Source organism: Priestia sp. USM5 (genome assembly GCF_058323215.1).
Map to the genome: position 1 here is coordinate 4,490,001 of NZ_JBSGKN010000001.1, position 56,507 is coordinate 4,546,507.

At 39.8% G+C, this 56,507-nt stretch carries 72 protein-coding genes and 2 other annotated features (1 of these 74 only partly in view); of the genes, 2 read left to right on the plus strand and 70 right to left on the minus strand.

All coding sequences use genetic code 11. The features are described from left to right. Positions 1–15 precede the first annotated feature (15 nt). Together gerD and ACWATA_RS23585 are read left to right on the plus strand one after the other, a co-directional pair. Positions 16–645, plus strand: a complete 630-nt coding sequence (gene gerD / locus ACWATA_RS23580; protein WP_033580786.1) for a spore germination lipoprotein GerD — start codon at positions 16–18, stop codon at positions 643–645. A 187-nt stretch (positions 646–832) separates the two neighbouring features. Then, entirely contained in the window at positions 833–1,741 is a 909-nt protein-coding gene (locus ACWATA_RS23585) for a LysR family transcriptional regulator (protein ID WP_165636550.1), read from the plus strand. Between the two features lie 38 nt (positions 1,742–1,779). Here the strand turns inward: ACWATA_RS23585 and ACWATA_RS23590 are convergent, their stop codons facing one another. From ACWATA_RS23590 to ACWATA_RS23935, 70 genes are all read right to left on the minus strand, one after another. Further along, positions 1,780–2,853, minus strand: a complete 1,074-nt coding sequence (locus ACWATA_RS23590; protein WP_165636549.1) for an Mrp/NBP35 family ATP-binding protein — start codon at positions 2,851–2,853, stop codon at positions 1,780–1,782. 90 nt (positions 2,854–2,943) lie between these two features. Further along, positions 2,944–3,651 carry an N-acetylmuramoyl-L-alanine amidase CwlD gene (gene cwlD / locus ACWATA_RS23595; protein WP_014462005.1) on the minus strand — a complete coding sequence of 236 codons (708 nt, stop codon included), beginning with the start codon at positions 3,649–3,651 and terminating at the stop codon, positions 2,944–2,946. Between the two features lie 70 nt (positions 3,652–3,721). Then, positions 3,722–4,144 (minus strand): DUF2521 family protein, encoded by a 423-nt coding sequence (locus ACWATA_RS23600; RefSeq protein WP_028412723.1) that lies wholly within the window; start codon positions 4,142–4,144, stop codon positions 3,722–3,724. A 111-nt stretch (positions 4,145–4,255) separates the two neighbouring features. After that, positions 4,256–4,648, minus strand: a complete 393-nt coding sequence (gene rpsI / locus ACWATA_RS23605) for a 30S ribosomal protein S9 (RefSeq protein ID WP_013054959.1) — start codon at positions 4,646–4,648, stop codon at positions 4,256–4,258. A gap of 22 nt (positions 4,649–4,670) precedes the next feature. After that, the gene (rplM, locus tag ACWATA_RS23610; protein ID WP_013054958.1) at positions 4,671–5,108 is read right to left on the minus strand and encodes a 50S ribosomal protein L13; all 438 of its coding nucleotides are present in this window, start codon (positions 5,106–5,108) and stop codon (positions 4,671–4,673) included. Between the two features lie 156 nt (positions 5,109–5,264). Further along, on the minus strand, positions 5,265–6,005 hold the full coding sequence (gene truA / locus ACWATA_RS23615) for a tRNA pseudouridine(38-40) synthase TruA (protein ID WP_013054957.1): 741 nt from the start codon (positions 6,003–6,005) through the stop codon (positions 5,265–5,267). 18 nt (positions 6,006–6,023) lie between these two features. Beyond that, complete coding sequence (locus ACWATA_RS23620; protein ID WP_028412724.1) at positions 6,024–6,821, minus strand: energy-coupling factor transporter transmembrane component T family protein; 798 nt, start codon at positions 6,819–6,821, stop codon at positions 6,024–6,026. Then, positions 6,818–7,687 carry an energy-coupling factor ABC transporter ATP-binding protein gene (locus ACWATA_RS23625; protein ID WP_028412725.1) on the minus strand — a complete coding sequence of 290 codons (870 nt, stop codon included), beginning with the start codon at positions 7,685–7,687 and terminating at the stop codon, positions 6,818–6,820. Before ACWATA_RS23625 ends, ACWATA_RS23620 begins: the two co-directional genes overlap by 4 nt. Further along, a complete protein-coding gene (locus tag ACWATA_RS23630; protein ID WP_013054954.1) occupies positions 7,663–8,502 on the minus strand; it encodes an energy-coupling factor ABC transporter ATP-binding protein in 840 nt (279 codons plus the stop codon). The genes ACWATA_RS23625 and ACWATA_RS23630 overlap by 25 nt, the downstream gene beginning before the upstream one ends. A gap of 138 nt (positions 8,503–8,640) precedes the next feature. Then, the gene (gene rplQ, locus ACWATA_RS23635; RefSeq protein WP_013054953.1) at positions 8,641–9,003 is read right to left on the minus strand and encodes a 50S ribosomal protein L17; all 363 of its coding nucleotides are present in this window, start codon (positions 9,001–9,003) and stop codon (positions 8,641–8,643) included. Between the two features lie 44 nt (positions 9,004–9,047). Then, positions 9,048–9,992 carry a DNA-directed RNA polymerase subunit alpha gene (locus ACWATA_RS23640; RefSeq protein WP_013054952.1) on the minus strand — a complete coding sequence of 315 codons (945 nt, stop codon included), beginning with the start codon at positions 9,990–9,992 and terminating at the stop codon, positions 9,048–9,050. Between the two features lie 180 nt (positions 9,993–10,172). Beyond that, the gene (rpsK, locus tag ACWATA_RS23645) at positions 10,173–10,562 is read right to left on the minus strand and encodes a 30S ribosomal protein S11 (protein ID WP_028412666.1); all 390 of its coding nucleotides are present in this window, start codon (positions 10,560–10,562) and stop codon (positions 10,173–10,175) included. Positions 10,563–10,585: 23 nt separating this feature from the next. Continuing rightward, positions 10,586–10,951, minus strand: a complete 366-nt coding sequence (gene rpsM / locus ACWATA_RS23650) for a 30S ribosomal protein S13 (protein WP_013054950.1) — start codon at positions 10,949–10,951, stop codon at positions 10,586–10,588. Positions 10,952–10,975: 24 nt separating this feature from the next. Then, on the minus strand, positions 10,976–11,089 hold the full coding sequence (rpmJ, locus tag ACWATA_RS23655) for a 50S ribosomal protein L36 (protein ID WP_003156543.1): 114 nt from the start codon (positions 11,087–11,089) through the stop codon (positions 10,976–10,978). 37 nt (positions 11,090–11,126) lie between these two features. Further along, entirely contained in the window at positions 11,127–11,345 is a 219-nt protein-coding gene (gene infA / locus ACWATA_RS23660; protein WP_010285101.1) for a translation initiation factor IF-1, read from the minus strand. Positions 11,346–11,580: 235 nt separating this feature from the next. Next, the gene (gene map / locus ACWATA_RS23665; RefSeq protein ID WP_028412665.1) at positions 11,581–12,327 is read right to left on the minus strand and encodes a type I methionyl aminopeptidase; all 747 of its coding nucleotides are present in this window, start codon (positions 12,325–12,327) and stop codon (positions 11,581–11,583) included. After that, the gene (locus tag ACWATA_RS23670) at positions 12,324–12,977 is read right to left on the minus strand and encodes an adenylate kinase (protein ID WP_013054948.1); all 654 of its coding nucleotides are present in this window, start codon (positions 12,975–12,977) and stop codon (positions 12,324–12,326) included. The genes map and ACWATA_RS23670 overlap by 4 nt, the downstream gene beginning before the upstream one ends. 66 nt (positions 12,978–13,043) lie before the next feature. Beyond that, positions 13,044–14,336, minus strand: a complete 1,293-nt coding sequence (gene secY / locus ACWATA_RS23675; protein ID WP_013054947.1) for a preprotein translocase subunit SecY — start codon at positions 14,334–14,336, stop codon at positions 13,044–13,046. Further along, positions 14,336–14,776 carry a 50S ribosomal protein L15 gene (gene rplO / locus ACWATA_RS23680; RefSeq protein ID WP_013054946.1) on the minus strand — a complete coding sequence of 147 codons (441 nt, stop codon included), beginning with the start codon at positions 14,774–14,776 and terminating at the stop codon, positions 14,336–14,338. The genes secY and rplO overlap by 1 nt, the downstream gene beginning before the upstream one ends. A gap of 33 nt (positions 14,777–14,809) precedes the next feature. Next, positions 14,810–14,992, minus strand: coding sequence for a 50S ribosomal protein L30 (rpmD, locus tag ACWATA_RS23685; RefSeq protein ID WP_013054945.1), 183 nt, complete (start codon positions 14,990–14,992; stop codon positions 14,810–14,812). 14 nt (positions 14,993–15,006) lie between these two features. Beyond that, complete coding sequence (gene rpsE / locus ACWATA_RS23690) at positions 15,007–15,507, minus strand: 30S ribosomal protein S5 (RefSeq protein ID WP_013054944.1); 501 nt, start codon at positions 15,505–15,507, stop codon at positions 15,007–15,009. A gap of 20 nt (positions 15,508–15,527) precedes the next feature. Beyond that, positions 15,528–15,890, minus strand: coding sequence for a 50S ribosomal protein L18 (rplR, locus tag ACWATA_RS23695; protein WP_013054943.1), 363 nt, complete (start codon positions 15,888–15,890; stop codon positions 15,528–15,530). Between the two features lie 32 nt (positions 15,891–15,922). Continuing rightward, positions 15,923–16,462 (minus strand): 50S ribosomal protein L6, encoded by a 540-nt coding sequence (rplF, locus tag ACWATA_RS23700; protein WP_013054942.1) that lies wholly within the window; start codon positions 16,460–16,462, stop codon positions 15,923–15,925. A gap of 30 nt (positions 16,463–16,492) precedes the next feature. Beyond that, positions 16,493–16,891 (minus strand): 30S ribosomal protein S8, encoded by a 399-nt coding sequence (rpsH, locus tag ACWATA_RS23705; protein ID WP_013054941.1) that lies wholly within the window; start codon positions 16,889–16,891, stop codon positions 16,493–16,495. A 30-nt stretch (positions 16,892–16,921) separates the two neighbouring features. Continuing rightward, the gene (locus ACWATA_RS23710; protein ID WP_013054940.1) at positions 16,922–17,107 is read right to left on the minus strand and encodes a type Z 30S ribosomal protein S14; all 186 of its coding nucleotides are present in this window, start codon (positions 17,105–17,107) and stop codon (positions 16,922–16,924) included. Positions 17,108–17,140: 33 nt separating this feature from the next. Continuing rightward, a complete protein-coding gene (gene rplE / locus ACWATA_RS23715) occupies positions 17,141–17,680 on the minus strand; it encodes a 50S ribosomal protein L5 (RefSeq protein WP_013054939.1) in 540 nt (179 codons plus the stop codon). A gap of 31 nt (positions 17,681–17,711) precedes the next feature. Further along, positions 17,712–18,023, minus strand: a complete 312-nt coding sequence (rplX, locus tag ACWATA_RS23720) for a 50S ribosomal protein L24 (protein ID WP_013054938.1) — start codon at positions 18,021–18,023, stop codon at positions 17,712–17,714. Positions 18,024–18,072: 49 nt separating this feature from the next. Further along, positions 18,073–18,441 carry a 50S ribosomal protein L14 gene (gene rplN / locus ACWATA_RS23725; RefSeq protein ID WP_013054937.1) on the minus strand — a complete coding sequence of 123 codons (369 nt, stop codon included), beginning with the start codon at positions 18,439–18,441 and terminating at the stop codon, positions 18,073–18,075. 51 nt (positions 18,442–18,492) lie between these two features. Then, positions 18,493–18,756: a 30S ribosomal protein S17 gene (gene rpsQ / locus ACWATA_RS23730; protein WP_013054936.1), complete on the minus strand. Its 264-nt coding sequence runs from the start codon at positions 18,754–18,756 to the stop codon at positions 18,493–18,495. Between the two features lie 25 nt (positions 18,757–18,781). Further along, positions 18,782–18,982 carry a 50S ribosomal protein L29 gene (rpmC, locus tag ACWATA_RS23735; protein ID WP_013054935.1) on the minus strand — a complete coding sequence of 67 codons (201 nt, stop codon included), beginning with the start codon at positions 18,980–18,982 and terminating at the stop codon, positions 18,782–18,784. After that, positions 18,972–19,406: a 50S ribosomal protein L16 gene (rplP, locus tag ACWATA_RS23740; protein WP_013054934.1), complete on the minus strand. Its 435-nt coding sequence runs from the start codon at positions 19,404–19,406 to the stop codon at positions 18,972–18,974. Before rplP ends, rpmC begins: the two co-directional genes overlap by 11 nt. Positions 19,407–19,408: 2 nt before the next feature. Next, entirely contained in the window at positions 19,409–20,065 is a 657-nt protein-coding gene (gene rpsC, locus ACWATA_RS23745) for a 30S ribosomal protein S3 (RefSeq protein WP_013054933.1), read from the minus strand. Between the two features lie 3 nt (positions 20,066–20,068). After that, entirely contained in the window at positions 20,069–20,410 is a 342-nt protein-coding gene (rplV, locus tag ACWATA_RS23750) for a 50S ribosomal protein L22 (RefSeq protein ID WP_013054932.1), read from the minus strand. A 19-nt stretch (positions 20,411–20,429) separates the two neighbouring features. Then, positions 20,430–20,708: a 30S ribosomal protein S19 gene (gene rpsS, locus ACWATA_RS23755; RefSeq protein ID WP_013054931.1), complete on the minus strand. Its 279-nt coding sequence runs from the start codon at positions 20,706–20,708 to the stop codon at positions 20,430–20,432. A 57-nt stretch (positions 20,709–20,765) separates the two neighbouring features. Then, a complete protein-coding gene (gene rplB, locus ACWATA_RS23760) occupies positions 20,766–21,596 on the minus strand; it encodes a 50S ribosomal protein L2 (RefSeq protein WP_013081374.1) in 831 nt (276 codons plus the stop codon). A 27-nt stretch (positions 21,597–21,623) separates the two neighbouring features. Then, positions 21,624–21,911 (minus strand): 50S ribosomal protein L23, encoded by a 288-nt coding sequence (gene rplW / locus ACWATA_RS23765; protein ID WP_028412664.1) that lies wholly within the window; start codon positions 21,909–21,911, stop codon positions 21,624–21,626. After that, complete coding sequence (rplD, locus tag ACWATA_RS23770) at positions 21,911–22,534, minus strand: 50S ribosomal protein L4 (protein WP_013081372.1); 624 nt, start codon at positions 22,532–22,534, stop codon at positions 21,911–21,913. Before rplD ends, rplW begins: the two co-directional genes overlap by 1 nt. Positions 22,535–22,562: 28 nt before the next feature. Beyond that, positions 22,563–23,192: a 50S ribosomal protein L3 gene (rplC, locus tag ACWATA_RS23775; RefSeq protein ID WP_013054927.1), complete on the minus strand. Its 630-nt coding sequence runs from the start codon at positions 23,190–23,192 to the stop codon at positions 22,563–22,565. Positions 23,193–23,233: 41 nt separating this feature from the next. Continuing rightward, the gene (gene rpsJ / locus ACWATA_RS23780) at positions 23,234–23,542 is read right to left on the minus strand and encodes a 30S ribosomal protein S10 (protein WP_013054926.1); all 309 of its coding nucleotides are present in this window, start codon (positions 23,540–23,542) and stop codon (positions 23,234–23,236) included. 315 nt (positions 23,543–23,857) lie between these two features. After that, positions 23,858–25,048, minus strand: a complete 1,191-nt coding sequence (tuf, locus tag ACWATA_RS23785) for an elongation factor Tu (protein WP_013081371.1) — start codon at positions 25,046–25,048, stop codon at positions 23,858–23,860. Positions 25,049–25,164: 116 nt separating this feature from the next. After that, on the minus strand, positions 25,165–27,243 hold the full coding sequence (gene fusA / locus ACWATA_RS23790) for an elongation factor G (RefSeq protein WP_028412663.1): 2,079 nt from the start codon (positions 27,241–27,243) through the stop codon (positions 25,165–25,167). A 57-nt stretch (positions 27,244–27,300) separates the two neighbouring features. Beyond that, positions 27,301–27,771: a 30S ribosomal protein S7 gene (gene rpsG / locus ACWATA_RS23795; RefSeq protein WP_013054923.1), complete on the minus strand. Its 471-nt coding sequence runs from the start codon at positions 27,769–27,771 to the stop codon at positions 27,301–27,303. A 50-nt stretch (positions 27,772–27,821) separates the two neighbouring features. Continuing rightward, entirely contained in the window at positions 27,822–28,244 is a 423-nt protein-coding gene (rpsL, locus tag ACWATA_RS23800; RefSeq protein WP_013054922.1) for a 30S ribosomal protein S12, read from the minus strand. Between the two features lie 99 nt (positions 28,245–28,343). After that, a complete protein-coding gene (locus tag ACWATA_RS23805; protein ID WP_013054921.1) occupies positions 28,344–28,592 on the minus strand; it encodes a 50S ribosomal protein L7ae-like protein in 249 nt (82 codons plus the stop codon). Positions 28,593–28,723: 131 nt separating this feature from the next. Continuing rightward, positions 28,724–32,317 (minus strand): DNA-directed RNA polymerase subunit beta', encoded by a 3,594-nt coding sequence (rpoC, locus tag ACWATA_RS23810; RefSeq protein ID WP_013081369.1) that lies wholly within the window; start codon positions 32,315–32,317, stop codon positions 28,724–28,726. A 62-nt stretch (positions 32,318–32,379) separates the two neighbouring features. Continuing rightward, positions 32,380–35,943, minus strand: a complete 3,564-nt coding sequence (gene rpoB / locus ACWATA_RS23815) for a DNA-directed RNA polymerase subunit beta (RefSeq protein WP_028412662.1) — start codon at positions 35,941–35,943, stop codon at positions 32,380–32,382. Positions 35,944–36,188: 245 nt separating this feature from the next. After that, positions 36,189–36,791 (minus strand): class I SAM-dependent methyltransferase, encoded by a 603-nt coding sequence (locus tag ACWATA_RS23820; RefSeq protein WP_034263652.1) that lies wholly within the window; start codon positions 36,789–36,791, stop codon positions 36,189–36,191. 112 nt (positions 36,792–36,903) lie between these two features. Beyond that, positions 36,904–37,266, minus strand: a complete 363-nt coding sequence (gene rplL, locus ACWATA_RS23825) for a 50S ribosomal protein L7/L12 (RefSeq protein ID WP_013054917.1) — start codon at positions 37,264–37,266, stop codon at positions 36,904–36,906. Positions 37,267–37,310: 44 nt separating this feature from the next. Then, positions 37,311–37,811, minus strand: coding sequence for a 50S ribosomal protein L10 (gene rplJ / locus ACWATA_RS23830; protein ID WP_013054916.1), 501 nt, complete (start codon positions 37,809–37,811; stop codon positions 37,311–37,313). 40 nt (positions 37,812–37,851) lie between these two features. Beyond that, positions 37,852–37,995, minus strand: a sequence feature (ribosomal protein L10 leader region). A gap of 65 nt (positions 37,996–38,060) precedes the next feature. After that, positions 38,061–38,756, minus strand: a complete 696-nt coding sequence (gene rplA / locus ACWATA_RS23835; RefSeq protein ID WP_013054915.1) for a 50S ribosomal protein L1 — start codon at positions 38,754–38,756, stop codon at positions 38,061–38,063. A 110-nt stretch (positions 38,757–38,866) separates the two neighbouring features. Continuing rightward, positions 38,867–39,292: a 50S ribosomal protein L11 gene (gene rplK / locus ACWATA_RS23840; protein ID WP_013054914.1), complete on the minus strand. Its 426-nt coding sequence runs from the start codon at positions 39,290–39,292 to the stop codon at positions 38,867–38,869. A 165-nt stretch (positions 39,293–39,457) separates the two neighbouring features. Next, positions 39,458–39,991 (minus strand): transcription termination/antitermination protein NusG, encoded by a 534-nt coding sequence (gene nusG / locus ACWATA_RS23845; protein ID WP_014462032.1) that lies wholly within the window; start codon positions 39,989–39,991, stop codon positions 39,458–39,460. 195 nt (positions 39,992–40,186) lie between these two features. Then, positions 40,187–40,366, minus strand: coding sequence for a preprotein translocase subunit SecE (secE, locus tag ACWATA_RS23850; protein WP_013054912.1), 180 nt, complete (start codon positions 40,364–40,366; stop codon positions 40,187–40,189). A 53-nt stretch (positions 40,367–40,419) separates the two neighbouring features. After that, positions 40,420–40,569, minus strand: coding sequence for a 50S ribosomal protein L33 (gene rpmG, locus ACWATA_RS23855; protein ID WP_013081365.1), 150 nt, complete (start codon positions 40,567–40,569; stop codon positions 40,420–40,422). Positions 40,570–40,650: 81 nt separating this feature from the next. Further along, the gene (sigH, locus tag ACWATA_RS23860; RefSeq protein WP_028412660.1) at positions 40,651–41,301 is read right to left on the minus strand and encodes an RNA polymerase sporulation sigma factor SigH; all 651 of its coding nucleotides are present in this window, start codon (positions 41,299–41,301) and stop codon (positions 40,651–40,653) included. Positions 41,302–41,369: 68 nt separating this feature from the next. Next, positions 41,370–41,879 (minus strand): NYN domain-containing protein, encoded by a 510-nt coding sequence (locus ACWATA_RS23865; protein WP_013081364.1) that lies wholly within the window; start codon positions 41,877–41,879, stop codon positions 41,370–41,372. 2 nt (positions 41,880–41,881) lie between these two features. After that, positions 41,882–42,625: a 23S rRNA (guanosine(2251)-2'-O)-methyltransferase RlmB gene (rlmB, locus tag ACWATA_RS23870; RefSeq protein ID WP_473050198.1), complete on the minus strand. Its 744-nt coding sequence runs from the start codon at positions 42,623–42,625 to the stop codon at positions 41,882–41,884. Then, positions 42,615–43,040 carry a Mini-ribonuclease 3 gene (locus ACWATA_RS23875; RefSeq protein ID WP_013054907.1) on the minus strand — a complete coding sequence of 142 codons (426 nt, stop codon included), beginning with the start codon at positions 43,038–43,040 and terminating at the stop codon, positions 42,615–42,617. Before ACWATA_RS23875 ends, rlmB begins: the two co-directional genes overlap by 11 nt. A gap of 7 nt (positions 43,041–43,047) precedes the next feature. Beyond that, positions 43,048–44,445 (minus strand): cysteine--tRNA ligase, encoded by a 1,398-nt coding sequence (cysS, locus tag ACWATA_RS23880; RefSeq protein ID WP_033580789.1) that lies wholly within the window; start codon positions 44,443–44,445, stop codon positions 43,048–43,050. Then, entirely contained in the window at positions 44,435–45,091 is a 657-nt protein-coding gene (cysE, locus tag ACWATA_RS23885; protein ID WP_025753192.1) for a serine O-acetyltransferase, read from the minus strand. Before cysE ends, cysS begins: the two co-directional genes overlap by 11 nt. Before the next feature lie 72 nt (positions 45,092–45,163). Continuing rightward, positions 45,164–45,387: a binding site (T-box leader), on the minus strand. Positions 45,388–45,426: 39 nt separating this feature from the next. After that, complete coding sequence (gltX, locus tag ACWATA_RS23890; RefSeq protein ID WP_028412658.1) at positions 45,427–46,884, minus strand: glutamate--tRNA ligase; 1,458 nt, start codon at positions 46,882–46,884, stop codon at positions 45,427–45,429. Between the two features lie 105 nt (positions 46,885–46,989). Next, positions 46,990–47,469 carry a 2-C-methyl-D-erythritol 2,4-cyclodiphosphate synthase gene (gene ispF / locus ACWATA_RS23895; RefSeq protein WP_013054903.1) on the minus strand — a complete coding sequence of 160 codons (480 nt, stop codon included), beginning with the start codon at positions 47,467–47,469 and terminating at the stop codon, positions 46,990–46,992. Beyond that, positions 47,466–48,167 carry a 2-C-methyl-D-erythritol 4-phosphate cytidylyltransferase gene (gene ispD, locus ACWATA_RS23900; RefSeq protein ID WP_098113321.1) on the minus strand — a complete coding sequence of 234 codons (702 nt, stop codon included), beginning with the start codon at positions 48,165–48,167 and terminating at the stop codon, positions 47,466–47,468. The genes ispF and ispD overlap by 4 nt, the downstream gene beginning before the upstream one ends. Before the next feature lie 25 nt (positions 48,168–48,192). After that, on the minus strand, positions 48,193–49,290 hold the full coding sequence (locus tag ACWATA_RS23905; protein ID WP_014462040.1) for a PIN/TRAM domain-containing protein: 1,098 nt from the start codon (positions 49,288–49,290) through the stop codon (positions 48,193–48,195). A gap of 147 nt (positions 49,291–49,437) precedes the next feature. Then, positions 49,438–50,517, minus strand: a complete 1,080-nt coding sequence (disA, locus tag ACWATA_RS23910; protein WP_013054900.1) for a DNA integrity scanning diadenylate cyclase DisA — start codon at positions 50,515–50,517, stop codon at positions 49,438–49,440. A 3-nt stretch (positions 50,518–50,520) separates the two neighbouring features. Further along, positions 50,521–51,897 (minus strand): DNA repair protein RadA, encoded by a 1,377-nt coding sequence (gene radA / locus ACWATA_RS23915; RefSeq protein WP_013054899.1) that lies wholly within the window; start codon positions 51,895–51,897, stop codon positions 50,521–50,523. A 123-nt stretch (positions 51,898–52,020) separates the two neighbouring features. Then, the gene (gene clpC / locus ACWATA_RS23920) at positions 52,021–54,462 is read right to left on the minus strand and encodes an ATP-dependent protease ATP-binding subunit ClpC (protein WP_014462041.1); all 2,442 of its coding nucleotides are present in this window, start codon (positions 54,460–54,462) and stop codon (positions 52,021–52,023) included. 20 nt (positions 54,463–54,482) lie between these two features. After that, the gene (gene mcsB, locus ACWATA_RS23925) at positions 54,483–55,556 is read right to left on the minus strand and encodes a protein-arginine kinase McsB (RefSeq protein WP_013054897.1); all 1,074 of its coding nucleotides are present in this window, start codon (positions 55,554–55,556) and stop codon (positions 54,483–54,485) included. A 3-nt stretch (positions 55,557–55,559) separates the two neighbouring features. Next, on the minus strand, positions 55,560–56,102 hold the full coding sequence (mcsA, locus tag ACWATA_RS23930) for a protein-arginine kinase activator protein McsA (protein ID WP_028412656.1): 543 nt from the start codon (positions 56,100–56,102) through the stop codon (positions 55,560–55,562). 41 nt (positions 56,103–56,143) lie between these two features. Beyond that, a protein-coding gene (locus ACWATA_RS23935; protein WP_013054895.1) for a CtsR family transcriptional regulator crosses the window boundary here: on the minus strand, positions 56,144–56,507 show its 3' portion. Its footprint extends 98 nt past the window's final position; the window shows 364 of its 462 coding nt (coding positions 99–462); its start codon lies off the right edge, out of view; the stop codon is at positions 56,144–56,146.

The following is a 56,507-nucleotide window of genomic DNA, read 5'->3' on the forward strand; positions in this document are numbered from 1 at the left end:
AAGGAGCTCATTACTATGAAAAAGCGACTCATGCTCCTCATTTATATAGGAATGTGTATGCTTTTAGCTACAGCCTGTGCACCGCAAGATGAAGAGAACAATGGTATGGATTATGATCAAACAAAGAAAATGGTTGTTGATATTTTAAAAACAGATGAAGGAAAAAAAGCAGTCGAGGCAATTATGAAAGACCCTTCTGTTAGACAAGATATTTTAATGGATCAAAACGCGATAAAAGATACAATTTCTCAAACCCTAGTATCAGATAAGGGCGTGGAATTTTGGAAAAAAGCCATGGATGATCCGAAGTTTGCTGAAAGCTTTGCTAAAAGTTTGGAAAAAGAAAATAAGACGGTCATCAAACAACTAATGAAAGATCCTGAATATCAAGGAATGCTTCAAGATGTTTTAAAGGATCCGGCTATGGAAAAAGAAGTACTGACTGTTTTAAAGAGTAAAGAATATCGCACTTATTTACAAAAGATTATGACCGAAACGTTTGATAGCCCTCTTTATCAATCTAAAATTCAAGACATTCTTTTGAAAGCCGCTGAAGAAACACAAGGTGGACAAAAACAAAGCAGCGACGATGGTGGTTCTTCTTCCGCTGGATCTGACTCAGGCGGAGAACAGCAACAGCAGTGATTAAATACGCATCTCACATGAGATGCGTATTTAATTATGTCATTTATTTTTATTAAAAAACCTAAATGACTTCTTTATATTTTTTAATACTTAGTATTTTTATTGGAATTGTAAACTTTAATTCTTAGCTTTATGGTAAAATATTAGAAATTAACACAATCGTTTTATAGCAAAAGGAGGGAATTCGATGGAATTTCGCGTTATTAAAACGTTTCAAACCATTGTTCGTTTAGGAAGCTTTCAATTAGCCGCTGAATATTTAAAGTACTCTCAGCCTACCATTACACTGCACATTCAAAAGTTAGAATCCGAACTAGGATTTAAGCTTTTAGAACGAGGAAAAAGCATTAAACTTACTGAAGCAGGTAAAATCTTTTACGAACGGGCAAATATTTTACTAAAGGAATATGAATATCTAAATAATACCTTAAAGGATTATTCAACAGGCGAAGCTGGCACGATCCGTATAGGTGCTGCAGAGCCTACAGCAAGCAGTCGACTGCCTTCCATTCTCTCATTATTTAAAAAAAGATATCCCAACACAGAAATTAGCTTACTCGTTGCAGACGAAAAGCACCTTCATCAACATATACGCAATCAAGAAATTGATTTCGCGATTGGCACTGTATCAGAATCGTTCAGAGATATAGAGTTTGAGGCATTGCTAACAGAAAAACTTGTGCTGCTACTACCATTCAATCATGCGCTAACAAAAAGAAAAACAATCTTTGCAAAAGATTTAATACACGAAACGCTGATTACAGCTGGGCAATCTTCCGTTCAAAAGAAAATTGCCCAGCTAATCTTTGAACGAACAGGACAGTTGCCTGCTAAAGTCCAGTTAGGCACTATTAGCACACTTCAGCATTTTGTAAAAGAAAACTTAGGAATAGCCGTTGTTCCACAAATAAGCGCAACTCTTCCGCCGGATCAAGTGGTGGTTAAAACGATTCATGACTTACATGAGGGGCCTGCAATCGGCATTTTAAAGCACCAGTCTCACACCGTAAGTACAGCTGGAAAAACATTTTTAGCTCTCTTAAAACAAAACCTCGCATTTGATTTAAAAAAGACGCAGATTGAACTCTCTGTATAATAATAAAAAGCACGCGCTCGAACAGCGCGTGCTTTTTATTATTTTCCTGTTGCTGCTTTTTCATTTTCGCAAATAAATGCAATCTTGCTTGCAATCTCTCCATATATTTGACCTAAACGATGCGATTCGTCGTAAATGGAAGGTGCAAAATCTTCTTCATTCCAATCAGGCTGACTTAACGGAAGCTGTCCTAACAGCTCTGTCTGAAGTTCCTCAGCCAGTTTCGGACCCCCGCCTTTACCAAATACATACTCTTTTTCCCCTGTTAGCTGGCTTTCAAAGTAAGCCATATTTTCTACAACTCCAATGACCTCATGATCGGTTTTCAAAGCCATAGCACCCGCTCTAGCTGCAACAAATGCCGCTGTAGGATGTGGTGTTGTAATAATCACTTCTTTACAAGCAGGAAGCATGGAGTGAACGTCTAATGCGACATCACCTGTTCCTGGAGGTAAGTCTAGTAAAAGATAATCTAATTCTCCCCATTCAACTTCTGTAAAGAAGCTCGTCAACATTTTTCCGAGCATAGGTCCTCGCCAGATAACAGGTGAATTATCTTCTACAAAGAAGCCCATGGAAATAACTTTTACTCCGAAACGATCAACTGGAATAATCTTTTCACCTTCTACTACAGGACGTTGTGTGATTCCCATCATGTCTGGGACGCTGAATCCATAAATGTCAGCATCAATTAAACCAACTTTTTTTCCTAAACGAGCTAGAGAAACGGCTAAGTTAACAGAGACTGTTGATTTACCAACGCCTCCTTTACCGCTGGCAATAGCAATAAATTCAGGTGCATTCGGACTAGTTAGTAAGTTGCCAGTATTCGGCTGCTCAGCGCGGTACTGCTGAAGTTCCTCAGGCGTAAACTCAACAAATCGCAGTCCAACCGACTGTACACCTGCTTTTTTTAATTCTTCTACAATTGTGCCTTGCAGGCTCAACTGTTCACTCGTACCTGTTTTTGCAACAGCAATCTTCAGGCTTATATGCTTTTTTTCAGCTTTGATTGTTATTTCTTTAATCGCATCTGTTTCTGATAGTTTTTTATTTAAAAATGGATCTGTAATTTCCCCTACTACTTCTTTTACTTGCTTTTCCGTTAGCATACTCCCACCACCATGTTAAAATCTATTTATTTATACTATCAAGTATATCATACATATTAGATTTTTCTGAATAGAAGGGTGCTATGCTTTTTATTTAGGCTTTTCTCCAGTAAAATACCGGCTGACTCCTTCATAAATGGATTCAGCTAACTTTTTTTGATAGCGTTTCGATTGAAGCATTTTACGTTCTGTAGGATTTGACAAGAATCCTACTTCAACCAAAGCACCGGGTGGCTTAGAATGCTTAAGAAGGTAAAGAGTTTGAATAGCTTTTGCTTCACGGGTCGTATTGTCCAGATTATTTCTTAGCTCTTGTTGAATGAGTTTGGCCACTTGCTCGTTTTCTTTTAGGGATCCGTAATAGAAAGTTTGAGCCCCTCTCCACGCAGAGGATGGAATAGCATTCAAGTGAATACTTAAGTACAAATCAGCGTTGGATTTATTAATCATCGTTAAGCGATTTTTTAAGTCTTCTACTTTTCTGCGACTGTATCCTCTTGTATCTTTGGCCGCTAGGTCTTCGTCTTTTTCTCTCGTCATAATAACAAGTGCCCCTTGCTCTTGCAGATAGTCTCGAAGCATTAACGAAATTTTAAGAGTTATTTCTTTTTCAAGCACCTCATCCTCTCCTACCGCTCCTCCATCAACACCGCCATGTCCAGGATCTAGTACAATAACTTTCCCGCTAAGAGGAAGTGAAAGCGAACCGGATGATGTTCTATGATCTATTTGATATTGTACAATGACAAAAAGAACGAGAAGCGCTATAATTGTGCTCATTATTTTTACTTTAGACATTTTATCCCTTCCCTTCTTGCCTCACCTATTTATTTCTATATGGGACAAGAACGGGAATTATGAGTACTTTTTAATGCAAACGTAAACGGCGTCTTTTTTCTGCGGTTCGATAACCTTCTTTCCACCAGTCTTGCACATATCCTTGACACAAATAATACAGACCATCTTGATAAAGATCTGTTACAGACATGCTGACGGCTCCGTACAATGTATCAATTAAAAGAGACTCTTCTTGCTTACTGTGCTTCTGAACATCTTCGTAGCCTTTACCACGTTTACTCACCCGGGCACCTAATAAAAATGATTCGATAGCAATGTCAAGACAGTACTCCTCCACATGTTCGTCTCCTAGCATATTCCACTGAAACATTGGATGAAAATAACGGCGCAGCCTCTCTTGAAGCAAATCAAACGATAGTTCCCTTAGGACTTTGCGTTCATATTTCATTTCTTTTTCATAACGTTTTTCTTTTAAATATGTAACCTCGTTCACGATAACACCTCCCTTTTTTACATATTGTCTGCACAAGCCTTCGTCTCATACGCAAACAACAAATAAAAAAAGCCTTGGTCCAAAGACCAAGGCTTGAAACGTAATATAAAATTAACGTTTTGAGAATTGTGGTGCACGACGAGCGCCTTTAAGACCGTATTTTTTACGTTCTTTCGCACGAGCGTCACGAGTTAATAGACCAGCACGTTTTAATGTTCCACGGTATTCAGGGTCTGCTTCTAATAAAGCACGAGAGATTCCGTGACGAATAGCGCCAGCTTGACCTGCATAACCTCCACCATTAACGTTTACAAATACGTCATAGTTACCTACAGTTTCAGTTAAAGCAAGTGGTTGTTTTACTACTTCACGTAGTGCAGCAAATGGAATGTATTCTTCGATTTCACGACCGTTGATTGTTACGCGACCGTTACCTGGTACTAAACGTACACGAGCAACAGAGCTTTTACGACGACCAGTTCCGTAATATTGTACCTGTGCCAAGATAATAACCTCCTCTTATTAATTATCCGCGAAGTTCGTAAACTTCTGGTTTTTGTGCTTCATGTGGATGTGTTTCACCAGCATACACATGTAATTTTTTGAACATTTGACGGCCTAGGCTACCTTTTGGAAGCATGCCTTTGATTCCTAATTCAAGCATTTTCTCAGAGTAGTTAGTACGCATTTCTAATGCTGTACGTTGTTTCAAACCACCTGGGTGCATGCTGTGACGGTAATAAATTTTATCAGTTAATTTTTTACCTGTTAATTCGATTTTTGACGCATTGATAAGGATCACGTGATCACCAGTATCAACATGTGGTGTAAAAGTTGGTTTATGTTTACCGCGTAAGATTGATGCTACTTCACTTGCTAAACGACCTAAAGTTTTACCTTCAGCATCGACAACATACCATTTACGCTCTACTTCGTTTGCTTTCGCCATGAAAGTTGTACGCATGAGTTTCCCTCCTAATTTTCATCATCAATTATAAAATTATTTCAACCTTCTATTTCAACACGATTAATTTCCGGGGCTAACCGTGGGGTTAAAATACATACCATATGATATATTATATCTTTAAGCTACTAATGTCAAGAAAATGTTACACCAGGTTTAGTTGTCATAGAAAACGCGCCATAAATATAGTCCTTGCGAAGGCGCAGTTTTCCCTGCACGAGGACGTGATTTGCTTTCTAGAATATCTTTTATAGCATCTGGTTCAATACGGCCTTGTCCTACTTCTAAAAGCGTTCCAACAAGAATACGAACCATATTATAAAGAAAGCCACTTCCAACGAATCTAAACACAAGCTGACTATTCTCTTCATACATATCAATCTTGTAAATCGTACGAATCTTATCTTCCACTTCTGTCCTCGCTGAACAAAAGCTTGTAAAGTCGTGTGTACCGAGTAAATATGTGATGGCTTTTTTCATTTTTGAGTAGTCTAATGGATAAGGGTAATGGTATGCATAAGAACGAGTGAAAGGATTTCGATCTTCGCCGCGCAAAATATGATAGCGATACTCTTTTGAAGTAACGTCATACCGGGCGTGAAAATGTGCATCAACTTCACATACATTCTTCATTACAATATCATCTGGTAGCATTGAATTCAATGCTTTTTTCCACTTATCACATGGAATATTTAGGTTTGTGTCAAAATGAATGACTTGCCCCTGTGCATGAACATTTGTGTCCGTTCGTCCAGAGGCGTAAATCGGAACTTTTTTGTTATGCATTTTCTCTAAAACGGCTTCAATCTCCAGTTGAACTGTTCGCTTATTGGGCTGAACTTGATAACCTGAAAAGTGTGTGCCGTCGTATGCAACTATACATTTTAAACGTTTCATCTTTTCACCAAACAATCTTTACGTTCTAATCAGCACTAAAACAACTGCTACTGCCAGCAGAAGTAAAAGCATAATTGTATCTATGCTTCCCCATTTTAATTGACGATACTTTGTACGCCCTTCTCCGCCTTTATATCCTCTTGCCTCCATGGCAATAGCTAGCTCTTCAGCACGCTTAAATGAACCTATAAATAAAGGAACAAGCAAAGGAACGACAGCTTTCAACCGATCCGTAACGGGACCGCTGCTAAAGTCCACTCCTCGTGCTGTCTGCGCTTTAATAATTTTATCTGTCTCTTCCATCAATGTAGGAATAAAGCGAAGAGAAATGGACATCATTAAAGCTAATTCATGAACAGGAAGCTTGAGCTTTTTAAATGGATTCAACAAGCTTTCCATTCCATCTGTTACTTCAATGGGCGTAGTCGTTAACGTTAGCATCGTCGTAATTAAAATTAAGAACAAGAAGCGCAAGGAAATTAAAACACCTTGAATAAGGCCGCCTTTATAGACAGAAAACCATCCCCATTCAAACAAAAGAGGACCTTCCTTCGTCATAAAAATGTGCAAAAGAAACGTAATGATAATAATAAATAGAACGGGCTTTAACCCTCTTAAAATAAAGGAAACGGGCACTTTACTCATGGCCACTATCACAAGGGTATACACACCTAAAAAAGCATAGCCGATAGGGTTATTTGCTAAAAACACAATTAATACATACGCAAATACGAGAAGCAGCTTGGCCCGAGGATCCATTCGATGGACAACAGAATGACCCGGGACATACTTACCAATAATGATTGAGTTCATCATATTCGTTCACCTTGCTGCATAAGGTGCTGCACTTTCTCTACCACTTCAGAAAAGGTAATAACCGTATCCGATGCTTCAAGCTGAAATTTCTCTTGCAGCTTCAGCATAAAGCGAAGCGATTCTGGAACATCCAATCCATATTCTTTTAGCTGCGTATGCTGACCGAAAACTTCTCTAGGTGACCCTTTCATCGCAATCGTTCCTTTATTCATTACAATTAGCTCATCAGCGTACATAGCTGCATCTTCCATGCTGTGAGTCACGAGAATCGTCGTCAAGCCTTTTTCTTTATGAAGACGATAAATCATATTCATAATTTCTTGACGGCCTCTAGGGTCCAATCCAGCAGTTGGCTCATCTAAAATTAGCACATTAGGATTCATCGCTAGAATACCTGCTATCGCTACACGACGCATTTGTCCACCACTCAAATCAAAAGGAGATCTGGTGAGAATGTCTTCTGGCAACCCCACTAACTTGATAAGCTCTCGTGCTTTTTGCTTTGCTTCTTCTTCCAAAACGCCATAATTCATTGGTCCAAAAGCTATATCTTTTTCCACCGTTTCTTCAAAAAGCTGATGTTCTGGAAATTGAAACACCACGCCTACTTGCTGACGAATAGCTTTTAAATTCTTTTCTTTTCGATTGGCTTTAATGGTGCGCTCACCGATTTGAATTTCACCAGCAGTTGGCTTCAATAAAGCATTCAGATGCTGTATGATTGTTGATTTCCCAGAACCAGTATGGCCAATAACAGCCAAAAATGTACCTGATTGAATGCTTAAATTTAAGTCATGTAGAGCAATTCGTTCAAATGGTGTATTAACTTGATAACGATGCTCTACTTCTTTGAATATAATGTCCATAGTTCGTCCACCAAGTCCTCATCTGTTAAATGAATTTTTGATAAAGGAATTCCTACGGAAGCAAAACGATGGCTTAGTTTAACGGAAAACGGCAAGTCTAGTCCAATATCCGTTAACTTGGAACCTAATGCAAATACTTCGCGTGGAGTACCTGTTGCATAGATCTTCCCTTTGTTCATCACAACGACTCTGTCAGCCATTGCTACTTCATCTAAATCGTGGGTAATTGAAATAACCGTCAGTTGTTTTTCTTCTTTTAATTTTCTAACAGTTTCAAGTACTTCAGTTCGTCCAATAGGATCTAACATAGATGTTGCTTCATCTAGAATGATAACAGATGGCTGTACGGCAATTATACCCGCAATGGCCACACGCTGTTTTTGTCCACCTGATAGCTGATGAGGCTCTTGATCCAGAAAAGCACTCATATTGACCATTTCGATTGCTTCAGGTATACGTTTTTCCATAATCTCAAATGGAATCCCGTTGTTTTCAAGCCCAAACGCAATATCATCTTGAACGGTTGAGCCAACAAATTGATTATCTGGGTTTTGAAACACCATTCCAATCTGCTTGCGCACATCCCATATTGTTTCTTCAGATAAAAGAGTATCGCCCACTCGAACCGTTCCTTTTTCAGGTAGCAAAAGGCCGTTTAGAATTCGTGCCAGCGTCGATTTACCAGATCCATTATGTCCAGCTATCGCTAACCATTCACCTTTATAAGCAGAGAGAGAAAGGTGATCTAATGTTAGGTCTGCTTCAGGATCGTATCGAAAGCATAAATCTTTTACCTCTAAAGACATTTCTTTCAACGCTATCTTCCTCTCAGCTTTTTCTATTGCAGCATTGCCTACATTGGTTTTTTACGCTATTTACCCGGTTTAAGGTATAAAAAAAGGGCAACGACTAGTTACACACTGTCTCGCCCTTTTCTATCTGTATTAAAAATATTAAACTAATTCAATGATAACCATTGGAGCACCGTCACCACGGCGAGGTCCAACTTTTAAGATACGAGTGTAACCGCCTTGGCGATCTTCGTAGCGAGTAGCGATATCGCTGAATAGTTTTTGTAAAGCGCTTTGACCAGCTTCCTCGTTAGCTACTTCATTACGGATGTAAGATGCAGCTTGACGACGAGCGTGTAGATCTCCACGTTTACCTAAAGTAATCATTTTTTCAACAGTTGAACGTAATTCTTTTGCACGAGCTTCAGTTGTCTCAATGCGTTCACTGATGATTAAATCAGTTGTTAAATCACGAAGAAGCGCCTTGCGTTGTGCGCTTGTACGACCTAATTTACGGTAAGACATGTGAGGTCCCCTCCTTTGTTAAGTAGTTAAACAGGTAGATATAATCAGTCGTCCTTACGTAGACCCAAACCTAATTCTTCAAGTTTAGCTTTAACTTCTTCTAAAGATTTACGGCCTAAGTTACGAACTTTCATCATATCTTCTTCTGTTTTATTAGCAAGCTCTTGTACAGTATTGATGCCTGCTCGTTTTAAGCAGTTGTAAGAACGAACAGATAAATCCAGTTCCTCGATCGTCATCTCTAGAACTTTTTCTTTCTGGTCTTCTTCTTTTTCTACCATGATCTCTGCTTTTTGAGCTTCATCTGTTAAGTTAACGAAGATATTTAAGTGTTCCGTTAGAATCTTTGCACCTAAAGCAACAGCTTTTTCTGGCTCGATGCTACCGTCAGTCCAAACATCCAACGTTAACTTATCGTAATTTGTCATTTGACCAACACGAGTATTTTCTACATAATACGATACGCGAGTAACAGGCGTATAGATTGAGTCAATTGGAAGTACACCAATTGGTTGGTCTTCACGCTTGTTAGCATCGGCAGGATTATAACCTCGACCTGTGCGAGCAGTAAGTCTCATACGGAAATGAGCATCTGACTCAAGTGTTGCAATATGAAGATCCGGATTTAGAACTTCGATATCACTGTCTGCTTGAATGTCAGCAGCCGTTACTGTACCAGGACCTTTAACATCGATCTCAAGTGTTTTCTCTTCATCAGAGTAAATCTTTAACGCTAACTTTTTAACGTTTAAAATGATGTTTGTTACATCTTCAACAACTCCAGGAACTGTTGAAAATTCATGTAATACACCTTCAATTTGAATAGATGTTACAGCTGCACCAGGGAGTGAGGATAATAGGATACGACGTAAGGAGTTACCCAAAGTAGTACCATATCCACGCTCAAGTGGTTCGACGACGAATTTACCGTACTTTCTATCATCGCTGATTTCTACCGTTTCGATTTTTGGCTTTTCAATCTCTATCAATATAAACCCTCCTTCAAAACGTCGAAACCTCGGCTAGACGGCTGATTTCTCAAATGCCTAACCGAAATTCCCTATTAGACAGTTCCCGAATGTGCACAACAAATGGAAAACATTTCGTTGCATGAATAAATTCTACACCATCATCATTATAGACAACGAAATAGAATCTATACATATTAATTATACACGACGACGTTTTGGTGGGCGGCATCCGTTGTGAGGTACAGGAGTAACATCTCTAATAGCTGTTACTTCTAAACCTGCAGCTTGAAGAGCACGGATAGCTGCTTCACGACCAGCACCAGGGCCTTTAACTGTAACTTCAAGAGTTTTCATTCCGTTATCCATAGAAACTTTTGCAGCAGCTTCAGCAGCCATTTGCGCAGCAAATGGAGTGGATTTACGAGAACCTCTGAAGCCAAGTGCGCCTGCACTAGACCAAGCAATCGCATTACCGTGAACATCTGTAATTGTTACAATAGTGTTGTTAAACGTTGAGCGAATATGAGCTACACCAGCTTCAATATTCTTTTTCACGCGACGTTTACGTGTATTAGTTTTACGTGCCATCTGTTAATGACCTCCCTTACTAATTATTTCTTCTTGTTCGCTACAGTACGGCGTGGGCCTTTACGTGTACGAGCATTGTTTTTACTGTTTTGACCACGAACTGGTAAACTACGACGGTGGCGGATACCACGGTATGAACCAATCTCAATTAAACGTTTGATGTTTAAAGAAACTTCACGACGAAGATCGCCTTCTACTTTATAGCTATCTAAAATATCACGAATTTTACCTAATTCTTCTTCTGTTAAGTCACGAACGCGAGTATCTTCAGAAACTCCAGCTTCAGCTAGAACTTTTTCAGCAGTTGGACGACCAATACCGAAAATGTATGTTAATGAAATTACTACACGCTTGTCACGAGGAATATCAACACCAGCAATACGTGCCATATGAATAGTGCACCTCCTTATTGATTAACCTTGTTTTTGTTTATGCTTAGGGTTTTCACAAATTACCATTACTTTACCTTTTCTACGGATAACTTTACATTTTTCGCAGATTGGTTTAACTGATGGTCTGACTTTCATGTTTCATACCTCCTTGATAGTACGGAGTGCATAGGTTTTATTTGAAACGGTACGTAATTCTACCGCGAGTTAAATCGTATGGTGACAATTCTACAGTTACTTTATCACCAGGTAAGATTCGAATGAAATGCATGCGAATTTTTCCTGATACGTGAGCAAGTACTGTATGACCATTTTCTAATTCTACCTTGAACATAGCGTTAGGTAAAGTCTCAGCAACTGTACCTTCAACTTCAATTACATCGTCTTTTGCCATTAAAGTGCTCTCCTTTCTTTGAAACAGTAACAAGCTATCATTAAACGACTTAAAAAGAACCTGTTCTGAACATCCGGAGATCGTAATCATTAAATTCAAGATGATTGACGCTAATATACATCTTTACCATTTTAACAGCAATTCAGACGAAAAACGATCATCGTGAATTTAGATAATTACTGTTTACTGTCCAGTGCATCTAGCGAGGAATGGATAGAGATAACATCCTTTAACATTACAATGCTGTCAGAATTTCATATCCCGTCTCAGTAATTGCAATAGTATGTTCGAAGTGCGCACACATTTTACCATCCACTGTCACAACTGTCCAGTTATCAGGTAATGTTTTTACATATCGCATACCAGCATTCACCATTGGCTCAACTGCCAATACCATGCCTGGACGTAGACGCGGTCCTTTATTCGGTGGACCATAATGAGGTACTTGCGGATCTTCATGTAAGTCTTTGCCGACACCATGGCCAACATATTCTCTTACAATCGAAAAGTTACGTGATTCTGCGTACTGTTGAATAGCATGTGAAATATTCGACAAACGCTCACCCGGCTTCGCTTCTGCTAATCCTTTGTAGAGAGATTGCTCAGTCACATCAAGCAGCTCTTGATTTTCTAATGAAATCTTTCCTACTCCGTATGTCCAAGCTGAGTCACCGTGATAGCCACCGAATTTAGCTCCGATGTCTAAACTGATGATATCCCCTTCATTAAGCTTGCGTTCTCCCGGAATACCATGAACTAATTCTTCATTCACAGAAGCACATACACTGCCGCGAAAACCATTATACCCTTTAAAAGACGGAATTGCATCATGTTGACGAATAAAATTTTCAGCAATTGCATCCAATTCTATAGTCGTAATACCTGGAACGATATGTTTTTTCAACTCTTGATGAGTTAAAGCCACGATTCGTCCAGCTTCACGCATGACCTCAATTTCCTCTGGTGTCTTGCAAATGATCATTGCTTAACCCCAGCAAGTAATTGACGAACATCCTCAAACACAATGTTAATATCTTGATTACCATTAATATTGCGTAGATAACCTTTTTCTTGATAGAAATCAAGTAGAGGTTGAGATTGTTTAACATTAACTGAAAGTCTAGTTGAAACCGTCTCAGCATTGTCATCTGCACGTTGATAAAGCTCTCCGCCACATTTGTCACAAACTCCTTCTTTCGCAGGAGGATTGAATACTAAGTGGTAAGTAGCTCCGCAATCTTTACAAATGCGGCGTCCAGTAAGACGCTCCATTAAAATGCTTTGATCTACATCAATATTAATCACATAATCAATTTGCTTGTTTAGTTCTTTTGTAATTGTTTCAAGAGCTTCTGCTTGGGCTACTGTTCTCGGGAAGCCATCAAGTAAAAAGCCGTTTTCACAATCTTGTTTGTTTAAACGCTCGCGCACAATTCCAATTGTTACTTCATCAGGAACAAGGTTACCTTGGTCCATAAATGATTTAGCTTTTAAACCTAGTTGCGTTCCTTCTTTAATTGCAGCTCGGAACATATCTCCTGTTGAGATATGAGGGATATCGTAATGCTCAACGATTTTTTCTGCTTGAGTACCTTTCCCAGCACCAGGAAGGCCCATTAACACTAAATTCATTTCTTGCTTCCCCCTCAGTATCTTATCCGTTTAATGGGAAAGCAGCCTGCCTCCCACTAAACAGCTTTACTTAATAAATCCCTTATAATGGCGTTTCACTAATTGACTCTCAAGCTGTTTCATTGTCTCAAGAGCTACACCGACAACAATTAACAAACTAGTACCGCCGATCTGAGCAGATGAGGGTAGGTTTGCAATTTTGATGAACAGAACCGGCAACACAGCAATTAACGCAAGGAATATCGAACCGATTAATGTCAGACGATATAACACTTTCGTTAAATAAGCTTGTGTGCTTTTACCAGGACGAATGCCTGGGATGTAGCCACCTTGCTTTTTCAAGTTCTCTGCTACTTGTTCAGGGTTAACTTGAACAAATGTATAGAAGTAACAAAAAGCAATGATTAACGCTACATACACTATCATACCAATTGGCTTAGTATAGTCAAATGTATTCTGAATCCACGTCGTTACATCATTTGGACCGAAAAATGATGCAATTGTTGGTGGTGTGATAATAAATGAAACTGCAAAGATAACAGGAATAACCCCAGCAGCATTTACTTTTAACGGTAAATGAGTGGATTGACCTCCAACAGGATTACGACCAGCTGAACCCTTTGCATATTGAATAGGAATTTTTCGTAGCGCTTGTTGGAAGTAAATAACCCCAACAATAATAGCTAAAACTGCAATCGCAATTAAAACTACCGTTACGATACGAATGAATAATTGATCCCCAACGTCTTCAAATTGCTGTGCATAAATTTGATTTAATGTTGTCGGAATACCAGCTGCAATCCCAGCAAAGATAATGATAGAAATACCATTACCTACGCCTTTTGCAGTAATCTGTTCTCCTAACCACATTAAGAAGGCAGTACCTGCCGTTAACACTGTAGCAATTAGAAGATACGTAGAAATTCCTGGATTAGCGATCAATTGTCCGCCCGAAATATTGTTGAATCCTATAGACATACCTAAAGCCTGGATAAATCCAAGCACAATTGTTCCATAACGAGTTACTTGAGCTAATTTACGGCGCCCAACATCTCCCTGCTTTGACCATTCTGTAAACTTAGGTACAACATCCATCTGCAATAATTGGACGATGATGGATGCTGTAATATAAGGCATAATGCCCATAGCAAGAATGGAAAAGTTTTTTAACGCGCCGCCGCCAAATGTATTCAGAACTCCGAATACATTTAACCCATCTTGCAATTTTAGTACATCCGTATTAACACTTGGTACAGGAATAAATGTACCAATTCGGAAGACAATTAACATTAACAAAGTGAAAAAGATTTTTTGTCTTATTTCACGCACGCGCATTAAATTGGAGATTGTTTGAAACATTAGATCACCTCAACTGTACCGCCAGCAGCTTCGATAGCTTCTTTAGCAGTTGAAGAGAATTTAGCAGCTTTAACAGTTAGCTTAGAGTTTAATGTACCGTTTCCTAGTACTTTAACGCCAGCTTTTGCTTTGCTTACTAAACCAGTTTCGATTAATAATTCTGGTGTTACTTCAGTTCCATCTTCAAAACGGTTAAGAGCTTCTAAATTAACAATCGCGTATTCTTTGCGATTGATATTAGTGAACCCACGTTTTGGAAGACGACGGAATAAAGGAGTTTGACCACCTTCGAAGCCAGGTCTTACGCCACCGCCAGAGCGAGCGTTTTGCCCTTTGTGACCTTTACCTGAAGTCTTTCCGTTACCTGAACCAGTACCACGACCTACACGGTTACGTACTTTACGTGAACCTTCAGCTGGTTTCAATTCATGAAGTTTCATTCCGGAGCACCTCCTTAGAGTGACAATTTATACTTATTGCTCTTTTACTGTAACAAGGTGAGCTACTTTGTTAATCATTCCGCGAATTGCAGGATTATCGTCTTGAACGACAGTTTGATTTAACTTACGTAGGCCAAGTGTACGAACAGTTACACGTTGATCTTCTGGACGACCAATTACGCTACGAGTAAGGGTAATTGCTAGTTTGTTTGCCATTCCATATCCCTCCCTTATCCTAACAGTTCTTCTACAGTCTTGCCACGTAGTTTTGCAACATCTTCAGCACGTTTTAGGTTAGCTAAACCGTTAAGAGTTGCACGTACCATGTTGATTGGAGTGTTTGAACCTAAAGATTTAGATAGAATATCACTTACTCCACCCAATTCTAGTACCGCACGAACTGGGCCACCAGCGATAACTCCTGTACCTTCAGAAGCAGGTTTTAAGAAAATTTGACCTGCACCAAATTGTCCAAGGATTTCGTGTGGAATAGTTGTACCAACCATAGGTACAGTAATTAAGTTTTTCTTCGCATCTTCAATTGCTTTACGGATTGCATCTGGTACCTCTTGTGCTTTACCAGTACCGAATCCAACGTGACCGTTTTTGTCACCAACTACAACTAATGCAGCGAAGCGGAAACGACGTCCACCTTTCACAACTTTAGCTACGCGGTTAACGGTAACAACACGTTCTTCAAGCTCTAATTTATTTGGATCAATACGACGCATGATTTTCCCTCCTTTTACAATTAGAATTGTAATCCAGCTTCACGAGCAGCGTCAGCTAATGCTTTAACACGGCCATGATATAAATAACCGCCACGGTCGAATACTACTTCGTTTACACCTTTTTCTACTGCGCGTTTAGCGACTAATTCGCCAACTTTGATAGCAGCTTCAGTGTTACCAGTGCTTTCTAAAGTCAGGTCTTTATCTAACGTTGAAGCACTTGCGATTGTTACTGAATTTAAATCGTCGATAACTTGTGCGTAAATATGTTGATTAGAACGGAACACGTTTAAACGCGGACGAGTTGCAGTTCCAGATAACTTCGCACGAACACGAGCATGTCTTTTTTTACGAACTTTGTTTTTATCAAGCTTCGTGATCATTTCGGGCACTCCTTTCTTTTACCTAACCGGCATTACTTCTTAGCAGTTTTACCTTCTTTACGACGTACATATTCGCCTTCGTAACGAATACCTTTACCTTTGTAAGGCTCTGGTGGACGAACGTCACGAATATTTGCAGCTAATGCACCTACGCGTTCTTTATCAATACCTTTAATAACGATCTTAGTTTGAGAAGGAACTTCGATTTCGATTCCTGTTTCAGGAGTAATCTCAACTGGGTGAGAGTATCCAACGCTCAATACTAATTTGCTACCAGATTTTTGTGCACGGTAACCTACACCGACTAATTCTAAACCACGTTCGAATCCTTTAGTAACACCTTCAACCATGTTACCTAAAAGGCTACGAGTAGTTCCATGAAGAGCGCGGTGCTCTTTATTGTCACTAGGACGATTAACAACTAATACGTTGTCTTCAACTTTAATTTCGATTTCAGGGTGGAATGTACGAGTTAATTCACCCTTTGGTCCTTTTACAGTTACAGTGTTGCTCTCGTTCGTAACTGTAACACCTGCTGGAAGTTCTAAAGGCTTTTTACCAACACGTGACATAGTTACACCTCCATTCACATTTAAAACTTATTACCAAACGTACGCTAATACTTCTCCACCAGTTTGCTTTTGACGAGCTTCTTTGTCAGTTAAAACACCTTGAGAAGTAGAAACGATTGCGATACCTAAACCGTTAAGTACACGTGGTACTTCGTTAGTTTTTGCATAAACACGTAGACCAGGTTTACTGATACGTTTTAAGCCTGTAATTACACGTTCGTTATTTGAACCGTATTTTAAGAAGATACGGATAATACCTTGTTTGTTGTCTTCGATGTATTCTACATCACGTACGAAACCCTCACGCTTAAGGATTTCTGCAATTTGCTTCTTAATGTTAGAAGCAGGAACTTCAATTTTCTCATGACGAACCATGTTCGCATTGCGGATACGAGTTAGTAAATCTGCAATAGGATCAGTCATTACCATATTAATTTACCTCCTTCCCAAACTTGGGTTTTACCAACTAGCTTTTTTAACACCAGGAATTTGACCTTTATAAGCAAGCTCACGGAAACAAATACGGCAAAGCTTGAATTTACGTAGTACTGAGTGTGGACGTCCACAACGTTCGCAACGTGTATACTCTTGTACTTGGAATTTTTGCTGGCGTTTTTGCTTCGCAATCATTGATTTTTTAGCCACATTTTCGCCTCCTCTGCTTAACGTTGGCAGTTATTACTTCTGGAATGGCATACCGAACTGAGTTAAAAGCTCACGAGCTTCTTCATCAGTGTTTGCTGTTGTAACAATAACGATATCCATACCACGAACTTTAGTTACTTTATCATAATCGATCTCTGGGAAGATCAATTGTTCTTTAACACCTAACGTGTAGTTTCCACGACCATCAAATGCTTTTTTAGATACACCACGGAAATCGCGCACACGTGGAAGTGATACTGATACTAATTTATCGAAGAATTCGTACATACGCTCGCCGCGTAAAGTAACTTTCGCACCGATTGGCATACCTTCACGAAGACGGAAACCAGCGATAGATTTTTTCGCACGAGTTACAACAGGTTTTTGACCAGTGATTTCAGCTAGTTCTTCAACAGCGTTATCTAAAGCTTTTGAGTTAGAAACAGCATCACCGATACCCATGTTGATTACGATCTTGTCGATTTTTGGCACTTGCATTACAGATTCATAATTAAACTTGCTAACTAGAGCAGGAGTAATCTCTTTTGTAAATTTCTCTTTAAGACGGTTCATGTGAACTAAACCTCCCTTCACATTTCATTAATTATTTATCTAAAGTTTCACCAGATTTTTTTGCTACACGTACCTTTTTGCCATCGATAACTTGGTACCCAACACGAGTTGGCTCACCAGATTTAGGATCCAACGGCATTACGTTTGATACGTGGATAGGTGCCTCTTGGCTAACGATTCCACCTTGTGGATTTACTTGAGAAGGTTTAGAGTGTTTTTTCACAACGTTCACGCCTTCAACAAGTACACGGTCTTTCTTTGGGAAAGCTGCAAGTACTTCACCTTGCTTACCTTTGTCTTTACCAGAGATAACCACTACTTTGTCGCCCTTTTTAACATGCATCCTATTCGCACCTCCTTAAAAGGCATTTTGTATTTGTTCTATATATCAATTAGATAACTTCTGGAGCCAATGATACGATCTTCATGAAGTTGTTATCACGTAATTCACGAGCAACTGGTCCGAAGATACGAGTACCACGTGGTCCTTTGTCGTCACGGATGATTACGCAAGCATTTTCGTCGAAACGGATGTAAGAACCGTCAGTACGGCGAACACCACTTTTTGTACGTACAACAACAGCTTTAACAACGTCACCTTTTTTAACAACGCCTCCTGGTGTTGCTTGTTTCACCGTACAAACGATAACATCACCAATGTTTGCTGTCTTACGACCTGAACCACCAAGTACTTTAATAGTAAGTACCTCACGTGCACCAGAGTTGTCTGCAACTTTTAAACGAGATTCTTGTTGAATCATGTACGAAACCTCCCTTCGGATGAATCATTCTTATCCGATCTATCTTAACTATTAGATGATAACAGCTTTTTCTACAACTTCTACTAGACGGAAACGTTTAGTAGCTGATAACGGACGAGTTTCCATGATCTTCACGATATCGCCTAGTTGAGCTGTATTGTTTTCATCGTGAGCTTTGAATTTCTTTGAGTATTTTACACGCTTGCCATAAAGCGAATGCTTTTTGTAAGTTTCAACAAGAACAGTAACAGTCTTATCCATTTTGTCAGAAACTACGCGGCCAGTGTAAACTTTACGTTGGTTGCGTTCACTCATTCTGAAAGCCTCCTCTCAGACTTAATTATTTATTAGCAGCAATCTCTCTTTCACGAACTACAGTTTTCATACGAGCGATCGATTTGCGCACTTCGCGAATACGAGTAGTATTCTCTAATTGTCCAGTCGCTAATTGGAAACGAAGGTTAAACAACTCTTCTTTTAAAGCCTTAACTTTTTGTTCAATTTCAGCAGTGGTAAGGTCACGAATTTCATTAGCTTTCATTAGAATCACCACCAATTTCTTCACGTTTTACAAACTTACATTTTACAGGTAGCTTGTGTGCAGCTAAACGTAAAGCTTCACGTGCAACCTCTTCAGATACACCTGAAATTTCAAACATTACTTTTCCAGGTTTAACAACTGCTACCCAACCTTCAGGAGCACCTTTACCAGAACCCATTCGGACTTCTAGAGGCTTAGCAGTATAAGGTTTAGAAGGGAAAATTTTAATCCATACTTTACCGCCACGTTTCATGTAACGAGTCATTGCGATACGAGCAGCTTCGATTTGACGGTTTGTAATCCAAGAAGCTTCAGTAGCTTGTAAACCGAATTCACCGAAATGTACTTCCGTACCACCTTTAGCGCGTCCACGCATTTTTCCGCGATGTTCGCGACGATATTTAACGCGTTTTGGTAATAACATAATTATTTTCCTCCTTCCTCAGTTTTCTTTTTAGTAGGAAGAACCTCTCCACGATAGATCCATACTTTCACACCAAGTTTACCATAAGTAGTATCTGCTTCAGCGTGAGCATAGTCAATATCAGCGCGAAGTGTATGAAGTGGAACTGTACCTTCACTGTAATATTCAGAACGAGCAATATCAGCTCCGCCTAAACGACCAGATACCATTGTTTTGATACCTTGTGCGCCAGCACGCATACTACGTTGGATAGCTTGCTTTTGAGCACGACGGAATGATACACGGTTCTCAAGTTGGCGAGCGATGTTTTCAGCTACTAGTTTAGCATCTAAATCTGCTCGTTTAATTTCAAGGATGTTAATGTGTACACGCTTGCCTGTTAATTGGTTAAGAGCTTTACGAAGTGATTCTACTTCAGTACCACCTTTACCAATTACCATACCAGGTTTTGCAGTGTGGATCGTTACGTTTAAGCGGTTAGCAGCGCGTTCGATTTCAACTTTAGAAACAGCTGCATCGTTTAAACGTTTAGCGATATATTCACGTACTTTTAAGTCTTCATGTAATAAGTCAGCGTAGTCTTTGCCAGCGAACCATCTTGATTCCCAATCACGGATGACACCGACGCGAAGACCGACCGGATTTACCTTTTGACCCATGAATTATCCCTCCTTCTTTTCTGATACCACGATTGTGATGTGGCTTGTGCGCTTGTTAATTTGGCTTGCACGTCCCATAGCGCGTGGACGGAAACGTTTTAAAGTTGGACCTTCGTTAACAAAAGCGTCAGTAATAACTAAATTGTTAGCGTCCATTTCATAATTGTGTTCTGCATTGGCAATAGCAGATTTTAATACTTTCTCAACGACTGGAGAAGCAGCCTTTGGCGTGTGAAGTAGCACTGCTAGCGCTTCACCCACTTGCTTACCTCGAATTAAATCTACAACTAAACGAACTTTACGAGGAGCAATACGTACTGTTCTCGCGACAGCTTTAGCTTGCATTTAAAAGCCTCCTCTCATATTAGCGTCTTGTTTTCTTATCATCACTTGCGTGACCTTTGTAAGTACGAGATGGTGCGAATTCACCAAGTTTGTGACCTACCATGTCTTCAGTAACATAAACTGGTACATGTTTACGACCGTCATATACAGCAATTGTATGACCAATGAACTGAGGGAAGATAGTTGAACGACGAGACCAAGTTTTTACTACTTGCTTGCTGTCAGTTTCGTTTAACTTCTCAATTTTGTTGATTAAATGGTCATCTACAAAAGGTCCTTTCTTTAAGCTGCGACCCATAAATGAACCTCCCTTCGTGATTGTCCTACGGTTCGTTTGAACCGTAGCTCAATCCCGTTATTTTTTACGACGACGAACGATAAATTTATCGGATTTGTTTTTCTTCTTACGAGTTTTGTAACCAAGTGTTGGTTTACCCCATGGACTCATTGGAGACTTACGTCCGATTGGAGAACGTCCTTCACCACCACCGTGTGGGTGATCGTTAGGGTTCATTACAGAACCACGTACAGTTGGACGAATACCTAACCAACGAGAACGACCGGCTTTACCGATGTTGATTAACTCGTGTTGTTCGTTACCAACTTGACCTACAGTTGCACGACAAGTTGCAAGGATCATGCGTACTTCACCAGAAGTTAAACGTACTAATACGTATTTACCTTCTTTACCAAGTACTTGAGCAGATGTACCTGCAGAACGAACTAATTGTCCACCTTTACCAGGTTTCAATTCGATGTTGTGTACTACTGTACCAACAGGGATGTTAGCTAAAGGAAGCGCGTTACCTACTTTAATGTCAGCTTCAGGACCTGACATAACTTCTAAACCTACTTTTAGGTTTTTAGGAGCAAGGATGTAACGTTTTTCACCATCAGCATAATGAATTAATGCGATGTTAGCTGAACGGTTTGGATCATATTCGATTGTAGCAACGCGTCCAGGTATTCCATCTTTATCGCGTTTAAAATCGATGATACGGTATTGACGCTTGTGCCCACCACCTTGGTGACGAACAGTCAATTTACCTTGGTTGTTACGACCACCTTTTCTCTTGACAGGTGCAAGTAACGATTTTTCTGGTTTGTCAGTAGTAATTTCAGCGAAATCAGAAACTGACATACCACGACGACCATTTGAGGTTGGTTTATACTTTTTAATCGCCATCTCAATTTCCCTCCTTCTCTAGTAATCTTAAGCTTCGAAGAATTCGATTTCGTTGCTCTCTTGAGTTAGTGTTACTACCGCTTTACGACGACGGTTAGTAAGACCACTGTAGCGACCTACACGCTTGAATTTACCTTTGTAGTTCATGATGTTTACTTTTTCAACTTTTACGTCAAAGATTTTTTCGATAGCATCTTTAACCTCAGTTTTATTAGCTTTTACATCAACATCAAACGTATATTTTTTCTCAGCCATTAAGTCTGTTGAACGTTCTGTAATTACGGGGCGCTTAATAATATCACGAGGATCTTTCATTATGCAAGCACCTCCTCTACTTTTTCAACTGCGTCTTTAGTGATTACAAGCTTATCATGGTTCATAACGTCTAATACGCTTAAACCATTAGCTGCAACAACTGTTACACCAGGAATATTACGTGCTGAAAGTGCAACATTTTCGTTAAGATCAGCAGTTACTACTAATGCTTTGCGTTCTACTGTTAGGTTTTTAAGAACTGCTACCATTTCTTTTGTTTTTGGAGCGTCAAAAGAAAGAGCTTCAAGAACAACGATGCTGTTATCTTGAGCTTTAGTTGATAATGCAGACTTAATTGCTAAACGACGAACTTTTTTAGGTAATTTGTAGCTATAGCTTCTTGGAACTGGACCAAATACTACGCCACCACCACGCCATTGTGGAGAACGGATAGATCCTTGACGAGCACGACCAGTACCTTTTTGACGCCATGGCTTACGGCCACCGCCTCTTACTTCAGAACGATTTTTAACTTTAGAAGTACCTTGACGTTGAGATGCGCGTTGCATTACGATCGCGTCGAAAAGTACTTTGTTGTTTGGTTCGATACCGAAAACGGCATCTTGAAGTTCGATCTCTCCAACGTTTTCACCGTTTTGGTTAAACAATGCTACTTTTGGCATTGGTTATTCCTCCTTTCTCGAAGAATTATTATTTAGATTTAACTGCAGATTTAACAGTAACTAGAGATTTTCTAGCTCCTGGCACGTTACCTTTTACTAATAAAAGATTGCGTTCTGCGTCAACTTTAACGATTGATAAGTTTTGCACAGTGATGCGCTCTCCACCCATGCGTCCTGGTAATAATTTACCTTTAAATACGCGGTTTGGAGCTACAGGACCCATTGAACCTGGGCGACGGTGGTAGCGAGAACCATGAGACATAGGTCCGCGAGATTGTCCGTGGCGTTTAATAGCACCTTGGAAACCTTTACCTTTTGAGATTCCTGTTACATCAATTACATCGCCTTCTGCGAAAATATCAACCTTGACTTCTTGACCAACTTCATATGCTGAAGCGTCCACACCGCGTAACTCACGGATGAAGCGCTTAGGAGCAGTATTAGCTTTAGTAGCATGTCCTTTTGCAGGTTTGTTAGATAGTTTTTCACGGATATCTTCGAAACCTAATTGGATTGCTTCGTAACCGTCTGTCTCAGCGTTTTTAACTTGAAGAACTACGTTAGCAGAAGCTTCAATTACTGTTACTGGGATCAAGTCACCATTTTCAGCAAATACTTGAGTCATACCGATCTTTCTTCCTAAGATTCCTTTGGCCATTAGTCACACCTCCTAAGTATCTTTTCATTCTTTATTTTAAATTAAAGTTTAATTTCGATATCTACACCAGATGGTAAGTCTAAACGCATTAATGAATCAACAGTTTGTGGTGTTGGATTCACGATATCAATTAAGCGTTTATGCGTGCGCATTTCGAACTGCTCACGAGAATCTTTATATTTGTGTACTGCACGTAGAATTGTATAAATTGATTTTTCAGTCGGTAATGGAATCGGACCAGATACAGCCGCACCAGAACGTTTTGCAGTTTCTACGATTTTCTCAGCAGATTGATCAAGAATTCTGTGATCATATGCTTTTAAACGAATGCGAATTTTTTCTTTTGCCATTATTTTCCCTCCTTTTTCGCCTATTTTACAATAGACATTCTCCGCGGAAATTTCCCCACACTCGCCATGGCAAAGCGGCCGGGTGTGTCGGCAACCTTCCGCATCATCGCAGTCAAAGACCAACATTTTTATTATACTAAAAATGGGTTCATATTGCAACAATAAAGTTAAAAAACTTTTTTATGTGTCGCACACTTTTTTCATTATATATAAAAGGAGATCATTTTGCAAGTGTAATAGTAAAAACTATCTTTACCTTTTATCACCAAATAAAAAAGGAGTAGGTTACCCTACTCCCTTTACTGAAACGAGAAATTACTCGCTGATTTTAGCTACAACGCCAGCGCCTACTGTACGTCCACCTTCACGGATTGAGAATTTAGTACCTTCTTCAATCGCGATTGGAGCGATAAGTTCAACAGTCATTTCGATGTTGTCGCCAGGCATTACCATTTCTACGCCTTCAGGTAAGTTACAAATACCAGTTACATCAGTTGTACGGAAGTAGAACTGTGGACGGTAGTTTGTGAAGAATGGAGTGTGACGTCCACCTTCGTCTTTAGAAAGAACGTATACTTCAGCAGTAAATTTAGTGTGTGGAGTGATTGAGCCTGGTTTAGCTAATACTTGTCCACGTTGGATTTCTTCACGTGCTACACCACGAAGTAAAGCACCGATGTTGTCGCCAGCTTCAGCATAGTCAAGAAGCTTACGGAACATTTCTACACCTGTTACAGTAGTAGATTTTGGCTCTTCAGTTAAACCGATGATGTCGATAACGTCACCAACTTTAACTTGTCCACGCTCTACACGACCTGTAGCAACTGTACCACGACCAGTGATTGAGAATACGTCCTCAACTGGCATCATGAATGGTTTTTCAGTGTCACGTTCTGGAGTTGGGATGTACTCATCAACAGCGTCCATAAGCTCGATGATTTTAGCTTCCCAATCAGCTTCGCCTTCAAGAGCTTTAAGAGCAGAACCTTTGATTACTGGTACATCGTCACCAGGGAAGTCGTATTCAGAAAGAAGGTCACGTACTTCCATTTCTACTAATTCAAGTAGCTCTTCGTCGTCTACCATGTCACATTTGTTTAAGAATACAACTAGGTAAGGTACACCTACTTGACGAGAAAGAAGGATGTGCTCACGAGTTTGTGGCATTGGACCATCAGCAGCAGATACTACTAAGATACCACCATCCATTTGAGCAGCACCAGTGATCATGTTTTTAACATAGTCAGCATGTCCTGGGCAGTCAACGTGTGCATAGTGACGAGTGTCAGTTTCATACTCAACGTGTGCAGTTGAGATTGTGATTCCACGCTCGCGCTCTTCTGGAGCAGCGTCGATCATGTCGTAAGCCATTGCTGCACCTTTACCACTTTTCTTAGCAAGAACAGTAGTGATAGCAGCTGTTAAAGTTGTTTTACCATGGTCAACGTGACCAATTGTACCGATATTGGCATGTGTTTTTGAACGGTCGAATTTTTCCTTAGCCATTCGAAAATCCTCCTTAAAATTCATGTAGTTTATGGTTTATGAGGCCGTGAAAGGGAATGAGCTCCACTTTCACAGCGTACATAAGTAGTTATACTTCAATAAAGAGTGAAAATCAATTATTCACCTTTATTTTTTTTAATAATTTCTTCTGAAATTGATTTAGGAACTTCTTCGTAGTGATCGAAGTGCATAGAATATGTTCCGCGACCTTGAGTGTTTGAACGTAATGCAGTTGCATAACCAAACATTTCAGAAAGTGGAACGAATGCACGTACAACTTGAGCGTTACCGCGTGCTTCCATACCTTCTACACGTCCACGACGAGACGTAACGTCACCCATGATATCTCCTAAGTATTCGTCAGGGATAACAACTTCAACCTTCATCATTGGTTCAAGGATAGCTGGGTTACATTTTGATACTGCGTTTTTAAGAGCCATAGAAGCGGCAATTTTAAACGCCATCTCACTTGAGTCAACGTCATGGTAAGATCCATCAACTAAAGCAGCTTTGATATCGATTAATGGATAACCAGCAAGAACACCGTTTTGTAATGCATCTTCAAGACCAGCTTGAACTGCAGGGATGTATTCACGTGGAACTACACCACCAACGATTTTGTTCTCAAATTCAAAGCCTTTTCCTTCTTCGTTAGGTTCGAACTCAATCCAAACGTGACCGAATTGTCCACGACCACCAGATTGACGAGCGAATTTACCTTCAACTTTCGCACCAGCGCGGAAAGTTTCACGGTAAGCTACTTGAGGAGCACCAACGTTTGCTTCTACTTTGAATTCGCGACGCATACGGTCAACGATGATATCAAGGTGAAGCTCACCCATACCAGAGATGATGATTTGACCAGTCTCTGTATTAGTTTCCGCACGGAAAGTTGGATCTTCTTCTTGTAACTTTTGAAGAGCTGTCGTCATTTTATCTTGGTCAGCTTTTGATTTTGGCTCAACAGATAAAGAGATAACTGGCTCTGGGAATTCCATAGACTCAAGAATTACAAGACTCTTTTCGTCACATAGAGTATCACCAGTAGAAGTATCTTTTAATCCTACAGCTGCCGCGATATCTCCAGCGTATACTTCAGAAATCTCTTCACGAGAGTTAGCATGCATTTGTAGGATACGACCTACACGCTCACGCTTACCTTTTGTAGAGTTTTTGATGTATGAACCAGAGCTTAGTACACCAGAGTACACACGGAAGAACGTTAATTTACCAACATAAGGGTCCGTCATAACTTTGAACGCTAATGCTGAGAAAGGAGCGTTGTCGCTAGACTCACGCGTAACTTCTTCTTCTGTGTCAGGTACGATACCTTGGATTGCTGGTACATCAACTGGAGATGGTAGGTAATCAATTACCGCATCTAGCATTAATTGTACACCTTTGTTTTTGAATGCTGAACCACAGATAACTGGGTAGAATTCAACGTCACAAGTACCTTTACGGATACCAGCTTTTAGTTCTTCAACTGTAAGCTCGCCTTCGTCTAAGTACTTCATCATTAATTCTTCGTCAAGTTCTGCAACAGCTTCTACTAGGCTTGCACGGTATTCTTCAGCTTGCTCTTTGTATTCCTCAGGAATTTCACGAGATTCTGAACGAGTACCTAAGTCATCTTCGTAGAAGTATGCTTTCATTTCCACAAGGTCAATGATTGCTTCGAAGTCATCTTCAGCACCGATTGGCAACTGAATTGGGTGAGCATTTGCACCTAAACGATCGTGGATCGTTTTTACAGAGTACAAGAAGTCAGCACCAATTTTGTCCATTTTGTTAACGAATACGACACGGGGAACACCGTACGTAGTCGCTTGACGCCATACTGTTTCTGTTTGAGGCTCAACACCAGATTGAGCATCAAGAACTGCCACAGCGCCATCAAGTACACGTAATGAACGCTCAACTTCAACAGTGAAGTCTACGTGTCCAGGAGTATCGATGATGTTAACGCGGTGACCTTTCCAAGAAGCAGTTGTCGCAGCAGACGTGATAGTGATACCACGTTCTTGCTCTTGCTCCATCCAGTCCATTTGTGAAGCTCCTTCATGAGTTTCACCAATTTTATGGATACGGCCAGTATAATAAAGAACACGCTCAGTTGTTGTTGTTTTACCAGCATCAATGTGAGCCATGATCCCAATATTACGAGTGTTTTCTAAGGAGAACTCTCTTGCCATCTTAGGTATTTCTCCTTCCATATTATAATTTGTTTTTTTAAAAGTTTCGTTAAAAGATTACCAACGGTAATGAGCAAATGCTTTATTAGCTTCTGCCATTTTGTGAGTATCTTCACGTTTCTTAACTGCAGCACCAGTGTTGTTAGCTGCGTCAAGGATTTCGTTAGCTAAACGCTCTTCCATCGTTTTTTCTCCACGAAGACGAGCATAGTTTACTAACCAACGAAGACCTAAAGTAGTACGACGCTCTGGGCGTACTTCTACAGGAACTTGGTAGTTAGAACCCCCTACACGGCGTGCTCTAACTTCTAGTACAGGCATGATGTTTTTAAGAGCTTGGTCGAATACTTCCATAGCTTCTTTACCACTGCGCTCTTGTACTAAATCGAATGCTCTATAAAGAATAGCTTGTGACTTACCGCGCTTTCCATCAAGCATCATTTTGTTGATTAAGCGAGATACAAGCTTAGAATTGTAAATCGGATCTGGTAATACGTCTCTTTTTGCAACAGGTCCCTTACGTGGCATTCTACTTCCTCCTTTCACTTTTAAAAGTTTATCTATTAATTGTTAAGCTATTATTTTTTAGCTGCTTTTGGTCGCTTAGTACCATATTTAGAACGACCTTGCATACGGCCATCCACACCAGCAGTATCAAGTGCACCACGTACGATATGGTAACGTACCCCTGGTAAATCTTTTACACGTCCACCGCGGATAAGTACCACGCTGTGTTCTTGTAAGTTGTGACCAATACCTGGGATATAAGCTGTTACCTCGATACCGTTTGTTAAACGTACACGAGCATATTTACGAAGAGCCGAGTTCGGTTTCTTCGGTGTCATAGTACCCACACGTGTACATACACCACGTTTTTGTGGAGAAGATTGGTTAGTTTGAGCTTTCTTGAAGCTGTTGTAACCTCTGTTTAAAGCAGGTGAGTCAGATTTTTTACCTTTACTCACACGACCATTACGGATTAATTGGTTAATAGTAGGCATTTAATTTTTCCTCCTTTCGCCTTTTGTAAGACCACACATCCAGGTGGTTCATTTTTTAGCAAAAAACAAAGTCTTTGAAACTAAAAGTTCAAAAACGTGTTAACTAATAATTGCAACAGTTGCAGCGTTAACTTCTATCCTACAAGCTTGACCAAGCTTTCGCATAGAAGGGACATACGTATACGGAACGTTTTCTTGCTGTGCCGTTTTTGCCACAATGGATGTGACATAAAAATCAGCGTCTTCAGCAATGATGACTTCCTTTACTGTACCTTTTTTTAATGCTTTCACCGTCTGCTTTGTTCCTACAATAATATGATCAGCCTGTAATACTTTTTCATAAGACATTATCATATCCTCCAAAGTAACAGGTAGTTTATAGGAGCACCTTTGATATAGTATCATTCCCTAGAATGGATGTCAACTAACGTTTCGTAGTTTTTTTAAAAAACATCCATTCTAGAGTAATGATTTTATAATTAGTCGATTGTTACCGTTTCTTCAGCTTGGTTTTTGATTGGTTCAGCATTACGATATCTCGTCATACCTGTACCAGCCGGAACTAGCTTACCAATGATAACATTCTCTTTAAGTCCAAGCAACTCATCACGTTTTCCTTTGATTGCAGCATCTGTAAGAACACGAGTTGTTTCTTGGAATGACGCAGCAGATAAGAAGGAATCAGTTTCAAGAGATGCTTTTGTAATACCAAGTAATACAGGACGGCCTGTCGCTGGACGATTGCCTTCAAGTAATACTTTTTCATTAGCATCAGTGAATTGGTGAATATCAAGTAATGAACCTGGTAATACATCTGTATCTCCTGAATCCATTACGCGCACTTTACGAAGCATTTGGCGAACCATTACCTCTACGTGTTTATCTCCAATTTCTACCCCTTGCATACGGTATACTTTTTGCACCTCACGAAGCAAGTACTCTTGTACAGCCGTGATGTCTTTTACTTTTAGTAATTCTTTAGGATCAATTGAACCTTCCGTTAATTCTTGACCACGTGCAATGCGCTGTCCTTCAATAACTTTCAGGCGTGCACTGTACGGAGCTGTGTAAGAACGAGTTTCAATCTCTCCTTGAACAGTAATTTCGTGCTGACGATCGCGTCCTTCAGAAATGCCGGCAATTGTACCTTCAATTTCAGAAATAACGGCTTGACCTTTAGGGTTACGCGCTTCGAAGATCTCTTGGATACGCGGTAAACCTTGAGTGATATCGTCTCCAGCAACCCCACCTGTATGGAATGTACGCATCGTTAACTGTGTACCTGGCTCACCGATAGATTGAGCAGCGATGATACCAACTGCCTCACCCACTTCAACTTCTGAACCAGTTGCAAGGTTACGACCGTAACATTTTTTACATACACCGTGGCGAGTGTTACATGTGAATGCAGAACGAATCCATACTTCTTCAACACCAGCATCCACAATTGTTTCAGCTAGGTCTTCTGTAATTAGTTCGTTTTCTTTCACTAACACTTCGTTTGTTCCTGGGTGAAGTAGTGTTTTTCTTGCATAACGTCCAATTAGACGCTCATCAAGTTTCTCAATTTCTTCTGTTCCTTCTTTGATTGCAACAGCCAGAATACCGCGGTCTGTACCACAGTCGTCATCACGTACGATAACGTCTTGTGCCACGTCAACCAGACGACGAGTAAGGTAACCTGAGTCAGCTGTTTTAAGAGCCGTATCGGCAAGACCTTTACGTGCACCATGGGTAGAGATAAAGTACTCTAATACTGTTAAACCTTCACGGAAACTAGATTTGATTGGTAACTCAATGATACGACCAGACGGGTTGGCCATTAGTCCACGCATACCTGCAAGCTGAGTGAAGTTAGATGCGTTACCACGGGCACCAGAGTCACTCATCATGAAGATTGGGTTGCGTTTGTCTAATGACGCCATTAATTTACCTTGGATAACGTCTTTCGCGCTACTCCATACAGAGATAACACGCTCATAACGCTCATCTTCAGTAATTAAACCGCGACGGAATTGTTTTAGTACGTTATCTACTTTAGCTTGCGCTTCTGTTAAGATAACTTCTTTTTCTCCTAAAACCACGATATCAGCTACACCAACTGTAATACCAGCTTTAGTAGAATATTTGAAACCTAGGTCTTTCATACGGTCAAGCATTTTAGAAGTCTCAGTAATTTTGAAACGTTTAAATACTTCAGCGATAATATTACCTAAGATTTTTTTCTTAAACGGTGCGATAGCCGGTTGATTCTTGATGAATTCCTTCACATCTGCACCTTTTTCAACAAAGTACTTCTCAGGAGTTTTCACTTCTAAGTTTTCTCTTGTTGGTTCGTTAATGTATGGGAACGATTTTGGTAAAATTTCGTTGAAAACTAATTTACCAACCGTTGTAACAAGCAACTGTTGATTTTGTGCTTCTGTAAACGTTTCGTTGTTTAAAGAACCTGCATACACACCTACACGTGTATGAAGATGCACATAACCGTTTTGGTACGCTAATAGTGCTTCATTTGTATCCTTGAACACCATGCCTTCTCCAACTGCCTCTTCACGCTCAAGCGTTAAGTAGTAGTTACCTAATACCATATCCTGTGAAGGTGTAACAACTGGTTTACCATCTTTAGGGTTCAAGATATTTTGAGCAGCAAGCATTAAGATACGTGCTTCTGCTTGTGCTTCCGCAGATAATGGAACGTGAACCGCCATTTGGTCACCGTCAAAGTCAGCGTTATATGCTGTACATACAAGCGGATGAAGACGAATAGCGCGACCTTCTACAAGCGTAGGTTCAAATGCTTGAATACCTAGTCTGTGTAGCGTTGGTGCACGGTTTAAAAGAACTGGATGCTCTTTAATAACCGATTCTAATACGTCCCATACTTCAGGTTGCACACGTTCAATTTTACGTTTTGCACTCTTGATGTTATGAGCTAAACCGCGTTCAACAAGCTCTTTCATTACGAAAGGTTTGAAAAGCTCTAACGCCATTTCTTTTGGAAGACCACATTGATACATCTTTAAGTTCGGACCTACAACGATTACCGAACGGCCAGAGTAGTCAACACGTTTACCTAATAAGTTTTGACGGAAGCGACCTTGCTTACCTTTTAACATGTGAGAAAGAGATTTTAATGGACGGTTACCTGGTCCTGTTACCGGACGGCCACGACGACCATTATCGATTAATGCATCTACAGCTTCTTGAAGCATACGCTTTTCGTTTTGAACGATAATGCTAGGAGCTCCAAGGTCTAATAAACGCTTTAAGCGGTTGTTACGGTTAATGACACGGCGATATAAATCATTTAGATCAGACGTAGCAAAGCGTCCACCATCTAATTGAACCATTGGACGAAGTTCTGGCGGAATAACCGGTAGAACGTCTAAAATCATCCAAGAAGGTTCGTTACCAGAATGACGGAAAGCCTCTAGTACCTCTAAACGTTTAATAGCACGTGTACGACGTTGACCTTGAGCAGTTTTCAATTCTTCTTTCAAAGCATCTACTTCTTTATCAAGATCGATGTCATGCAATAATTTTTTAACAGCTTCAGCACCCATTGCTGCATGGAAAGTTTGTCCGTACTTCTCACGATACGCACGGTATTCTTTCTCTGATAAAAGCTGTTTCTTTTCAAGTGGTGTATCACCAGCATCTGTTACTACATAAGAAGCAAAATAAATGATTTCCTCTAGCGCACGAGGGGACATGTCTAAGACAAGTCCCATGCGGCTAGGAATACCTTTGAAGTACCAAATATGTGAAACAGGTGCAGCTAGTTCGATGTGACCCATGCGTTCACGACGAACTTTTGCGCGCGTAACTTCTACGCCACAACGATCACATACAACACCTTTATAACGAACGCGCTTATATTTTCCGCAGTGACATTCCCAGTCCTTTTGTGGACCAAAAATACGCTCACAGAATAAGCCGTCTTTTTCAGGTTTTAACGTACGATAGTTGATCGTTTCAGGTTTTTTTACCTCACCGTACGACCAAGAACGAATTTTATCTGGCGAAGCTAGACCGATTTTCATATACTCAAAGTTATTTACATCTAGCAAGGAGCCTACCTCCCTTTTAATCTACAGGTTTTTTCCCTTAACGTTTATATGAAAGTAATTCCTTACTCTTTTGTGACAGGATCTTTTTGTCCTTCAGAAAGGCTTTCTTCGTTATCTGCAATAATTGATTCTGTTGGTTGCTCATGGTCCTCTTCTGAGTCCATGATATCAATTTCTTGCTCGTCAGCAGAAAGCATCTTCACATCCATACCTAAACTTTGTAGTTCTTTGATTAATACTTTGAACGATTCAGGTATGCCAGGTTCTGGAATGTTTTCACCTTTAACAATTGCTTCGTATGTTTTCACACGACCTACTACGTCGTCTGATTTCACTGTTAAGATCTCTTGTAATGTATAAGCAGCACCGTATGCTTCAAGTGCCCATACTTCCATCTCACCAAAACGCTGTCCACCGAACTGCGCTTTACCACCAAGTGGTTGTTGTGTAACAAGTGAGTATGGTCCAGTAGAACGAGCGTGAAGTTTATCGTCTACCATGTGAGCAAGTTTGATCATGTACATGATTCCTACTGATACACGGTTATCGAATGGTTCACCTGTTCGACCATCATATAGAACTGTTTTAGCATCACGAGACATGCCAGCTTCTTCGATTGTTGCCCAAACATCTTCCTCACGCGCACCATCAAATACTGGAGACGCAACGTGAATGCCAAGCTTACGAGCAGCCATACCTAAATGAAGCTCTAGCACCTGACCGATGTTCATACGAGATGGTACCCCTAATGGGTTTAACATGATGTCAATTGGCGTACCGTCTGGTAGGTAAGGCATATCTTCTTCAGGTAAAATACGTGAAATTACACCTTTGTTACCGTGACGACCGGCCATTTTGTCACCTTCAGAAATTTTACGCTTCTGAACAATGTATACACGGACTAATTGGTTTACACCTGGTGGTAATTCGTCGCCATCTTCACGGTTGAAGACTTTAACATCAAGGATAATTCCACCGCCGCCGTGCGGTACACGAAGAGAAGTATCACGAACTTCACGCGCTTTTTCACCGAAAATAGCGTGTAGAAGACGTTCTTCAGCTGTTAGTTCTGTTACACCTTTTGGCGTTACTTTACCAACTAAAAGATCTCCATCTTTTACTTCTGCACCAATGCGGATGATTCCACGCTCATCTAAGTTGCGAAGCGCATCTTCACCTACGTTTGGAATGTCACGCGTAATTTCTTCAGGTCCAAGTTTCGTATCACGAGACTCAGATTCATATTCTTCAATATGAACAGACGTATATACATCGTCTTTCACAAGGCGTTCACTCATGATGATGGCATCCTCATAGTTGTAACCATCCCATGTCATGAAACCAACCATTACGTTTCGTCCTAAAGCAAGCTCACCTTTTTCCATTGAAGGACCGTCGGCTAAGATCTCACCTTTTACTACTTCGTCGCCAACTGAAACAATTGGACGCTGGTTGTAACAAGTACCTTGGTTAGAACGAACGAATTTTAATAATTTGTATTGATCTAAGTTACCTTTAACTTTTTGTCCGTCTACTTCTTCATAGCGGCGAACAAAAATTTGTTTTGCTTCTACGCGCTCTACAACGCCAGGGTATTTACAAATTACGGCTGCACCAGAGTCTTTACCAGATACATATTCCATACCTGTACCTACGATTGGTGCTTCAGGATTTAATAAAGGTACTGCTTGACGTTGCATGTTCGCACCCATTAATGCACGGTTAGAGTCATCGTTCTCTAAGAATGGGATACATGCTGTAGCGGCAGATACAACTTGTTTTGGTGATACATCCATATAGTCTAAACGATCGCGACGGATAACCGTGTTTTCTCCACGGAAACGTGCAACGACATTTTCATCTAAGAATGAACCATCATCACCTAGACGAGCGTTCGCTTGGGCTACAACATAGTTATCTTCTTCATCAGCTGTTAAGTAGTCAATTCGCTCTGTCACTTTACCTGTTTCAGGATCGATACGACGGTAAGGTGTTTCGATGAAACCGAATTTGTTTACTTTTGCATAAGAAGAAAGTGAGTTGATTAACCCGATATTCGGACCCTCTGGCGTTTCAATCGGACACATACGGCCATAGTGGGAGTAGTGAACGTCACGCACTTCGAAACCAGCGCGTTCACGCGTTAAACCACCAGGTCCTAGAGCTGAAAGACGACGTTTGTGCGTCAATTCGCCTAATGGATTGGTTTGATCCATGAACTGTGATAATTGAGAACTTCCAAAGAACTCTTTAATCGCCGCAATAACTGGACGAATATTAATTAATTGTTGAGGTGTGATTGTATTCGTGTCTTGAATTGACATTCTTTCACGAACAACACGTTCCATACGAGATAAACCGATACGGAATTGGTTTTGTAACAATTCACCTACAGAACGCAGACGACGGTTACCTAAGTGGTCGATATCATCTGTGTCTCCTACTTGATGAAGCAAGTTAAAGAAGTAACTGATTGATGCTAAAATATCAGCAGGTGTGATATTTTTAACTTCTTCTGTTACATAAGCGTTGCCTGATACAGTGATGACTTTTTCACCTTCTGGATCATTTGGCGCATAAATCTTAATAGATTGTAATGTAACATCGTCTTCTACTACTCCACCAACCGGACTATAAGTTTTGAAGTTTACTCCACCTTCAAGCATCGGAATCAAGCGATCTAGCAGACGGCGATCAATCATTGCGCCTTTTTCTGCAATAATTTCACCTGTTTCAGGATCAACTAATGTTTCAGCTAGCTTTTGATTAAATAAGCGATGTTTGATATGAAGCTTTTTATTAATTTTATAGCGACCTACGTTCGCTAAGTCATATCGTTTTGGATCAAAGAAGCGAGATACTAATAGAGACTTCGCATTCTCAACTGTCGGTGGTTCACCCGGACGTAAACGCTCATAGATTTCTAATAGCGCTTTTTCCGTTGTTTCCGTATTATCTTTTTCAAGCGTATTACGGATGTATTCATTATCACCGATTAAATCGATAATCTCTTGGTCAGAACCGAAACCTAGCGCGCGTAACAGCACTGTTACTGGCAGTTTACGAGTACGATCAATACGCACGTATACTACATCTTTTGCATCAGTTTCATATTCTAGCCATGCACCACGGTTAGGGATAACAGTTGCTGTATATCCTTTTTTACCGTTTTTATCAAGCTTTCCACTATAGTAAACACTTGGTGAACGAACCAACTGTGATACGATAACACGCTCAGCACCATTAATTACAAAGGTACCTGTTTCGGTCATCAATGGGAAATCTCCCATGAACACATCTTGGTCTTTTACTTCACCTGTTTCTTTATTAATTAACCGCACCTTAACACGAAGAGGTGCTGCATAAGTTACATCACGTTCTTTAGACTCTCCTACTGAATACTTTGGCTCACCTAAGCTGTAATCAATAAATTCTAGTGATAAGTTACCTGTAAAATCATCAATTGGAGAAATATCTTGGAACATTTCTCGTAAACCTTCATCTAAAAACCATTGGTATGAAGCCGTTTGAATCTCGATTAAGTTCGGTAACTCTAAAACTTCACTAATACGAGCATAACTTCTGCGTTGGCGGTGGCGTCCATACTGAACTAGTTGACCTGTCAACTGATTCACCCCTCAAATCAAGCGTTATTATTCAAAATATATAATAAACCATATGTTTATTATTGAACAAAAGAAAAATGGTCTCTTTAAATAGAAAACCACAATTTCATAAAAACGTACTATTGATTTTATTAGTTTTTCCCATATAATTCAAAATTATACCTTTTATTTTATGTATAACCCGAGCTTATATGGAATATTTATATATTGGCATTTTATAATGCTAACATACTAAAAAATATTAGTCAACATTTTTTAGCACATATGATATAATACCCTTTTTTCTTTTCTACTACTTCTACTTCATTAAATAGAGATTCTAATTTCGCAAGAGCAGATGGCGCTCCTTGCTTTTTCTGAATCACAATCCAAAGTTCTCCTTGGTCAGCAAGGTGATCTAATGACTTTTCTAGAATTTCATGAACAACTTTTTTACCCGCACGGATCGGCGGATTACTAAGAATAGCTGCAAAATTCGTTTCCTTCACATTTTCATAGCAAGAGCTTTGATAGATTGAAACATTTGATACTGAATTAACTTCAGCATTTTTTTGAGCTAGTGCTAATGCACGTTCATTAACATCGACCATATGAACGTTTCTTTGGCTATCCTCTTTTGCAAGAGCCAACCCAATCGGGCCATATCCGCACCCAACATCCAGAAGCGGGCCGGGACTCTCAGGCATTTGAAACGTTTCAATTAACAGGCGCGATCCAAAATCGATCTCTTTTTTTGAAAAAACACCGCTGTCACTCGTAAATGAAAAAGAGGTTCCTCTCAATTCAAATGAAAAGCGCTCTTCATTACTTGCAGACGATGGTGTATTAGAAAAATAATGTTCTGTCAAAATAGAACCTCCTAATCAATATGTTCTTCTTTACTATAAATGAAAAGGATGACAGAAGCAAAAAAGCTCGCTTGTACAAGCGAGCTTTTTTATATCAGTTGTTAAGCAATAATTACTTAACTTCTACAGAAGCGCCAACTTCTTCAAGTTTAGCTTTTGCTTCTTCAGCTTCTTCTTTAGAAATACCTTCTTTAAGAGCTTTTGGAGCGTTATCAACGATTTCTTTAGCTTCTTTTAAGCCAAGACCAGTGATTTCACGTACTACTTTGATAACTTTGATTTTTTGTCCGCCAGCACTTTCAAGTACTAGGTCAAATTCAGTTTTCTCAGCAGCAGCTTCACCAGCAGCACCGCCAGCTACAGCTACAGGAGCAGCAGCAGTTACGCCAAATTCTTCTTCGATTGCTTTTACTAAATCGTTAAGTTCTAAAACAGTCATATTTTTAACTGCTTCAATGATTTGTTCTTGAGTCATTGTTAATTTCCTCCTTGTGATTGTGTTATATATAACAGACTAGATTATGCACCTTGTTCTTCTTTTTGATCTGCCACAGCTTTTGTAGCAAGAGCAAGGTTGCGAATTGGAGCTTGAAGCACGCTAAGCAACATAGAAAGTAAGCCTTCGCGAGATGGTAGTTCTGCAAGTGCTTTAATTTCTTCAACAGATGCAACATTACCTTCAATTACACCAGCTTTGATTTCTAACGCTTCGTGTTCTTTAGCGAAGTTGTTTAAAATTTTAGCTGGAGCAACAACATCTTCTCCACCAAATGCGATTGCATTTGGACCTACTAACGCATCATTAAGATCTGTTAGTTCAAGTTTTTCTACAGCACGGCGAGTTAAAGTGTTTTTGTAAACTTTGAACTCAATGCCTGCTTCACGTAATTGCTTACGAAGTTCAGTAACTTCAGCAACATTCAAACCACGGTAGTCAACGACAACTATTGAGTTACTCGCTTGAAGTTTTTCAGCAATTTCGTCTACGACTTGTTTCTTTTGTTCAATTACGTTGCTCATCTTTACACCTCCTGTAGATTTCCTTCCGTACACTCAGACAAGGTGCAATAAAAAACCTCCATGACAATAAAGACATGGAGGTGTAGTAAGCGAACCATAACGTTTCACTAATTTATCTCACACACCTCGGTAGGAAATTAAGCTTTGCAGCACCTACTGTCTACGGTACAAATGTTATTCTTTTTAACAACATTATCTATTATAATCAGGGACTTTCAAAAAGTCAACACCGATTTATTTCCAAATTTATTAAGCAGAGAATGAAGCAGTATCAACTTTGATACCAGGGCCCATTGTTGAAGTAACAGCTACGTTCTTCATGTATGTGCCTTTTGCTGCTGCCGGCTTAGCTTTTACCATAGTTTCGAAGATTGTAGTGAAGTTTTCAACTAACTTGCTCTCTTCGAAAGATACTTTACCGATTGGTACGTGGATGTTACCAGCTTTATCAACACGGTATTCTACTTTACCAGCTTTGATTTCGTTAACTGCTTTTTGAACATCAAATGTTACTGTACCAGTTTTAGGGTTTGGCATTAAACCTTTAGGTCCTAATACACGACCAAGTTTACCAACTTCACCCATCATGTCTGGAGTAGCTACGATTACATCGAACTCGAACCAACCTTGTTGGATTTTGTTGATGTAGTCAGCATCGCCAACGTAGTCAGCGCCTGCAGCTTCAGCTTCTTTAGCTTTTTCGCCTTTAGCGAATACTAATACACGTTGAGTTTTACCTGTACCGTTTGGTAGTACTACTGCACCACGAATTTGTTGGTCAGCTTTCTTAGGGTCAACTCCTAAACGGAATGCTACTTCTACAGTTGCATCAAATTTAGTTGTGTTTGTTTTCTTTACTAATTCAATCGCTTCTTGTACTGAATAAGTTTGTGTACGATCTACAAGCTTAGCAGCTTCAACGTACTTTTTACCTTTTTTAGCCATTTTTGTTTCCTCCTTATGTGGTTTTAACGGAATAACCTCCCACTAATAAAGGTTGCGAGCATAGGAAAACTTCCATTTCTCGCAACCTTCTAACACCCAATCAAATGGAATTAGTCTTCAACTACGATTCCCATACTGCGCGCTGTACCTTCTACCATGCGCATTGCAGATTCAACGCTAGCAGCGTTTAAGTCAGGCATTTTAGTTTCAGCAATCTCACGCACTTTGTCACGCTTGACTGTTGCAACTTTATTACGGTTTGGTTCACCAGAACCAGACTCAATACCAGCCGCTTTCTTAAGTAGTACAGCAGCAGGTGGAGTTTTCGTAATAAATGTAAATGAACGGTCTTCAAATACCGTGATTTCAACAGGAATGATAAGACCAGCTTGATCAGCTGTGCGAGCGTTAAACTCCTTACAGAAACCCATGATGTTAACACCGGCTTGACCTAATGCAGGACCAACTGGTGGCGCTGGATTTGCTTTACCTGCAGGAATTTGTAACTTAACAAGTTTAATTACTTTTTTAGCCACGAGACACACCTCCTTAAGTCCGTGATGTGGTAATAGGGCGATGCCCTCCCACTCAATGTTCTTTATATATAAAATAAAGAAATAGTTGTTTTAGTCTCTAGTTTTGAGACATACTGACTTATGAAATATTAACATTAAACTTCATGAATTGCAAGGTCTTACAGATTATATTTTTTCAATTTGTGTAAAGTCTAGCTCTACTGGCGTTTGTCTTCCGAACATATCGACATGAACCTTAACTTTACGTTTATCTGTATCGATTTCTTCAATGGTACCTTCGAAGTTTGCAAACGGACCTTCTTGAACCAATACTGTTTCTTTTAGTTCAAAGTCAAAGTCAGCATGCTGCTCGTCCATGCCCATTTGTTTTAAGATCATTTCTACTTCTTCTGGTAGAAGAGCAGTTGGCTTTGATCCAGAACCTGCTGAACCTACAAAGCCCGTAACTCCAGGTGTATTACGAACTACATACCATGAATCATCTGTCATGATGATTTCAACTAACACGTACCCTGGGAATACTTTTTTCTTTGTAATCTTTTCTTTGTTGTTCTTAATTTCTCTTTCTTCTTCTTCAGGAACAACAACGCGGAAAATTTTATCTTGCATACCCATTGTTTCTACGCGCTTTTCTAAATTTGTTTTTACTTTATTTTCATATCCAGAATAAGTATGGACTACATACCAATTTTTCTCCATTTCTGAGGACTATACGTCCTTCCCTCCCAGCTCACTATAAAATAAGATGTCCTAATCTATTGCACAGACAACGCACTAGGAAAATAGTTGACTCCTAGCACAATCATTCTTAAAGCAAATTAAAAAACCCGTCTCCGGGCTTTTCTGAAAAAAACATAATTTAGCTTTATTATACCATGATTTAAGTCAATTTATTCAAGGGATTAAACGAATAAGTGACGAAATTCCGTAATCAACTACTACAAAAAAGAGTGTCATAAATACAACTGTAGAAATAACAGTAATTGTATAACGAGTTAGCTCATTTTTTTTAGGCCAACTTACCTTCTTCATCTCACGCCCAACATCACGCAAGAAATTTCCTACACGGTTCATGTTTGTAACCTCCAATAAATTAAAAGGGGTATTAGTCTGTGCAGATTATTGATCTACTTTGTTTCACGATGAATCGTATGTGCGTTACACGTTTTGCAAAACTTCTTCATTTCTAAACGCTCTTCGTTTTGCTGTGTGTTTTTCATAGTCGTATAGTTACGACTAGCGCATTGCACACACGCAAGTACAACTTTTTTACGCATAATGTCAACCACCTATAGAGTGATAATGTCTATAAAAAAGTATCACAGACTTTCTTAGCATGTCAATATGAGGATAGAAGGCTACATTGTGATTTCACGAATCTCGAGGTAGCGCTCTAATTTCCTCTTCACACGCTGAAGTGCATTATCGATGGATTTGACGTGGCGGTTTAACTCTTCTGAAATCTCTTGATAAGATTGACCATCTAAATAAAGAACGAGAACTTTTCGCTCAAGATCACTTAACAGTTCAGCCATCTTTAATTCAATATCATCAAACTTCTCTCGATTAATGAGCAACTCTTCTGGATTTGCTACTTTTGTCCCCGAAATAACATCCATTAAGGTTCGGTCGGACTCTTCATCATATATTGGCTTGTCCAATGATACATAAGAGTTTAATGGAATATGTTTTTGCCTTGTTGCGGTTTTAATAGCGGTAATAATTTGCCTGGTAATGCAAAGTTCAGCAAAAGCTTTAAACGAAGTTAGCTTATCTTCTCTAAAATCTCTAATTGCCTTGTATAACCCTATCATACCTTCTTGTACAATATCTTCACGGTCTGCCCCAATTAAAAAATACGACCGCGCCTTTGCTCGCACAAAGTTTTTGTATTTATGAATCAAATACTCTAATGCGTCAATATCGCCTTTATGCACAAGATCGACAACTGTTTCATCCTCTTGTTGTTCGAAATGAGCATGCAGTTTTCTCCCATAAGTATCGCCCATATCGATCCCCCCGACCGCACAGTAGATAGAAATATTATACAGTAGCTAATTCCGTACCGTCAATAACCTCACCGCTGTCCCCGGCGCCATTTTTCGAAAATTTCGGCTACTTGATTGGAAAGTTGAATGCGTGCCGCTGGCTTTTGATTTTGAATAGACTTCACATCAAGATTAATATGTTTCTCAATTTGCTCAATTTCGTTGTACAATTCTCGAGCAGAAATTCTAAGCGCACCTTGTCCAAAGATTGCCCACTGCTCCGTAAAATCAGATGTAGCAACATGAATCTGTGTCTTTACATTGTTTAGCTCTTGAGCCAGCTTTTCAATGTACTCATCCGCTGTTTCATTTTCTCGTGTGAATACAACGTCAACCTTATGATTTTTTGCCTTCTTTTCAATTCCTTCGACCATATGAGCATCGAAGACAATAATGACACGATACCCCATATATGCTTGATACTCTGCCATCTTTTCAATTAACAGGTCTCGAGCACCCGCTAAATCATTATCTCTAAGCTTTCTTAGGTCGGGCCACGCACCTATCATGTTATAACCATCCACCAGTAGAATATCCATTTTTATCCACCTAGAGGATGGCGTTTTCGGTAAACCTCATACATGAGAAGACTAGCTGCTACAGATGCATTTAACGATGTAACATGCCCAACCATTGGAAGCTGTACAAGAAAGTCGCATTTTTCACGAATCAAACGACTCATGCCTTTTCCTTCACTTCCAATCACTAACGTAAGCGGCATACCTCCATCTAAGTTGCGGTAATCGTCACTTTCTTTCGCATCCGTTCCAACAATCCATACGCCTCGATCTTTTAATTCATCAATCGTCCTTGATAGGTTTGTTACCCTTGCTACAGGAATATGTTCAATCGCTCCTGTAGACGCCTTTGCTACAGTGGCCGTTAATCCAACTGAACGGCGCTTTGGAATAATGATACCGTGTGCGCCAACGGCATCGGCTGTTCGCATAATAGAACCTAAATTATGGGGATCTTCGAGCTCATCTAACAGAAGGAAAAACGGACTTTCATTACGTTTTTCCGCTAAGTTAAATAAATCATCTAACTCTGCATACTGATAAGCAGCAACTTGTGCAGCTACTCCTTGATGAATACCGTCTACCATTTGCTCAATTTTCTTTTTCGGTACAAACTGCACCAATACACCATTACGTTTTGCTAACTGCGTGATTTGCCCCATAGAACCGCCTTGCGATCCTTCGGCAATCCATAGCTTGTTAATGTCACGCCCAGACTTTAGGGCTTCTAGGACCGGATTACGTCCAATGATAAATTCATGTTCCATGATTCATTCCTCCCTCTCCTTCATCGACGAAAGAGATAGCTTTAGTAATAAGTTCCATCATTCTTTCTTCTTCACCTAAAAGATACAAATAGCCTACGACCGCTTCAAATGCTGTACTGTAGCGATACGTTTGCACATCTGTGTTTTTAGGGACTGTACCAGACTTTGCATTGCGTCCTCGGCGCAGTACACCTTCTTCTTCTTCAGTAAAAAAGTTTTCATTTTTAAAATAATATACGATTTGTGCTTGTGCTTTTGCTGATACATATTTTTTAGCTTTATTATGAAGCTGGTTAGGGCGCACTGTCCCTAACACCAGCAGGTGGCGGCGAACATGTAAATCAAACACCGCATCACCCATATAAGCAAGAGCTAAGCTATTTAGCTGTTTTACATCTAATTTACTGCTGCTCATAACACTATTATCCTCTTTTCCATCTTGTTCCTTGCGCCGTATCTTCTAAAATAATATTTTTAGCCTTTAATTCATCTCGAATTTGATCTGCTAATTGGAAATTACGATCTTTACGAGCTTGAATACGATCTTGGATCAATTGATCAATTTCTTCGTCTAGAAGTTCAGCTTCTCCAAACGCAATGCCTATTGCAGCACCTAGTTCTTTAAACTCTTTAATAAAGGCTTCAATTACATCTGTAGACGTTGTTTGTTCTAATAAATACAAGTTAGCTTGCTTTGCTAGCTCGAACAGAACAGAAATGGCATTTGCCGTATTAAAATCATCATCCATCTCTTCAACAAAGGTTTCGCGGAGCTCTTTTAGCTTTTCGAACCATTCTGAAGCATCTTCTTGAAGATTTGTTGCTGCCTCTAGACGGTGAGTTAAGTTGCCGTAAGCTGTTTGCAGACGCTCAAACCCTTTGCGCGTATTCTCTAAAATTTCTTCGTTATAGTTAATTGGGTGACGATAGTGAACAGATAAAATAAAGAATCGAAGTAGAGAAGGATCATGCTTTTTAATAATGTCATGAACTAACACGAAATTCCCTAGTGATTTAGACATCTTTTCATTATCAATATTGATATATCCGTTATGAAGCCAGTATTTCGCAAACGATTTCCCAGTGAGCGCTTCTGATTGAGCAATTTCATTTTCGTGATGAGGGAAAGCTAAATCCTGGCCGCCTGCGTGGATATCAATTGTATCACCTAAATACTTGCGCGCCATCGCCGAGCATTCAATATGCCAGCCTGGTCTTCCTTGACCCCAAGGGCTATCCCATGCAATCTCTCCATCTTTGGTTGCTTTCCAAAGAGTAAAGTCTAATGGATCTTCTTTCTTTTCTCCAACTTCGATGCGAGCACCGGATTGCAACTCATCAATGGACTGATGTGATAATTTTCCGTATCCTTCAAATTTACGCGTACGATAGTATACGTCGCCCTCTGACTCATACGCATAGCCTTTTTTCACCAGTTCATCAATGAACTCAATAATGATATCCATATTTTCAGTTACGCGTGGGTGCACATCGGCATGCTTGCATCCAAGAGCTGACGTATCTTCAAAGTAGGCATCGATAAAGCGGTTTGCGATCGTTGGAACATCTTCTCCTAACTCTTTTGCTGCCTTAATTAATTTATCATCCACATCTGTGAAGTTTGAGACATACTCCACGTCGTAGCCTCTAAATTCTAAATAGCGGCGCACCGTATCAAATACGATCGCAGGACGTGCATTTCCAATATGAATATAGTTATACACGGTCGGTCCGCACACGTACATTTTGACTTTGTTTTCTTCTAGCGGTACAAACGTCTCTTTTTGACGTGTTAACGTGTTATATAGCTTAATTGCCATGGTGAATCTTCCCTTCTTTTAATTCCTTTAATTGATTTTGCAGGTGTAAAATTTCTTTCTCTAGCTGTTTGAAACGCTCTGCATCTGGATCTGGCAAATCTTGATGATTCAAATCTTTTGGAATCCGGACGCCATTTTGAATGACGACTCGGCCAGGGATACCAACAACCGTTGAGTTTTCTGGGACGTCATTTAACACAACTGAGCCTGCTCCAATTTTGGAGTGCGCATGAATCGTAATCGATCCTAGCACTTTAGCACCTGTTGCAATTAAGACATTGTCTTCAATCGTCGGGTGACGCTTTCCTTTTTCTTTCCCTGTTCCTCCGAGTGTTACTCCTTGATATACTGTTACATTATCTCCAATTTCGCACGTTTCCCCAATAACAATTCCCATTCCGTGGTCAATAAAAAAGCGGCGGCCAATTTTCGCACCCGGATGAATTTCAATCCCTGTGAAGAATCGGCTAATTTGTGAGATTACACGTGCCAGAAAAAACCACTTTCTTTTAAAAAGCCCGTGAGCGAATCTATGTGCCCAAATAGCATGCAACCCTGAATAGGTTAATATCACTTCAATATAACTTCTTGCTGCAGGATCTTGTTCAAATATGGCCTCAATGTCTTCCTTTAACAACTTTAGCATCATCTCACCCCAATTCCGCTATTCCTCTATCTACTCATTGATTGTATAAAAAAACGCCCCTATGTCAAATGACACAGAGACGTATATACGCGGTTCCACTCTGTTTGGATCAACAAACAATCCCAACTCTTCTCTCATAACGTGAAAGTAACCGCTTTTGCCTACTTACTTAGTAGCATTCAACAAAAGACTCAAAGGCGCACTTCAACAAGTTTTGTCATAGGTTACTTTCAGCCGGTGATAACCCTCTCTGATATGCAATGAACTTGCCTACTCTTCCTTCTCAACGATATCCATATTTGATTATTTTATCATATGGGCAAAATAGAAATTTGTTAACTATAAATGCTTTCTAGACGAGCTAAAACTGTTTCTTTCCCTAAAAGAGAAATAGCTTTTGGAAGCTCGGGACCGTGTGTTTCGCCTGTTGTTGCTACACGAATTGGCATAAATAGTTTTTTACCTTTTTGACCTGTTGCTTTTTGTACAGCCTTTGTTGCTGCCTTAATTTCATCAGCGCTGAATTCTTCTAAGGAAGAAATCTCTTCAGCAAATGCTTTTAACACTTCCGGTACTTGTTCTTCAGCAAGTACTGCTTTTGCTTCTTCACTGTAATCAATTTCTTTCTTAAAGAACATTTCAGTAAGTTCAACAATCTCAGCGCCAAAGCTCATTTGTTCTTGGTATAGAGCGACTAAGTCACGTACCCATTGTTCTGTTTCTGCATCGCGCGTTTCTTCAACTTTTCCAGCTTTCACTAAGTGAGGAACTGATAAAGCTACTACCTCGTCTAAATCCAATTGTTTCATGTATTGGTTGTTCATCCAACGTAATTTGCTTGTATCAAATAGTGCTGGAGATTTTGATAAACGAGCTGGGTCAAAAATTTCAATAAACTGTTCTTTAGAGAAAATTTCTTCTTCTCCCACAGGTGACCAGCCAAGCATTGTAATAAAATTAAATAGTGCTTCTGGCAAGTAGCCTAATTCTTTATATTGCTCGATAAACTGAATGATTGACTCATCACGTTTACTTAGCTTGCGACGATTTTCATTTACGATTAACGTCATATGACCAAATACAGGAGGCGTCCAACCTAAAGCTTCATACACAAGAATTTGCTTCGGTGTATTGGAAATATGGTCATCTCCGCGTAGAACATGTGTCATCTTCATTAGATAATCATCAATGGCTACAGCGTAGTTATATGTTGGTGTACCGTCTTTTTTCACAATAACGAAATCACCAATGCCTTCAGACTCAAACGATACTTCATCTTTGACAATATCATTCCACTTAATTTCTGTGTTACTAGGAACACGGAAGCGAATGCTCGGCTCACGGCCTTCTGCTTCTAGTTCAGCACGCTGTTCAGCTGTTAAGTTACGGCACTTACCTGAATAGCGCGGCATTTGACTGTTCGCCTGCTGTTCTTCACGCTCTTTTTCAAGCTCTTCTGACGTACAGTAACAGTGATAAGCTAATCCTTTTTCAAGAAGTTCTTCCGTATATTTTTGATAGATTTCCGTACGTTCAGACTGGCGGTAAGGACCGTACTCCCCGCCTACGTCGATACTTTCATCCCATTCAATACCTAACCATTTTAAATAGCGCAGCTGACTTTCTTCGCCGCCTTCGATATTACGCTTTTGATCTGTATCTTCAATACGGATAATAAATTTACCGTTTTGATTTCGTGCAAATAAATAATTAAATAGTGCTGTTCTTGCATTCCCTATATGAAGATGTCCAGTTGGACTCGGGGCATAACGAACTCTTACTTCGCTTGACATAACTAAGATGACCTCCAATTTAATATTACTTATAGTATGTATTTATATGTTTTAGACATGTTCTAATTTTATCACCAAATAGGTATCTGTCAAAGTCAACTGTTTTTATTTTTGATAAACTAAAACGGCTGCTTGGGCAGCGATTCCTTCTTCACGTCCCGTAAAACCTAACTTTTCTGTTGTTGTTGCCTTGACGTTAATTTGAGAAATGCTTGCTTCTAACAGCTGCGCAATACGCTCTCTCATTGGTTCAATGTAAGGAGCCATTTTAGGTTTTTGCGCGATAATCGTGCAATCTACATTGCTTAATTCATAACCTTCATCTTTTAGTAGTTTCCATACGTGTTGAAGAAGCTTTGCTGAATCAGCATCTTTAAATTCAGGGTCTGTATCCGGAAAATGCTTTCCGATATCTCCTTTAGCCGCCGCTCCTAATAAGGCATCTGCGATTGTATGTAATAGCACATCTGCATCTGAGTGGCCTAATAATCCTTTTTCATACGGAATTTCTAAACCGCCGATGATTAAAGGTCTTCCTTCTGCAAATTCATGTACGTCGAAACCTTGTCCTACTCGAATGTTCATTTTTCCACTCCTTCAGTCCTGTTTAGCTTTGTTAATATAGCTTCTGCATATAACAAATCTTCTGGTGTTGTTAGTTTTATATTATCGTAATTTCCCTCTACAATCGATACTTTTTGTCCTGCTTTTTCTACTAAGCTTGCATCATCGGTGCCTAAGTATTCATTTGTTTTTGCTTTTTCGTGTGCATCCATTACTACATCAAAAAGAAAAGCCTGCGGCGTTTGAATAGCCCACAAGCTAGAGCGCTCAACTGTTTCAATGACAGTCCCCTGTTCCACACGCTTAATTGTGTCTTTTACTGGAACAGCCAGTACAGCAGCCTTATCACTAGCAGCTTTTTCTACTAACTCATGGATTGTGTTTTGTTGAACAAATGGTCGAGCGCCATCATGAATTAATACCATCTGAGCCTGCTTTAGACTTTTAAGGCCGTTATAAACGCTATGTTGACGTTCATCGCCTCCAACTGTCAATGATTGAACCTTTTGAATTGGATATTCAGCTAATAACTCTTCAAAAATCGCCACTTCTTTTTCGTTTACAACTAGTACAATTCCACTGCACCAAGGATCTTGTTCGAATTTTTGCAGCGTATGAATGATAAGCGGAACGTTTTGAATAGTTAAAAATTGTTTGTTCCGCCCCGCTTTCATTCGCTTCCCCTGCCCTGCAGCTAAAACGATAATTTCATACTTCATAGGTATACTCCCTTTACCTGTTACGTCACAGTGCTTTTTCTAATAACTTGGGTTTCGCAAAAATCATACGGCCTGCTGAGGTTTGGAGTACGCTCGTCACCAGTACATCAATTTGCTTTCCAATGTAATTTCTTCCTTCTTCTACCACGATCATTGTACCGTCATCAAGATAGGCAATACCTTGATTATGCTCTTTACCGTCTTTTATAACCAACACATTCATTTCTTCTCCCGGAAGCACAATTGGCTTAACGGCATTTGCTAAGTCATTAATATTTAAGACGCCGACATTTTGAAGTTCACATACTTTATTTAAATTAAAGTCGTTTGTAACGACCAACCCAGAAGTCAGCTTTGCCAATTTGACCAGCTTACTGTCCACTTCTTGAATGTCTTCGAAATCGCCTTCATAAATTTCTACCTTCATTGCCAGTTCCTTTTGAATACGGTTTAGAATATCTAGACCTCGTCTACCTCTGTTTCGTTTTAGAACATCCGACGAATCAGCAATATGCTGAAGTTCCTCAAGCACAAAGCGCGGAATAACAATCGTTCCGTCTAAAAATCCTGTTTGACAAATATCTGCGATACGACCGTCAATAATAACGCTTGTATCTAAAATTTTAAGAGACTTTAGTGATTCTTCATTATCTGCTTCTTCTTCTTGCCCTTTTTTCTTCCCAATTCGAGATGGCATGGAAAACACGTTCACAAGCTCATCACGTTTTTTAAACCCGACTTGAAACCCTAAGTAACCTAAAAGAATACTTAGAAAGATTGGTAAAATGGTACTTACTACTTGAAGTTGAATTCTGCCTAAAAAAGCTCCGACCAAGTAGGCCACAATAAGCCCTAAAATCAATCCTAAGCTACCAAAAAGTACATCCGTTACAGGCGCCTTCAGCAACGCCTCTTCCACTCGGCGAATTAATTCAACTATATAATCAACAATCCAAAACGTGACAAGGAAAAACAATATAGCTCCCAGTATTGCATCGACGTAAGGTTTTTCTAGAAATGCTACATCTTGCAGATTTAATAATTGAATAAGTTCAGGTATAAAAAAGACGCCCAATGTACCACCTGTAATAATAAAAAATAACTGTACAAAACGTTTTAACACGCCTTCACCTCCCTTTATCATTATAAACAGTTTACAATGATTGAAACCTGTTATTTAACCAAAAAACAGAATTTGTAAACAAACTGTCACTTTTTTTGTATTTTCACAATATCTTAATGAATCAAACATTTAATGTCAATTAATATCCTATAGCTGACGGTTTGTAAGATGCTGCTCTTTTAGTCTTTTTAGGCCTTCTCTGATTTTCCTTGCTCGAATTTCACCGATGCCTTCTACCTCATCCAATTCTTCTACCGACGCATCTGCTATCGTTTTTAAATCCCCTAATTCATCAATGAGATTTTCAATAATAATCGATGGAAGTCTTGGAATTTTATGAAGCATTCGATACCCTCTAGGAATAACGCTGTCTTCAAAGCTTGTATACATAGGATATCCCATTAAGCGAAGGAGCGTTTGGTCATCGAGAAGAACATTATTTGACGGCTGCTGCATGCGTTCAATTACTCGGTAAGGGTCAAAGCTGAGGTCATACATATAATCTTTGATTAATAAAGTTGCTTCTTCCTCTAAGTGAGAAAGCAGTTCATTCATTTGGAGACGAATTAGCCTTCCTTCTGTTCCTAACTCGCTAATATAGCTCAAAATTTCATTTTTAATACGCAAAACCATTTCTGTACGATGAAGCGACTGCAGCACATCTGTGTGAGTTACTTGCTCTTCAAACTCTAATGCACTGAGACTTGTAATCGATTCATCTAATACCGCCTTGTACTTTTCAAGGGTTCCAAGCGCTTGATTCGCTTTTGCTAGAATAACGCTAATGTCTTTCAATACATACTGAAGAGACCCTTTGTAAAGCGTAATCACATTCCGTCTTTGTGAAATGGCTATCACCAATACACCTGACTGCTTAGCTACGCGCTCCGCTGTACGGTGACGCATTCCTGTCTGTGAAGAAGGAGTAGAGGGATCTGGCATGAGCTGAGCATTAGCAAACAATATCTTGCTTCCGCTGTCGTTTAAAATAAGCGCTCCATCCATTTTGGCTAACTCGTATAAATGCGCAGGTGTAAATGCACAATTAATCGAAAATCCTCCATCTACCATCTTTTTGACTTGTTCATTGTAGCCCATAACAATTAAGCCGCCCGTCTTTGCCCGCAAGACGTTATCGATACCGTCACGAATAGGGGTTCCTGGTGCTACAAACTGCAGAATTTCTGATATTTGTTTTTGACTAACTGTTGTTTTTTCTCCTTCCACTGCTTATCCTCCTAATGTATATTGCAGAGCCTCCGCTACTGTTGATACCCCAATCACATCAATACCATCTGGGACTTTCCATCCTCCTAAATTTTTCTCCGGAATAATAATTCGTTGGAACCCTAATTTTACCGCTTCTTGAACGCGCTGTTCAATTCTAGACACTCGGCGTACTTCGCCTGTTAATCCTACCTCTCCTACAATAACATCTGTAGCGCTAGAAGCAGCATCTCTGAAGCTTGAAGCAATGCTAACGGCTACAGCTAAATCGATTGCTGGTTCATCTAATTTCACTCCACCTGCTACTTTTAAATAAGCATCTTGATTCTGCAGCAGCATTCCTACACGCTTTTCTAAGACAGCCATGATAAGCGAAACGCGATTATGATCTACTCCTGTCGCCATTCTTCTAGGGTTTCCAAAGCTCGTTGGACTGATTAGCGCCTGCAGCTCTACTAATACGGGTCTTGTCCCTTCCATTGAAGCGACAACAACCGAACCTGCTGCTCCCTGAGACCGTTCTTCTAGAAAGATTTCAGATGGATTCAATACTTCTTCTAGCCCACTTTCTTTCATTTCAAAAATGCCCATTTCATTTGTAGATCCAAATCGGTTCTTAACCGCTCTTAATATACGATACGTATGATGGCGCTCTCCTTCAAAATAAAGAACCGTATCTACCATATGTTCAAGAAGTCTTGGACCCGCAATGGCCCCTTCTTTCGTTACATGACCCACAATAAAGATGGCAATGCCATTCGTTTTAGCAACACGCATTAGTTCAGCCGTACACTCTCGCACCTGTGAGACGCTTCCTGGCGCTGATGTCACATCAGCATGGTAAATGGTTTGAATTGAATCAATCACCACAAAATCAGGCTGCATGCTTGAGATGGCCTCTAGTATTAATTCTAAGTTTGTTTCTGCGTGAACATAAAGCTCTTCAGCTTTTACACCTAGCCTGTCCGCTCTTAACTTCGTTTGTTTGGTTGATTCCTCTCCCGAAATATATAGTACTTTATTTTGTTTCATTGCTAACTGCGCGGAGGTTTGCAAAAGTAAAGTAGACTTTCCGATACCCGGATCTCCCCCTATTAAAACGAGTGACCCTCTGACAATACCGCCTCCTAATACACGGTTTAACTCTGCAGAAGGTGTAAAAATCCGTGGTTCTGTTGTAGATTCAATCGCTGTAATTGACTGAGGTTTTTGAACTTTAGAAGCAGTAGCTCCGGAAAAAGCTCCTCGGCGTGATGATTTCGTTTCTTCCATTTCTTCCACCATCGAATTCCAGCTTCCGCATCCAGGACATTTCCCCATCCATTTTGCGGATTCATATCCGCAATGCTGACATGCAAATTTTGTTTTTCGTTTCGCCATTATGTTATCAATCTCTCCGTTCATTCAATCGATTTCTATCTCTATTGTACACTATTTCCTAAGCTAAAATAAAAAGGGAGGCATACGTGTTTTTTCGTATGCCTCGTCTTGGTTTGAGTAAATTTAGCTGATGCTGCTTGGAGCGGAGGATTTAACAACAAATTCTCCTTTGTCTACATCTAGCGTCACTTTCTGACCTTTTTGAACAACCCCTTTTAGCAGCTCTTCAGATAAACGGTCTTCAATATGTTTTTGAATTGCTCTACGAAGTGGACGAGCGCCGTATTCTGGGTCAAAACCTTCCTCTGCAATCTTATCAATTGCTTCTTTTGTTAATTCAAGATCAATTTCTTGCTCTTTTAAGCGTTTTGTTAACTGGTCCGCCATTAATTTAACGATTTCAGCTAAGTGAGGTTTCTCCAATGAATGGAAGACGATAATTTCATCGATACGGTTTAGGAACTCCGGACGGAATGCGCGCTTCATTTCCGCCATTACTTTTCCTTTCATATCTTTGTAGTCTTGGCCTTCTGCTTCTACTGTGAACCCTAAGTGCTTGCTTCGTTTTAATGTGTCCGCACCTACGTTTGATGTCATAATTAAAATCGTATTACGGAAATCGACTGTACGGCCTTTTGAATCTGTTAAGCGTCCATCTTCTAACACTTGTAATAAAATGTTAAATACATCCGGATGTGCTTTTTCAATTTCGTCTAAAAGAACAACTGAGTAAGGTTTTCTTCTTACTTTTTCCGTTAACTGGCCGCCTTCTTCGTATCCAACATATCCTGGAGGTGAACCTACTAAGCGTGAAGTAGAATGTTTCTCCATGTACTCAGACATATCGATACGAATCATTGCGTCTTCGTCGCCAAAGATTGACTCCGCTAATGCGCGTGCAAGCTCTGTTTTACCAACCCCTGTTGGTCCTAAGAAAATGAATGAACCAATTGGGCGTTTTGGATCTTTCAAGCCTGCTCTAGCACGGCGCACAGCTTTTGCAACTGCTTTTACCGCTTCTTCTTGCCCAATTACACGAGAGTGAAGAATCTCTTCCATGTTTAGCAGTCTTTCTGTCTCTTCCTGTGCCAGTTTAGAGACCGGTACACCCGTCCAGCTAGATACCACCATCGCAATATCTTCTACGGTTACAGCTGAGTTTTCTTTACCTTGCTGCTCTTTCCAAATTTTCTTTGTGTCTTCTAATTCTTCGCGTAGGCGTTGTTCTGTATCGCGTAAAGATGCTGCTTTTTCAAATTCTTGACTTTGAACAGACGCATCTTTTTCATTGCGTACTGATTCTAATTTTTGCTCTAATTCCTTTAAATTTGGTGGCGTTGTAAATGAACGTAAACGCACTTTTGAACCAGCTTCATCAATTAAATCGATTGCTTTATCCGGTAAGAAACGATCTGAAATATAGCGATCTGATAGTTTCACCGCTTGCTCGATTGCCTCATCAGAAATAGATACTCGGTGATGCGCTTCATAACGGTCACGAAGCCCTTTTAAGATTTGAATAGACTCTTCCAACGTTGGTTCATCCACTTGAATTGGCTGGAAGCGACGCTCTAACGCTGCATCTTTTTCAATATATTTTCTGTATTCATCTAAAGTCGTAGCACCGATACACTGAAGTTCTCCACGAGCAAGAGACGGTTTTAAAATATTAGAAGCATCGATAGCACCTTCTGCACCACCAGCGCCAATTAATGTGTGTAACTCATCGATAAAGAGAATGATATTACCTGCTTGACGAATTTCATCCATTACTTTCTTCAGGCGATCTTCAAATTCTCCGCGATATTTTGTACCAGCCACGACCGTTCCCATATCCAAAGTCATAACGCGTTTGTCACGTAAAATTTCTGGAACTTCATTGTTGACGATTTGCTGAGCCAAACCTTCAGCGATTGCCGTTTTACCGACACCTGGCTCCCCAATTAATACAGGATTGTTTTTTGTACGTCGGCTTAACACTTCAATAACACGCTGAATTTCTTTCCCACGTCCGATAACAGGGTCTAAGCTTCCTTCGCGCGCTACAACTGTTAAATCGCGTGCTAAGCTGTCTAGCGTAGGTGTATTGGCATTTGAAGAACCTCCGCCTTGATGGCTTGAAGCAGCTTCATTGCTACCTAATAAATGAAGTACTTGCTGACGAGCTTTATTTAGGCTGACACCTAGATTATTTAAAACGCGTGCTGCAACGCCTTCACCTTCACGAATTAAGCCTAGTAAGATATGTTCTGTTCCTACGTAAGAATGACCAAGCTTTCGGGCTTCATCCATTGAAAGTTCAATGACTTTTTTCGCTCGAGGTGTATAATGAATGGTCTGCGTTAATTCTTGGCCTCTGCCAATTAATGCTTCCACTTCTTTTTGAATTTTTTCAGTGCTTAGGCCTAGAGCAGAAAGAGCTTTTGCTGCAATTCCTTCACCTTCACGAACGATACCTAATAAAATGTGCTCCGTTCCAATGTTGTTGTGACCTAGGCGTAGTGCTTCTTCCTGTGCTAAAGCTAATACTTTTTGTGCGCGCTCTGTAAATCTACCAAACATCATATAATCGTCACCCTCCACGTTTAATTTGTGTTTTTATTTATAGTGAGACGTTCTCGAATTAAGGTGGCTCTTTTAATGTCACGTTCCTGAGGCTTTAGGGGCCCTCCCGAATACTTTTGTAAAAAGCCTGGCTGCGTCATAATGATAAGTTCATTCAATATATTTTGACTCAGTCCTTTTATATACCCTAAATCGATTCCTAATCGAACATCTGATAAACATTGTGAAGCTTCTTTGGACTCAATAATACGGCTATTGGCCAATACTCCATATGAACGATACACTCGATCTTCTAACTCTACATGAGATGTTTTAAACAGTGCGTCTCTTGCAGAGTGCTCTTGTGTAATTAACTGCTGTACGACACTATTTAAATCTGCCACAATATCTTCTTCAGATTTCCCTAAGGTTATCTGATTAGAAATTTGAAAGATATTCCCTAAAGCTTCGCTACCTTCTCCATAAATTCCTCTCACCACTAAGCCAAGCTGGTTAATAGCGGGAATAATACGATGAATTTGACGGGTCATCACTAAAGCCGGCAGATGCATCATCACAGATGCACGTAGCCCAGTACCCACATTTGTGGGACAGCTGGTTAAATACCCTCTATTTTCATCAAACGCATAATCTACGTATTTCTCAATCCAATTATCTACTTTATTCGCTGTGCTTAAAGCTTCAGATAATTGAAGGCCTGGAAATAAACATTGTATGCGTAAATGATCTTCTTCATTAACCATAATACTCAAATCTTCTTTTTCTGATAAAAAACAAGCTCCGTTGTTGTCTCCTTCAGCCAAGTTAGGACTGATAAGATGTTTTTCAACCAACACTTGCTTTTGAAGAGGCTGTAATTCGTTCATCTTTAGTAAATGCAAATTCCACTGATTGGTGTTCTCGCTTTTTTGAAAAACTTGCTCAAATACTCGAACCACTTCAACTGCTTGTTCTTTAGAAAAGAGAGTTGGAAAAAGATAATGAGTTAAATTTCGAGCCAGCCTGATTCGACTGCTTAGCACAATATCTGAATTCGAAGCTTCTTGACGCATCCAAGAGCTAACAGGCTGGGAAAAGAACAAATCCTGGGACATGAATTACGCTTCCTCCTCTCTCGATTCGTTCATCTTCTTTTCTAGTAATCGAATGTGATCTCGGAGTTCGGCTGCTTTCTCAAACTCCTCTTTTTCGATATACTCTTTTAAGTTCAATCTTAATGCCTGTAATTCCTTTTTTAAATGAAGATTACTTGCAATTCTTGCTGGTATTTTTCCATGATGTAGATAATTACCTCCATGCAGCCTCTTCAAGAAAGGAATAAGAGGTCGCTCAAATGTTTTGTAGCAATCTGCACATCCAAACCTGCCGATTTTAGCAAATTTTTGATATGTCATGCCACAAGTAGGACAAGAAAGAACGTCCTGACTTTGTTTCTTATAATTTTCAGTTACTGCTGGGTCTAGGTTAAGTAGGCCAGCTAGTAAGTTATTGATTGAAAAACCTTGCTGATTTGAAAAAGAAAATGCATCTCCATTTTCTGAAGCGCATTGTTCACATACGTGCATCTCCGTCTTTTCACCATTAATAATTTTTGTGAAGTGAAGAGTTGCAGGTCTCGTTTCACATTGCTGACAAATCATCCTGTCATCACTCCCTGTTCTAAATAAAATAGATCATGAGCTTATCGGTAGCGTAATGAATTAAGCATTGCTTTTAAAAGATTGGCTCTTAGCTCATCACGATAAGGAAGTTCAATATTAATAACTGAACGATTGATAACGCTCAACATGATTTTTGCTTCTCGTTCTGTGATGACTTTTTCTTCAACTAACCTAATAATGACATTTTCAGCACTTACTTGTGAAATTTCATTTTGAATCATCTCAATCACTTGCTGAAACAAATCCGCTGCATCATGCATTTTTACTTTTGCAATACGAATAAATCCGCCGCCGCCTCGCTTACTTTCTACAAGATAACCTCTCTCAACCGTAAAGCGGGTATTGATAACGTAATTAATTTGCGACGGAACGCATTGAAATTTA

Coding starts and splice junctions, on each gene's coding strand:
- rplP (WP_013054934.1), bottom strand. CDS start 19,406: ATGTTATTACCAAAACGCGTTAAATATCGTCGCGAACATCGCGGAAAA.
- tuf (WP_013081371.1), bottom strand. CDS start 25,048: ATGGCTAAGGAAAAATTCGACCGTTCAAAAACACATGCCAATATCGGT.
- cysS (WP_033580789.1), bottom strand. CDS start 44,445: ATGGCAATTAAGCTATATAACACGTTAACACGTCAAAAAGAGACGTTT.
- gerD (WP_033580786.1), top strand. CDS start 16: ATGAAAAAGCGACTCATGCTCCTCATTTATATAGGAATGTGTATGCTT.
- ACWATA_RS23585 (WP_165636550.1), top strand. CDS start 833: ATGGAATTTCGCGTTATTAAAACGTTTCAAACCATTGTTCGTTTAGGA.
- rpsM (WP_013054950.1), bottom strand. CDS start 10,951: ATGGCACGTATTGCTGGTGTTGATATTCCTCGTGACAAGCGTGTAGTA.
- rplW (WP_028412664.1), bottom strand. CDS start 21,911: ATGAAAGATCCTCGTGATATTATTAAGCGCCCCGTAATTACAGAACGT.
- sigH (WP_028412660.1), bottom strand. CDS start 41,301: ATGGGCGATACTTATGGGAGAAAACTGCATGCTCATTTCGAACAACAA.
- rpsQ (WP_013054936.1), bottom strand. CDS start 18,756: ATGAGTGAACGCAACCAACGTAAAGTTTACACTGGCCGCGTAGTTTCT.
- secY (WP_013054947.1), bottom strand. CDS start 14,336: ATGTTTCAAACAATCTCCAATTTAATGCGCGTGCGTGAAATAAGACAA.
- mcsA (WP_028412656.1), bottom strand. CDS start 56,102: ATGATTTGTCAGCAATGTGAAACGAGACCTGCAACTCTTCACTTCACA.
- rplV (WP_013054932.1), bottom strand. CDS start 20,410: ATGCAAGCTAAAGCTGTCGCGAGAACAGTACGTATTGCTCCTCGTAAA.
- rplX (WP_013054938.1), bottom strand. CDS start 18,023: ATGCATGTTAAAAAGGGCGACAAAGTAGTGGTTATCTCTGGTAAAGAC.
- ACWATA_RS23875 (WP_013054907.1), bottom strand. CDS start 43,040: ATGAGCAGCAGTAAATTAGATGTAAAACAGCTAAATAGCTTAGCTCTT.
- cwlD (WP_014462005.1), bottom strand. CDS start 3,651: ATGTCTAAAGTAAAAATAATGAGCACAATTATAGCGCTTCTCGTTCTT.
- ispD (WP_098113321.1), bottom strand. CDS start 48,167: ATGAAGTATGAAATTATCGTTTTAGCTGCAGGGCAGGGGAAGCGAATG.
- rlmB (WP_473050198.1), bottom strand. CDS start 42,625: ATGGAACATGAATTTATCATTGGACGTAATCCGGTCCTAGAAGCCCTA.
- rplA (WP_013054915.1), bottom strand. CDS start 38,756: ATGGCTAAAAAAGGTAAAAAGTACGTTGAAGCTGCTAAGCTTGTAGAT.
- rpmJ (WP_003156543.1), bottom strand. CDS start 11,089: ATGAAAGTCAGACCATCAGTTAAACCAATCTGCGAAAAATGTAAAGTT.
- rplD (WP_013081372.1), bottom strand. CDS start 22,534: ATGCCAAAAGTAGCATTGTTTAACCAAAACGGTGAAAACGTTGGAGAG.
- ACWATA_RS23865 (WP_013081364.1), bottom strand. CDS start 41,879: ATGGATATTCTACTGGTGGATGGTTATAACATGATAGGTGCGTGGCCC.
- rpmG (WP_013081365.1), bottom strand. CDS start 40,569: ATGCGTAAAAAAGTTGTACTTGCGTGTGTGCAATGCGCTAGTCGTAAC.
- nusG (WP_014462032.1), bottom strand. CDS start 39,991: ATGGAGAAAAATTGGTATGTAGTCCATACTTATTCTGGATATGAAAAT.
- rpsC (WP_013054933.1), bottom strand. CDS start 20,065: ATGGGTCAAAAGGTAAATCCGGTCGGTCTTCGCGTCGGTGTCATCCGT.
- rpsL (WP_013054922.1), bottom strand. CDS start 28,244: ATGCCTACTATTAACCAATTAATCCGTAATGGTCGTGTGAGTAAAGGT.
- rplQ (WP_013054953.1), bottom strand. CDS start 9,003: ATGTCTTACCGTAAATTAGGTCGTACAAGCGCACAACGCAAGGCGCTT.
- rplM (WP_013054958.1), bottom strand. CDS start 5,108: ATGCGTACAACTTTCATGGCGAAAGCAAACGAAGTAGAGCGTAAATGG.
- rpsS (WP_013054931.1), bottom strand. CDS start 20,708: ATGGGTCGCAGCTTAAAGAAAGGACCTTTTGTAGATGACCATTTAATC.
- ACWATA_RS23625 (WP_028412725.1), bottom strand. CDS start 7,687: ATGGACATTATATTCAAAGAAGTAGAGCATCGTTATCAAGTTAATACA.
- map (WP_028412665.1), bottom strand. CDS start 12,327: ATGATCATTTGCAAGACACCAGAGGAAATTGAGGTCATGCGTGAAGCT.
- mcsB (WP_013054897.1), bottom strand. CDS start 55,556: ATGTCCCAGGATTTGTTCTTTTCCCAGCCTGTTAGCTCTTGGATGCGT.
- rplC (WP_013054927.1), bottom strand. CDS start 23,192: ATGGCCAAAGGAATCTTAGGAAGAAAGATCGGTATGACTCAAGTATTT.
- rplB (WP_013081374.1), bottom strand. CDS start 21,596: ATGGCGATTAAAAAGTATAAACCAACCTCAAATGGTCGTCGTGGTATG.
- ACWATA_RS23670 (WP_013054948.1), bottom strand. CDS start 12,977: ATGAATTTAGTGTTAATGGGCCTTCCTGGTGCTGGGAAAGGTACTCAA.
- rplL (WP_013054917.1), bottom strand. CDS start 37,266: ATGACTCAAGAACAAATCATTGAAGCAGTTAAAAATATGACTGTTTTA.
- secE (WP_013054912.1), bottom strand. CDS start 40,366: ATGAACCGTGTAGGAAATTTCTTGCGTGATGTTGGGCGTGAGATGAAG.
- ACWATA_RS23805 (WP_013054921.1), bottom strand. CDS start 28,592: ATGTCTTATGAAAAAGTATTACAGGCTGATCATATTATTGTAGGAACA.
- ACWATA_RS23620 (WP_028412724.1), bottom strand. CDS start 6,821: ATGATGAACTCAATCATTATTGGTAAGTATGTCCCGGGTCATTCTGTT.
- radA (WP_013054899.1), bottom strand. CDS start 51,897: ATGGCGAAACGAAAAACAAAATTTGCATGTCAGCATTGCGGATATGAA.
- rpmD (WP_013054945.1), bottom strand. CDS start 14,992: ATGGCAAACAAACTAGCAATTACCCTTACTCGTAGCGTAATTGGTCGT.
- rplF (WP_013054942.1), bottom strand. CDS start 16,462: ATGTCACGTGTTGGTAAAAAGCCTTTAGAACTTCCAGCAGGTGTTACA.
- gltX (WP_028412658.1), bottom strand. CDS start 46,884: ATGTCAAGCGAAGTAAGAGTTCGTTATGCCCCGAGTCCAACTGGACAT.
- rplO (WP_013054946.1), bottom strand. CDS start 14,776: ATGAAACTTCATGAATTGAAACCAGCTGAAGGTTCACGTAAAGTACGT.
- rpsG (WP_013054923.1), bottom strand. CDS start 27,771: ATGCCACGTAAGGGACCTGTTGCAAAAAGAGACGTATTACCAGATCCG.
- cysE (WP_025753192.1), bottom strand. CDS start 45,091: ATGCTAAAGTTGTTAAAGGAAGACATTGAGGCCATATTTGAACAAGAT.
- clpC (WP_014462041.1), bottom strand. CDS start 54,462: ATGATGTTTGGTAGATTTACAGAGCGCGCACAAAAAGTATTAGCTTTA.
- ispF (WP_013054903.1), bottom strand. CDS start 47,469: ATGAACATTCGAGTAGGACAAGGTTTCGACGTACATGAATTTGCAGAA.
- rpsK (WP_028412666.1), bottom strand. CDS start 10,562: ATGGCACGTAAAACTAATACACGTAAACGTCGCGTGAAAAAGAATATT.
- rplR (WP_013054943.1), bottom strand. CDS start 15,890: ATGATCACGAAGCTTGATAAAAACAAAGTTCGTAAAAAAAGACATGCT.
- infA (WP_010285101.1), bottom strand. CDS start 11,345: ATGGCAAAAGACGATGTAATTGAAGTTGAAGGTACAGTTGCTGAGACT.
- rplN (WP_013054937.1), bottom strand. CDS start 18,441: ATGATTCAACAAGAATCTCGTTTAAAAGTTGCAGACAACTCTGGTGCA.
- rpsJ (WP_013054926.1), bottom strand. CDS start 23,542: ATGGCAAAAGAAAAAATTCGCATTCGTTTAAAAGCATATGATCACAGA.
- ACWATA_RS23590 (WP_165636549.1), bottom strand. CDS start 2,853: ATGCTAACGGAAAAGCAAGTAAAAGAAGTAGTAGGGGAAATTACAGAT.
- rpsH (WP_013054941.1), bottom strand. CDS start 16,891: ATGGTAATGACTGATCCTATTGCAGATTTACTAACTCGTATCCGCAAT.
- rpsE (WP_013054944.1), bottom strand. CDS start 15,507: ATGCGTCGTATTGATCCAAATAAATTAGAGCTTGAAGAACGTGTTGTT.
- truA (WP_013054957.1), bottom strand. CDS start 6,005: ATGAAACGTTTAAAATGTATAGTTGCATACGACGGCACACACTTTTCA.
- rplJ (WP_013054916.1), bottom strand. CDS start 37,811: ATGAGCAACGTAATTGAACAAAAGAAACAAGTCGTAGACGAAATTGCT.
- fusA (WP_028412663.1), bottom strand. CDS start 27,243: ATGGCAAGAGAGTTCTCCTTAGAAAACACTCGTAATATTGGGATCATG.
- rpmC (WP_013054935.1), bottom strand. CDS start 18,982: ATGAAAGCTAATGAAATTCGTGACCTTACCACTGCTGAAATTGAACAA.
- rplE (WP_013054939.1), bottom strand. CDS start 17,680: ATGAACCGTCTTAAAGAGAAATTTACAAAAGAGATTACTCCTGCTCTA.